Source organism: Erwinia mallotivora, from assembly GCF_000590885.1.
Taxonomy (GTDB): Bacteria; Pseudomonadota; Gammaproteobacteria; order Enterobacterales; family Enterobacteriaceae; genus Erwinia; species Erwinia mallotivora.
This window is the reverse complement of the sequence record NZ_JFHN01000070.1, coordinates 1-46,255: the sequence shown is the minus strand read 5'-3', so window position 1 is coordinate 46,255 and position 46,255 is coordinate 1. Positions and strand designations below refer to the sequence as shown.

General features: G+C 54.7%; 42 protein-coding genes and 2 pseudogenes. 14 read left to right on the top strand and 30 right to left on the bottom strand.

Annotated elements, in window-relative coordinates:
• The 3 genes and pseudogenes from BG55_RS18715 to BG55_RS18705 all read right to left on the bottom strand — a co-directional run.
• A pseudogene (locus BG55_RS18715) lies at positions 1-210 on the bottom strand (IucA/IucC family protein); the annotation flags it as partial.
• Positions 211-227: 17 nt separating this feature from the next.
• Positions 228-1,394: an ATP-grasp domain-containing protein gene (locus tag BG55_RS18710; protein ID WP_034940777.1), complete on the bottom strand. Its 1,167-nt coding sequence runs from the start codon at positions 1,392-1,394 to the stop codon at positions 228-230.
• A gap of 24 nt (positions 1,395-1,418) precedes the next feature.
• Entirely contained in the window at positions 1,419-2,186 is a 768-nt protein-coding gene (locus tag BG55_RS18705; protein WP_034940774.1) for an HpcH/HpaI aldolase family protein, read from the bottom strand.
• A gap of 284 nt (positions 2,187-2,470) precedes the next feature.
• Here BG55_RS18705 and BG55_RS18700 point away from each other — a divergent pair, with 284 nt between their 5' ends.
• Positions 2,471-3,586 carry an ABC transporter substrate-binding protein gene (locus BG55_RS18700; RefSeq protein WP_034940772.1) on the top strand — a complete coding sequence of 372 codons (1,116 nt, stop codon included), beginning with the start codon at positions 2,471-2,473 and terminating at the stop codon, positions 3,584-3,586.
• 30 nt (positions 3,587-3,616) lie between these two features.
• Here BG55_RS18700 and BG55_RS18695 read toward each other — a convergent pair whose 3' ends face one another.
• Positions 3,617-5,683 (bottom strand): TonB-dependent receptor family protein, encoded by a 2,067-nt coding sequence (locus BG55_RS18695; RefSeq protein ID WP_034940768.1) that lies wholly within the window; start codon positions 5,681-5,683, stop codon positions 3,617-3,619.
• Positions 5,684-6,060: 377 nt separating this feature from the next.
• Positions 6,061-6,735 (bottom strand): GntR family transcriptional regulator, encoded by a 675-nt coding sequence (locus tag BG55_RS18690; RefSeq protein WP_034940765.1) that lies wholly within the window; start codon positions 6,733-6,735, stop codon positions 6,061-6,063.
• 407 nt (positions 6,736-7,142) lie between these two features.
• On the opposite strand from BG55_RS18690, the gene BG55_RS18685 reads away from it, so the two are divergent.
• On the top strand, positions 7,143-7,871 hold the full coding sequence (locus BG55_RS18685) for a DUF969 domain-containing protein (RefSeq protein ID WP_034940762.1): 729 nt from the start codon (positions 7,143-7,145) through the stop codon (positions 7,869-7,871).
• Positions 7,871-8,884 carry a DUF979 domain-containing protein gene (locus tag BG55_RS18680; protein ID WP_034940759.1) on the top strand — a complete coding sequence of 338 codons (1,014 nt, stop codon included), beginning with the start codon at positions 7,871-7,873 and terminating at the stop codon, positions 8,882-8,884. The genes BG55_RS18685 and BG55_RS18680 overlap by 1 nt, the downstream gene beginning before the upstream one ends.
• A 41-nt stretch (positions 8,885-8,925) precedes the next feature.
• On the opposite strand, the gene BG55_RS18675 is transcribed toward BG55_RS18680, so the two are convergent.
• From BG55_RS18675 to BG55_RS18655, 5 genes are read right to left on the bottom strand one after another with little or no spacing between them, the layout of a single operon-like run.
• A complete protein-coding gene (locus BG55_RS18675; protein ID WP_034940757.1) occupies positions 8,926-10,125 on the bottom strand; it encodes an MFS transporter in 1,200 nt (399 codons plus the stop codon).
• A gap of 6 nt (positions 10,126-10,131) precedes the next feature.
• Positions 10,132-11,385: a glutamate-5-semialdehyde dehydrogenase gene (locus tag BG55_RS18670; RefSeq protein ID WP_071995062.1), complete on the bottom strand. Its 1,254-nt coding sequence runs from the start codon at positions 11,383-11,385 to the stop codon at positions 10,132-10,134.
• Between the two features lie 31 nt (positions 11,386-11,416).
• A complete protein-coding gene (locus BG55_RS21545; RefSeq protein WP_052018958.1) occupies positions 11,417-12,712 on the bottom strand; it encodes an ATP-grasp domain-containing protein in 1,296 nt (431 codons plus the stop codon).
• Between the two features lie 4 nt (positions 12,713-12,716).
• Complete coding sequence (locus BG55_RS18660) at positions 12,717-13,415, bottom strand: TauD/TfdA family dioxygenase (protein ID WP_084276377.1); 699 nt, start codon at positions 13,413-13,415, stop codon at positions 12,717-12,719.
• Positions 13,416-13,421: 6 nt separating this feature from the next.
• Positions 13,422-14,849 carry a GNAT family N-acetyltransferase gene (locus tag BG55_RS18655; protein ID WP_034940749.1) on the bottom strand — a complete coding sequence of 476 codons (1,428 nt, stop codon included), beginning with the start codon at positions 14,847-14,849 and terminating at the stop codon, positions 13,422-13,424.
• A gap of 293 nt (positions 14,850-15,142) precedes the next feature.
• On the opposite strand from BG55_RS18655, the gene BG55_RS18650 reads away from it, so the two are divergent.
• Entirely contained in the window at positions 15,143-15,553 is a 411-nt protein-coding gene (locus tag BG55_RS18650) for a hypothetical protein (RefSeq protein ID WP_235192798.1), read from the top strand.
• 82 nt (positions 15,554-15,635) lie between these two features.
• Here BG55_RS18650 and rcnR read toward each other — a convergent pair whose 3' ends face one another.
• Entirely contained in the window at positions 15,636-15,908 is a 273-nt protein-coding gene (rcnR, locus tag BG55_RS18645; RefSeq protein WP_034940787.1) for a Ni(II)/Co(II)-binding transcriptional repressor RcnR, read from the bottom strand.
• A 122-nt stretch (positions 15,909-16,030) separates the two neighbouring features.
• Between rcnR and BG55_RS18640 the strand changes: the two genes are divergently transcribed.
• Positions 16,031-17,116: a nickel/cobalt efflux protein RcnA gene (locus BG55_RS18640; RefSeq protein ID WP_034940746.1), complete on the top strand. Its 1,086-nt coding sequence runs from the start codon at positions 16,031-16,033 to the stop codon at positions 17,114-17,116.
• A 13-nt stretch (positions 17,117-17,129) separates the two neighbouring features.
• Here the strand turns inward: BG55_RS18640 and BG55_RS18635 are convergent, their stop codons facing one another.
• On the bottom strand, positions 17,130-18,185 hold the full coding sequence (locus tag BG55_RS18635; RefSeq protein WP_034940743.1) for an alpha/beta hydrolase: 1,056 nt from the start codon (positions 18,183-18,185) through the stop codon (positions 17,130-17,132).
• A 275-nt stretch (positions 18,186-18,460) separates the two neighbouring features.
• Here BG55_RS18635 and BG55_RS18630 point away from each other — a divergent pair, with 275 nt between their 5' ends.
• The 4 genes from BG55_RS18630 (at position 18,461) to BG55_RS18615 (ending at position 21,607) form a co-directional block, all read left to right on the top strand.
• Positions 18,461-19,171: a heavy metal response regulator transcription factor gene (locus BG55_RS18630; RefSeq protein WP_034940740.1), complete on the top strand. Its 711-nt coding sequence runs from the start codon at positions 18,461-18,463 to the stop codon at positions 19,169-19,171.
• Positions 19,158-20,603, top strand: coding sequence for a heavy metal sensor histidine kinase (locus tag BG55_RS18625; protein WP_052018957.1), 1,446 nt, complete (start codon positions 19,158-19,160; stop codon positions 20,601-20,603). Before BG55_RS18630 ends, BG55_RS18625 begins: the two co-directional genes overlap by 14 nt.
• A 92-nt stretch (positions 20,604-20,695) precedes the next feature.
• The gene (locus tag BG55_RS18620; protein WP_034940738.1) at positions 20,696-21,103 is read left to right on the top strand and encodes a carboxymuconolactone decarboxylase family protein; all 408 of its coding nucleotides are present in this window, start codon (positions 20,696-20,698) and stop codon (positions 21,101-21,103) included.
• Positions 21,104-21,148: 45 nt separating this feature from the next.
• Positions 21,149-21,607 (top strand): (R)-mandelonitrile lyase, encoded by a 459-nt coding sequence (locus BG55_RS18615; RefSeq protein ID WP_034940735.1) that lies wholly within the window; start codon positions 21,149-21,151, stop codon positions 21,605-21,607.
• 44 nt (positions 21,608-21,651) lie between these two features.
• Here BG55_RS18615 and surE read toward each other — a convergent pair whose 3' ends face one another.
• The 9 genes from surE to BG55_RS18570 form a co-directional block, all read right to left on the bottom strand.
• Positions 21,652-22,431, bottom strand: a complete 780-nt coding sequence (gene surE / locus BG55_RS18610) for a 5'/3'-nucleotidase SurE (protein WP_034940733.1) — start codon at positions 22,429-22,431, stop codon at positions 21,652-21,654.
• Between the two features lie 76 nt (positions 22,432-22,507).
• A complete protein-coding gene (locus BG55_RS18605) occupies positions 22,508-22,777 on the bottom strand; it encodes an HPr family phosphocarrier protein (RefSeq protein ID WP_034940730.1) in 270 nt (89 codons plus the stop codon).
• 33 nt (positions 22,778-22,810) lie between these two features.
• Positions 22,811-23,650: a class II aldolase gene (locus BG55_RS18600; RefSeq protein WP_034940727.1), complete on the bottom strand. Its 840-nt coding sequence runs from the start codon at positions 23,648-23,650 to the stop codon at positions 22,811-22,813.
• A gap of 5 nt (positions 23,651-23,655) precedes the next feature.
• On the bottom strand, positions 23,656-24,399 hold the full coding sequence (locus BG55_RS18595; RefSeq protein WP_034940724.1) for a GntR family transcriptional regulator: 744 nt from the start codon (positions 24,397-24,399) through the stop codon (positions 23,656-23,658).
• A gap of 155 nt (positions 24,400-24,554) precedes the next feature.
• The gene (locus tag BG55_RS18590) at positions 24,555-25,589 is read right to left on the bottom strand and encodes a zinc-binding dehydrogenase (protein ID WP_034940721.1); all 1,035 of its coding nucleotides are present in this window, start codon (positions 25,587-25,589) and stop codon (positions 24,555-24,557) included.
• A gap of 3 nt (positions 25,590-25,592) precedes the next feature.
• Positions 25,593-27,122, bottom strand: coding sequence for an FGGY-family carbohydrate kinase (locus BG55_RS18585; protein WP_052018956.1), 1,530 nt, complete (start codon positions 27,120-27,122; stop codon positions 25,593-25,595).
• 26 nt (positions 27,123-27,148) lie between these two features.
• The gene (locus BG55_RS18580) at positions 27,149-28,546 is read right to left on the bottom strand and encodes a PTS galactitol transporter subunit IIC (protein WP_034940718.1); all 1,398 of its coding nucleotides are present in this window, start codon (positions 28,544-28,546) and stop codon (positions 27,149-27,151) included.
• 14 nt (positions 28,547-28,560) lie between these two features.
• Complete coding sequence (locus BG55_RS18575; RefSeq protein WP_034940715.1) at positions 28,561-28,842, bottom strand: PTS sugar transporter subunit IIB; 282 nt, start codon at positions 28,840-28,842, stop codon at positions 28,561-28,563.
• Positions 28,843-28,892: 50 nt separating this feature from the next.
• Positions 28,893-29,357, bottom strand: a complete 465-nt coding sequence (locus tag BG55_RS18570) for a PTS sugar transporter subunit IIA (RefSeq protein ID WP_034940712.1) — start codon at positions 29,355-29,357, stop codon at positions 28,893-28,895.
• A gap of 791 nt (positions 29,358-30,148) precedes the next feature.
• Between BG55_RS18570 and BG55_RS18565 the strand changes: the two genes are divergently transcribed.
• Genes BG55_RS18565 through BG55_RS18555 form a run of 3 tightly spaced genes read left to right on the top strand, consistent with a single transcriptional unit; the run spans position 30,149 to position 33,759 of the window.
• Positions 30,149-31,153, top strand: a complete 1,005-nt coding sequence (locus tag BG55_RS18565; RefSeq protein WP_034940709.1) for an iron ABC transporter substrate-binding protein — start codon at positions 30,149-30,151, stop codon at positions 31,151-31,153.
• A gap of 16 nt (positions 31,154-31,169) precedes the next feature.
• Positions 31,170-32,738: an ABC transporter permease gene (locus BG55_RS18560; protein WP_034940706.1), complete on the top strand. Its 1,569-nt coding sequence runs from the start codon at positions 31,170-31,172 to the stop codon at positions 32,736-32,738.
• 1 nt (position 32,739) lies between these two features.
• Positions 32,740-33,759, top strand: coding sequence for an ABC transporter ATP-binding protein (locus BG55_RS18555; RefSeq protein WP_034940703.1), 1,020 nt, complete (start codon positions 32,740-32,742; stop codon positions 33,757-33,759).
• A 170-nt stretch (positions 33,760-33,929) separates the two neighbouring features.
• Here BG55_RS18555 and BG55_RS18550 read toward each other — a convergent pair whose 3' ends face one another.
• A complete protein-coding gene (locus tag BG55_RS18550) occupies positions 33,930-34,409 on the bottom strand; it encodes an Hcp family type VI secretion system effector (protein WP_034940701.1) in 480 nt (159 codons plus the stop codon).
• 521 nt (positions 34,410-34,930) lie between these two features.
• Positions 34,931-35,434 (bottom strand): annotated as a pseudogene (locus BG55_RS18545) (hypothetical protein); the annotation flags it as partial.
• Positions 35,435-36,481: 1,047 nt separating this feature from the next.
• Between BG55_RS18545 and BG55_RS18540 the strand changes: the two are divergent.
• Together BG55_RS18540 and BG55_RS18535 are read left to right on the top strand one after the other, a co-directional pair.
• Positions 36,482-37,060: a TetR/AcrR family transcriptional regulator gene (locus BG55_RS18540; RefSeq protein WP_034940698.1), complete on the top strand. Its 579-nt coding sequence runs from the start codon at positions 36,482-36,484 to the stop codon at positions 37,058-37,060.
• A 427-nt stretch (positions 37,061-37,487) separates the two neighbouring features.
• Entirely contained in the window at positions 37,488-38,597 is a 1,110-nt protein-coding gene (locus BG55_RS18535) for an iron-containing redox enzyme family protein (RefSeq protein WP_338070027.1), read from the top strand.
• Between the two features lie 108 nt (positions 38,598-38,705).
• Here BG55_RS18535 and BG55_RS18530 read toward each other — a convergent pair whose 3' ends face one another.
• The 7 genes from BG55_RS18530 to BG55_RS18500 all read right to left on the bottom strand — a co-directional run.
• A complete protein-coding gene (locus tag BG55_RS18530) occupies positions 38,706-39,179 on the bottom strand; it encodes an OsmC family protein (RefSeq protein WP_052018954.1) in 474 nt (157 codons plus the stop codon).
• A 20-nt stretch (positions 39,180-39,199) separates the two neighbouring features.
• Entirely contained in the window at positions 39,200-40,228 is a 1,029-nt protein-coding gene (locus tag BG55_RS18525) for a C45 family autoproteolytic acyltransferase/hydrolase (RefSeq protein WP_034940695.1), read from the bottom strand.
• Positions 40,225-40,836, bottom strand: coding sequence for a GNAT family N-acetyltransferase (locus BG55_RS18520; RefSeq protein ID WP_034940692.1), 612 nt, complete (start codon positions 40,834-40,836; stop codon positions 40,225-40,227). The genes BG55_RS18525 and BG55_RS18520 overlap by 4 nt, the downstream gene beginning before the upstream one ends.
• 24 nt (positions 40,837-40,860) lie before the next feature.
• Positions 40,861-41,133: an acyl carrier protein gene (locus BG55_RS18515; RefSeq protein ID WP_034940689.1), complete on the bottom strand. Its 273-nt coding sequence runs from the start codon at positions 41,131-41,133 to the stop codon at positions 40,861-40,863.
• A complete protein-coding gene (locus BG55_RS18510; protein WP_034940686.1) occupies positions 41,123-42,637 on the bottom strand; it encodes an AMP-binding protein in 1,515 nt (504 codons plus the stop codon). Before BG55_RS18510 ends, BG55_RS18515 begins: the two co-directional genes overlap by 11 nt.
• Complete coding sequence (locus BG55_RS18505) at positions 42,634-45,888, bottom strand: non-ribosomal peptide synthetase (protein ID WP_034940683.1); 3,255 nt, start codon at positions 45,886-45,888, stop codon at positions 42,634-42,636. Before BG55_RS18505 ends, BG55_RS18510 begins: the two co-directional genes overlap by 4 nt.
• A partial coding sequence (locus BG55_RS18500; RefSeq protein WP_034940680.1) for an acyl carrier protein occupies positions 45,885-46,255 on the bottom strand: 371 nt, incomplete at its 5' end. The genes BG55_RS18500 and BG55_RS18505, both read right to left, overlap by 4 nt.

The window sequence follows — 46,255 nt, the reverse complement described above, 5'->3', positions numbered from 1 at the left end:
CTGCCATCCGGTGGCGGTTTCCACTTCCCAGTGCGGATGCAGCGCCTGCCAGTGCTGCATATAGTCGCTGGCCGACACCGCCAGCCGCAGTTTTTGTCGGGCGGTCTGATAAATCAGCCAGCACTGCTGTTGCTCTTTAAGGATATGGCCATTGCTGACCAGGCCGCTGACGTCTTCACGCAGACAGGCGTTAATAATGCGTAAGGTCATGTAATCCTGCTGGTCCATCAGACAATCTCCCAGTTCAGCGTCGCCAGAGTACGTGTGCTGAGTTGCTCAAGCTGCACAGCATCGCGGGCTTCGAAATAGAGCACGCCAAGATAGTCTTTATTGGAGCAGGTCAGCTCAAGGCGTTCGCCCTGCGCTTTCAGCGCACGGTAGCGCAGGCCTGGCGCGTCGGCAGGTTGCGGAGCCTGGCGCAGGATGCCGTTCTGTTCGGCCACCAGGTAGTGGATCAATGCTTCACCCACCGCCGGTTTGACCGGTGGCAACGGCTCGCCGAGATGCAGGCGCAGTATGGGCAGAAACCAGCCTTCCGGCAGCAGACGATCCAGCAGCATTTCGCGGCCGTCTCCGATACTGCGGTAGTTAATTTCCACCAGCACCGGTCCCGCGTCAGTGACAATAAATTCGCTGTGGCAGACGCCAAAACCCACGCCGAAATCGCGCAGTTGGGCCAGTGCCTGCTGCTTCCAGCGCGTGCTGTGCTCGCCCGCCCAACGCGCGGCGGTTTCAATAAAATGGGGCAGCGCGGAGAGTTCAACATCAAAGCCGCCCACCGCCACCAGCTCATTGCCATCCCCCAGCGTCTCCAGGGTAAACAGTGGGCCGCTCATAAAGGCTTCCACCAGCAGCGTCTGACGTGATGGCAGCGAGGCCAGGTAGCGCTGACAGCTGGCAAGATCCTCCACCAGCCGCACATCCATTGAAGCCACGCCCTGGCCGGGTTTGATCACTACCGGCCAGGGCCAGTCCGCCTGGGGTTGCGCGTCGGGCAGCAACTGCGTTGACCATACCGACGGTAACCCCTGCGCCTGCAACCGCTGGCGCATCCGCCACTTCTCTTTTGCCGCGTAGCAAATCTGCCAGTTTTTAGCCGGCAGCCCCAGCGCAGTGGCGGCAATCGCCGTCGCGGTTTGCAAATGGTCGCTGTTGGAGAACAGCGCGGCAGGGGTAATCCCCCATTCGGTCAGGGTGTCGAGGATCGACAGCGGATTGAACACCTCGCACTCAATCACATGGATGCTGTCATCCAGCAGCTGATTGTGCGCCATGGCATGGTCGGTGAGCAGCACCACCGGGTAACCCAGACGTTGTGCAGCGGGAATGAAACCTTCGGTCACCGCCGCATTAACGACGTGACTGACTATCACATAAGGCTTGTTATTAAGCATGTGCATACCTGTAGTAGGGAGAGTTCAGAGAGACTGGAGATCGGTCAAACGTTGTTTCAGGGTGCGGAACAAAAACCCCCGGTCTTCGCCGCACAACCAGCAGTCAATCCCCTGGCTGTGCCAGTAGTGCTGCTGTTCGGGCGTACGGGGATTGGCGCAGAAGGTTTTCCCTGCGGCCCGGCAACGAGCGGCGAGTAACCGAATTTGAGCCTCGACATCGGGATGCGACGGCTGCGGACCGAGCTGCATGCTCATCGCCAGATCCAGCGCCCCCTCCATCACCATCGTTACCTGGGCAATACGCAGCATCGCTTCAGTGGAGTCGATGCCCTGCGGCGTCTCGATCATCGGCACCAGCCACAGCTTTTCATTCGCCTGGCGGATGTAGTCACCAAGTGGCAGCGTGCCAAAACCGGTCACGCTACCGCCGGTGATGCCGCGTTTACCCAGCGGCGGAAAGAACATCGCATCGCGCAGCGCGCTTATCTGCTCTGCACTTTCCGCCCGTGACAGCACGATGCCGTGCGCCCCCATATCCAGAATGCGCCCGGCGCGGGGAATATCATCAACGGTAATACGCACCAGCGGAGTGCAGCCGTGAAGCTGTGCCAGCTGAATGCACTGACTGAGCAGGGTTTCATGGTGTGGCAGATGTTCAAGATCCAGCAGGACAAAGTCATATCCTGCGGTGGCGATCATTTCGACAATGATGGGGTGCGGAACAGAGTTAAGGATGCCAAATAATCCTGATGCAGAGTGGCGACGCTCTCCCGGCGAGGTGTACGAAATCATACAAAATCCTGTTAGTTAATACTTATCATTTACATTATCATTACGATTATCCTGAAGTTTTTCAAATGATTTGAAAAGCATTGTTAAATATTTTCAATAAGGAATTGTTAACAAACCGCCGTAAGCTGTGACCCTGTCAGGATAAATGGCGTGAATACAGCGCTGAATTTATGGATTTTTTTTGCTAAATACTGATGATTTAAACGTCATACTGGCAAAAAATAACGGCTGAAAATGGTTAAATAAATTTTTACACCAGGATTATTCGGAAAGAGAAAAGATTAATGAAATGTAAATGGCCCGTGCTGTTCCTCATCCTGTTATGCCCGCTGTTTGCTCTGGCACAAGCCATTAACGTGACCGATCTTGCCGGGCGCAACGTCACCCTGAAAGCCCCCGCCACGCGCATCATTCTGGCCGACAGCCGGATGCTGCTGCCAATGAGCCTGTTGCACCCCGGTGATGCACTGAAAGGCATTGTGGCCTGGGATGATTCATTGCGAACCCGCGCCCCGGATATGGGACGCTATTTTTCCCGACAATTCCCGCAGTTGAACGCCATACCGGTATTTATCAATCCCTATCGCAGCACGTTCAACGTCGAGCAGGCGACCACGCTGAAACCGGATTTAATTGTGTTTGATATCGGCATAGTGGCGAAACTGCGCGGCGAAGGAACGCTGGCGCTGCTGGAGAAAAGCGGCATCCCGGTGGTGTTTATTGATTTCCGCCAGAAGCCGTTAACCAACGCGCCGGTCAGTCTGCGCCTGCTGGGCGCGGTGACCGGTGAAACGGCCAATGCCGAACGCTCTATTGCACGCTGGCAACAGCTGCTGCAACGCACCCAACAGCGGGTGGCAAAAATCCCGCCAGCGAGCTGGCCCGGCGTGGTGTTTGAGAACCATGCCGGGATGAACGGCATGAATTGCTGCGCGGTTTTTGGTGCTGACAGTTTTGGCGAGTTTATCCCGGCGGCGGGAGGACGCAACCTGATGGCGGATAAAGTCCCGCCACAGGGGGCAGAGGTCAGTGCAGAACTGTTGATCGTCGCCCGACCGGACGTCTGGCTGATGAGCGGCGCGGACTGGAGCCAGCGCGGTTCGCCCTCGCAGGCGGTGCCGCTCGGCTACGAGGCAACGCGCCAGAGCACTCTGCCGCGTTTGCAGGCGCTGATGCAGCGCCCGGTGGTCAGCGTCCTGCCGGTGGCGAGCAGCTCACGGGTGATGGCGATTTACCACCAGTTCTATGACAGTCCTTTTAACGTGGTGGCGCTGGAAGCGATGGCAAAGCTGTTCCATCCACAGCAGTTCAGTGACGTTGATCCCCAGGCTGACCTGGAAGCGTTATACCGCGATTACGTGAAAACGCCTTACAGCGGGCTGTTTTTCGTCCAGCCATAAAGGAAGAAATCGGCCAACTCATCGTCACAATCAGAACTTCAGGCTGACCCCGGCGGTGACCGAACGTCCCGGCGCGGGCTGACGCCCCCACGGGCTGGTATCCACGCCGCGGAACCAGTAATCACGGTTAAACAGGTTATTAACCCCCAGATAACCATTCAGCACGGTGCGGCCCGATTTATACAGATCGCGGCTGACCTGCGCGTTCCACACCCAGTAAGACGGCATCTGACCGACCGAACCGTTACTGTTTTCCGCCACCGTGTTGGCCGCATCCGCAAAGGATTTACTGAAGTAATATCCCGCCAGCGAGAAGGTGGTATCGCGCCATTCGTAGCTGCCATCAAGCGTAAGCTGTGTACGCGAGGCATAGGGCACCTCTTTGCCACTGTTGACGCCGTTGCGCTGCTCCGCCTGGAGGTATGCGTAGCCCGCATGCAGCTTCAGACCTTCCACCGCCTGCGGACTCCAGAAGCCTTCCAGTTCAGCGCCCTGATGTCGGGTACGACCAATGTTGAGATAGCTGTCTGACACGCTGTCGTAAGAAATCTGATCTTTATAATCAATGCGATACAAACCAGCGTGCAGGCTGAGGTTCTCCGCCGGGGTATAACGCACGCCGCTTTCGTAGTTCCACGCCAGTTCTGAACTGACATCGCCGCCTTTAACAATCTGCGTCACCTGCACCGGGCGCAGGCTTTTCTGCATATCGGCATAGAGGAACCACTCCGGCGTCAGCTGGTAACCGACGGTCAGACCCGGCAGCCACTGCGTATCCGGCGCGCTGGTACGTTGCCCGGTCTTTTTGTCGCTATATTTTTCGCTGACGTTCTCGTAACGCATCCCCGGCGTGATGGTCAGCTTGTCATCAAACAGTTTAATGGCGTTACTGACATAGCCCGCCCAGGCCTTGTCGTCAAAGCTCCAGTCGCGCGTCACGCTGGTCGCGCCGGTCGCCAGCGTCTGCTGGCTTACCTGATAATCCACTTTCTCGCTGACGAAACGGCCACCAATAATCCACTGCTGATTGACGTTGTCGCCGTTGATATCCAGGCTGATTCGCGGCTCCGTGCCCCACACTTTGAAATTTCGCGGCGAGTTCTGCACGATATCGGCCGGTAACGCCGGGTTAAAGCTCTGCCCCGGTACTTTGCTCATCCCCACCTGGAATTCACGGTCTGACTGATGGCCAAAAAATGTCCAGTTGAATTCGGCCGAATCAATAAAACCGAGCGAACCCAGCAGCTGGTCATAAACCATGCTGTAGCGATTGGTGTGACCATCAAAATCGTCGTAAGGGCGAGTGCTCTGTCGGCGGTTGCTGAGGTAATCCGCCGTGGAGAGGGCACCGGCCAGATCGGCATGGGCGTTATAGTGCTGATAAGAGAGGTTTAAGGTGGTGTTTTCGTTGATGTTCCACAGACCACGCAGCCGGAAATTTTCAACTTTACTGTCACTGTTTTCGCGGAAAGAGCTGCCTTTGACCTGGTTGGCTTCGACCTGAAGCCCGAAATCATCATTCAGCATCCCGCCGGTGCGCAGATAAGTGTCCCAGAGGTTGCGACCTTTACCGTAAAAGGTGGCGCGTTCGGCAATTTCGTTTTCCCACTTCACCGGTATGGGTTTGCTGATCAGATTAATCACGCCACCGACGTTATTCGGGCCGTACTGCACCGCCGCCCCACCCCGCACTACGTCAATGCGGTCAATAGTGGAAAAAGTCACCGGAAACAGCGACATCCCTTCCTGCCCGTAGGGGGCTAATACCAGCGGAATACCGTCTTCCAGGATTTGCGCGCGACCGCTGCGGCTGTCATACAGACCGCGCACGGCAATTTGCGGCAGTACGCCGGTGCCCGTTTCATCCTGAATTTTCACCCCTGGCACACGCTGTAGCGCATCATCCACGGTGCGGTTGGCACCTTTTGCCAGCTGATCGTTGCTGATAACGGTACGGCTTCCTGCCCAGGTTTTGACCTCTTCGGCACGCGAATCACCGAGAATATTGCCGGTCACTACCATGTTCTCTTCCGCTGCATAACTGAATTTTCCGGCCAGAATGACGGCCAGCGCTACGGCTACTTTAGTGCGTTTCATTGTCGACCCTGCATGACAGTGTAAGTTTTTTGTAATGATTGTGATAAATATTATCATTATCAAATACAACTTAACATTGCTTATCCGCTGGTAAATGAGTGACAAGCGACTAATCATGCTCACTTTTTTTGTCAGTATGCCGGGTACTTAACTGTGCAGCCTGAGCAGAACCCGCCCTGCCGTGGGTGCAGGGCACAATCATCACGGGAGAAGGCGGGATATTTGTTCAAATTTCATGAAATAAAAGGTGAGTTTTTTTGAAGAAAAACCGTCAGTTTTGCCGAAGGGCACCCTGGTCAGGCAGATGAAGATTCCGGTTCAACGCCGGGCAGGAGACGCCACTCTGGTGGCCGTCCATTTTCGTCGTCATCATTCCCTCAACCATCACTGTCCCGGCGGGCAAAGGAGGCCAGCAGCACACGTTCGGACCTGTCGAGATACTCATGCAGCATCCGGGCGGCTTCAGCGGCCTGCCCGGCTTCAACCAGCGATAACAGCGTATTATTCATGCCGATAAAGGGAAAATGCAGATGCTCCGCATCGTTCAGCAGTCCGAACGCCAGACGCAACTCGGCCAGAATATGGCGGTAGAAGTCGCTTAACCTCTGGCTGTCTGCCAGCTCCACGATGGCGCGATGAAAGGCCATATTTGCCGACCCCACCCCATCCCAGTCCTGTTTTTCTCCGCAGATCAGCGCTTCTTCAACGGCCTGTCGCATCAGCCTGACGGCCGGATGCCCTGGCCTGGCGCTGGCAACGGACTGGCATTCAATCATTTTGCGTACGCGGTAAATATCGATAATGCGCATCATATCCGGCGTACTGACGAAAACACCGCGATTTGGGCGGTATTCCAGCAGTCGTTCCAGCGTCAGCATGCGGAAGGCTTCCCGCAGGGTATTTCTTGAAACCGCCAGTTTTTCACTCAACTGAGCTTCGGACAGACGCTGACCGGGGCGCAGCTGGCCCAGAGTAATCTGTTGCCGCAGTCTTAGTGCCACACTCTCACTCAGGGAAGGCGCGTTATCTGATGCTGTTTTATCCGTTGCCATTCTCTCTGGCCTTGTTAACTGTTGATTCTGCCGTGAATAGTCACACAACTTTCACAACAGGGAAAGGCACCGCCAGCATCAACCTGGCAGGCTTTTTCACCTTACCATTCGCTTCGCCAGCAATTTGCACCATAACAGGGAAAACAGGCCCGACAACTCACCAGCATGGTGCGTATTTTTGCTGATCGCACCGGTCCGCGATAATCAATGAACAATCCTCAACAGGTTTTGCACCAGCAGCTGATTATTGTTCAACAATTTTATTAATTTTGCTGCGCCAGAGATATCGGCTGCTGACGCGCTGGCACAGGTTTTGCTTAATAAACAGGCAACGCGTGCCGCAGCGGGAACGCGGCAGGCAATGATTGATCGAGGCTCAAAGCGGCCCGCTTTTAACCGGAGTGACTATGAACGAAGCAGTAAATTACTGGCCGCTAAGCGGAATCCTGGTGATTGTGGTGGGATTCCTGTGTCGCCTCAATCCGGTGCTGGTGGTGGTTATCGCCGGGATTGCTACCGGCGTCAGCGCCAGTATGCCGGTAAACCTGATTCTGGAAAATCTGGGATCGGGGTTCCTCAACACACGAAATCTGGCGCTGATCATTGTTTTGCCGCTGGTGGTCATTGGGCTGCTTGAAAGGCACGGGCTGAAACACTGGGCGCAGATGTGGATTTCACGGATCCGCTCCGCCAGCGCCGGAAAATTGCTGACGGTTTATCTGCTGGTGCGCGAACTGGCGGCAGCGGCAGGGCTGACCAGCCTCGGCGGTCATCCGCAGATGGTGCGGCCAATGCTGGCTCCGATGGCAGAAGGCGCGGCGGAGAATTTTCATGGCGAACTCCCCGGTGACATCCGCATGAAGCTGCGTGCAATGGCTGCGGCGACAGACAACGTCGGCCTGTTCTTCGGTGAAGATATCTTCGTGGCCTTTGGCGGCGTGCTGTTTATGCATAACTTTATGGAACAGAGCGCCGGAATTCAGACCGAACCACTGCACATTGCCCTGTGGGGCCTGCCGACGGCCATTTGTGCTTTTATCATTCATGCCGTGCGCCTTCGTCGTCTGGACAAACGCATTGCCGCTGAACTGGGCACACTCAACAGCAATGCGCTGAAAGAAAAAGGAATACGCTAATGTTTCAGCAACAATATCTGAATGACCTGGCGGCACTCCTGTTACTGGTGGTCGCCATCATGTCCTGGCGTGACAGGGCCAATCCGCGCCGTCTCACCACCGGTCTGTTCTGGGGGCTGTATGCGCTGGTTTTCGCCATCGGAGACTGGACAAATCAGCTGTCGGCCCACCTGGCCGGGGCGGAAAACGCCGCCAGCGCGGTGAACATCACCACCGGGGGGATTGTTATCGTCATGGCGCTGATTGCCGGGCTGGGCGGTGTCAGAATGGGCAGCTATCACACCCGTACGGATCAACAGCAGCGGGCCAGCGCCGCGCGTCTGCGCAACCGTCTTTTTCTTCCTGCCCTGGCTATCCCGGTGATTACCGTGCTGGGCATTCTTGCCTTCAATAATGTTGCTGGCCTGCAACAATGGCTTTTCGGCGAAGGGAATCACGCCACCCTGGTCACGCTGTTTTCTATGTCGCTGGGTTGTATTGTCGGCTGGCTGATTGCCATCGCGCTGACCAGGGAGTCACCGGCACAATCGGTGCAGGAAGGACGTCGCCTGCTGGATGCTATTGGCTGGGCATTTATCCTGCCGCAAATCCTCGCGACCCTTGGCCTGCTGTTTGCCAAAGCCGGGGTGGGCACCGCCATCGCCCACCTTGTCGAGAGCTGGCTGGCAGTGGATAACCGGCTGGGGGCGGTGGTGCTCTATGTGCTCGGTATGGCGCTGCTCACCATGATTATGGGCAATGCCTTTGCCGCCTTTCCGATTATTACCGCCGGGGTGGGTATTCCGATCCTGATTCAGCATCTGGGGGCAAATCCGGCGGTGGTTGCCGCTATCGGGATGTTTTCTGGCTACTGCGGCACCCTGATGACGCCGATGGCCGCCAACTTCAATCTCGTCCCTGCCAGGCTGCTGGAGTTACCGGATCGTAATGCGGTGATTAAAGCCCAGACGCCGACAGGACTGATGCTGCTGCTGGTGAACATTGTTCTGCTGTGGGTTCTCGCCTTCCTGTAATGTGCGGCGACGGGGCTGTCCGCAGGCAGACGGCCCCACGCTCAGGCATTCTGACGATAGTCAGCCTGTTGGCCGTTAACCCACTGCACCAGCAGCACGGCAAATCCGAGGGCGGACAGCACGAAAAACAAGGCGTTCACCCCGGCATATTGCAGCAGAAATCCGCCCAGCAGCGGGGAAACCGCCGTCCCCAGGTACGCCATATTGGAGATGCCAAAAGTAATGCCCCGCTTACCGGCAGGCGCAAGCAGATCGGTAGCGATATTCAGCGTCGGCATGACGATTATCTCTCCCAGCGTTAACAGCAGGGTCGAGAAGATCATCTGCCACGCAGAACGGGTATCAGAGAAGAGAAAAGCCAGCTGTGACAAGGTCAGTAAGAAGGTTCCGGTCACTATCCGGGGGGTTATTCCACTGCTGCGCATCAGCCACATCACCGGCTTCTGTAGCAGAATAACGCCCGCCGCATTGGCAATAAAAACCATTGCGGTGATTTCACCGGGATTAATGGGATTACTCAGATTGATATACTGAATCAGCGTGGTATCGAACACGGCGTAAATCAGCATCACAATAAAGTTGCAGAGCACAAAAACGGTAAATTTTTTATGCCGGAGCATAAAAGCAAACGCCTGCCAGAAGTTCTCTTCAGGCAAATCTCTTTCCTTTTTAAAGCGCCAGTCTGCACCAAAAATCATCAGCAGCAGATAGATAAAATAGATAAAGGCCGTGGCATACATGATCGTTTCGCGATGATGGTTTGCCGCCAGAAGACCGGGTATCGGACCCAGCGCGCTGCCGATATTAATAATGTAATAGCGCAGATACTGTACCCGGGCTTTACTCTCTGCATCACTCAGCATATCGCCAATCAGCGATTTGCTGCTGGATTCAATCAGCGCCCGCCCGGCAGAAAGAAAGCATATGGCAACAATACAGGCGGTAAGAGAAGCCACCGCGCCCATCAGGATAAAGCTGATAATACTGATCAACAGCCCAAAGCAGATCACCGGATTTCTGCCTGACCTGTCTGAGTGATAGCCAAAGAAAATACTGACCGCCACACCAGACAAACTGGCAACAAAAAATATCACCCCCACCATAAACAGGCTGACATGCAGAGTGTTATGCAGATAGAGAGAGAGAAAAGGCCACACCATAAAATAACCAATGCGGCTTAAAAACGTCCCGGTCAGCATTATTTTAATGGTGGGGTTCAGGGAGCCCGCGCTGAAAAGCATACTGTTTTAGTCTCGTATCAAACCATCACCCGACACGCGGTATTTATAGGTACAAAGCTGCTCAAGCCCCACCGGGCCTCGCGCATGAAGTTTTCCCGTCGCGATACCGATCTCCATGCCAAAGCCAAATTCACCGCCGTCGGCAAACTGTGAGGAGACGTTGTGCATCACAATGCCGCTGTCAATGCAGCGCATAAATTTTTCTGCGGCGGATTTATCTGCGCTAATGATGGCATCGGTGTGATGAGAGCCGAAATGATTAATATGCTCAATCGCCGCGTCAAGACTCTCCACCATCTTGCAACTCAGCCGCATATCGAGGTACTCCATCCCCCAGTCGCTCTCGTCGGCAGGCAGGATACGGGGATCGATAGTCATAATCTGTTCATCGCCTTTGATAATACAACCGGCGGCGATTAACGCGGTAATCAGCGCATGGGTGTGCTCATCCGGCCAGCGTTTATCAATCAGCAGGGTTTCCATCGCGCCGCATATTCCGGGGCGACGGGCCTTGGCATTAACCGCCACTTTGATGGCCATGTCGGGCGTTGCAGCAGCATGAATATAGGTGTGACAGATACCATCCAGATGGCTGAAAACAGGGATGTGCGTATTATCCCGCACAAATTCAATCAGCCCCCGCCCTCCTCGCGGAATAATCACATCAATATAGCCTTCGGCTTTCAGCAGCTGAGACACTTTTTCACGCTGGTCAGAATTGATTAAATTCACACAGCCTGGGTGGATATGATGTATTTCGAGCGCTTTTGCAATCAGATGATAAAACGCCAGCGAGGTATGCAGCGCCTCTTTACCCCCCCGTAAAATAACCGCATTGCGCGACTTGAGGCACAATACGGCAGCATCGACGGTGACGTTTGGCCGGGACTCATAAATCATCGCTATTACGCCGAAAGGACAGGCGACTTTTTCAATAAACAGACCATTCGGCTGCTGACCCGCAGACAGCACCCTGCCTGCCGGCGCAGGCATCTGTGCCACTTCCAGCACGGAAAGGGCAAGAGATTGCAGGCGCGAGGCGTTCAGCGTCAGCCGGTCAACTAAAGCCTGCGGAGACTTTGCCTGCTCAGCCTGTTGAATATCCTGCTGATTGGCAGCCAGCAATGTACCGGCTTCGCTCAGCATCAGCCGCGACAGCGTCCTGATCGCCTCATTAATTTGCTCATCCGGGTAATCCTGCAAAATTAACGCGGCCTGCCGGGCCTCCATTGCCAGGGAAATAACGTCACTGCCTGTCATCACTGCCTCCGGGAATACTGATGGCGCAGGTTCAGTTCTCAACCGTGTCGATACGGATTAAGGCGCTGAACCGGTTGACCGTCTCCTCAAGCACAGCAAAATCCTCAGCCTGAAAAAGGACGTGGAGTGTGCTGCGGGTTGCCAGAGGGGCGCGATATGCAATGTCGCCAATATTGTCATAGATCTGATGCTCCACATAGTGCGGATCGCTGACAAAGAGGTTTTCACCATGGATCGCGGTGATCCTGCCCTGCTTCTGCGGAAACACCAGGCAGGTAATGACAGGACGTGCTGTTTTACGCGGGATATTAACCTCTTCGCGCATGGCGATAGCGATCTGCACCTCAATAAAATCAATGCCGGTTGAGGCAAGCAGAGAGTTATAGATGGCGGAGCCGCCCATTCTGACGCCAAATTCAATCAGTTTGATTTCATTCGCCAGCGTTCGGAATTCCGTATGCAACACATAAGCGCCAGCGCCCAGTGCCCGATGAATAGCCGAAACATACGCTTTCGCCTGCTGTTGCAGCGCCTGCGGGATGCGCGTGGGGGTACTGAAGCAGACCTCTTCAAAGTGCGGGCCATTATTCGGCAACGGCTTATCATGAATAGCCAGCACCTCAACCTCGCCGTTGAAATAAACACTTTCAACGCTGATTTCGCCAACCCGGTAAGGCAGCCTGGTAGCAAAAAGCACCTCGCCGCCAATAATCTCCTCAACAATGAAGGGATATTCCCCTGAGAAGGTTTCTTTAAACTGCGAATCTCTGGAAAAGAGCGACACGGCATCGTCACTGAGTTGCGCAAAATCACTGACCAGCGATGGGTAATCATCATATCGCCTGACCAGCGATGATCCGCTACCGATTAACGGCTTGGCAATCACCGGAAAGGTCAGTCGGGCAGCGTCGGCGATATTCTCCGAGGTCACCTGAACAAAATCGGGTACGGGGATCCCCAGTTCTCTGGAGAAAGCGCGCATATTGTATTTGTTTCTCCCCACTTCCACCGCTTTCAGCGAGGGGCCGGGCAGATTAAAGTGCGCACAAAGCTTTTGCTGCAATGGCAAAAAAGGTTCTGAAACATTGAGAATACCATCGGGTTGAAAGGTCGGCCCCAGGGTGCTGAGAATGGTATCGAGGTTTTCCGCGCTGTTTTCGATGGTGACGGAATAAGCCTGATGGGCAAACCTTTCGATATAATTTTTCGCCTCAACCTTTGCATATAAGATGGTGACAGTATATTTATCTTTCAGGCTGTTAATTTTCCGCAGATGCGATAAACGACTGGCACTGTGTACATATAAAACCAGCAGATTTTTCTTCATTTTATCAGTCCTCTACCAGCCATACCCGGCGAAGTTCGCGATTATAATTACTGTATCCGCTACGTGAATGGACCAGTCTGAAATTATCCCAGATCAGCAACGCATTTTTCTTCCAGGCAATTTTTATCGCGTTCGCATTAATAAATGTCATCAACTCGTCACGCAGGTCTGAAAAATCCGCTAACGCCGAATAATCCATACAGGTATAAGAGAATCTGACCAGTGGCGTGCCGTCAGGCGCATAGCTGAGGAAAGGATGCCAGGCCTCTTTACCAATATTCTCCTCCTGTAGCCCCGCCGTGGAAAAATAGCGTAATGGAATATTCTCCAGCTCTTTCTTTTTGCCAGCAGGGATCATATCGAAAAATGGCATGAGATTACTGAGCCAGGTAAAACCTTCACCTTCATTACCCGGCTCTTTACACCACAAGGCTAAATAGCGTGGCGGCAGAGAGTTATATTCATAACACTCCGTATGCGGCATCAGCTCTTTGTTATTTTTTGAATGATAGGTATTTTCGAATCGTTTCTCAGCCTTGATACTCCAGACCAGCTGGTTATCGTACTGAGGAACAATTTTCCCCACATCCTGCACCACAGATAAAAATTCATCCTCAGTTCTGATGTCATTAATATAAACATAGCCTGTACTGATTAAGGCATTTTTCAATGCCTTCTTTTCTGCGTGGAGTGCATGGTTTATGGGTCCTTAATTAGTCAACCAGACGCGCTTCAGCTCACGATTTCTGTCCTCAAATGCGGTACGCGAATGCACCAGCCGCTGGTTATCCCAGATGAGAAATGAATTCTTTTTCCAGTCGATACTCAGATGCTCTTTTTCAAATTTAGCCACCAGCTTATCGCCAATCTTTTCTACATCCGGTGAACAGTTCTCCACACAGTTACGACTGAATCTGATCAGCGGATTTTTGCCCTCGCTCTGCTCGGAGACAATCGGATGCAACGCTTTTTTACCCAGCGCACTGGACTGAATACCGGAGCTGGAAACGAAGTTAATCTGCTCCTCAGTCAGTACTTTCTTCTCTTCTGTTGACAGTTCCTCAAAGAAAGAGAGCACGTCCAGCAGGGTGGTCTGGCCGCCGCCACATTCAGACGGCGTCACACACCACAATGATAAATATTTTGGTGGTAATCCGGGATACTCATAGCATTCGGTATGCGGGCTCAATTTTTTGGTATTCAGGGAGTGGTAATGATTATCAAACTCCGGCTTTGGCCGAATGGACCAGACAAGGTTGCCATCATACTGTGGCAGCAGCTTGCCAAATTCCTGAGAAAAATAAAGGTGGTCAAATCCATCAGGCAGATCCTGAATAAACAGATAGCCTTTTTCAGCCAGCTCATTTTTAAATCCAGCGATTTCACTTTTGCTGTAGCCGTGATCTGTAAACATATTACCTCCAGTCAGAACAGATGTATAATTACGGGTTTTTGTTAATATCTCAGATTTAATGACTTCATTAAGATGAATATTACGACTCAGATTATTTTTGTAAAAAACGGACGAACTGATTATCTCTTCCGGATTATTTACCTCAATACTGAGCAGGCAGGTTACATCGCGCTCGGCACAGCTCTGTGCATTTTTATTTGCACCGCATCGACAGCATGTTGCAAAGGCCTGGCTGTCCCTGCCTCGTAAATAGCTGTAGGAAACCGGCAGCATATTAAATTTAATGCCTGACTTTAATGACTTTGACGTCTGATCTTTTTTAATTTTTGTTGAGGAAACAACCTGAAGACCCAGCTGTTTCGCCATGGTTAACATCGTCGATTTCAGCCGGGAATAAATACCCTTGCCGCGATATTCCCGGTCAATCCACGCACTGCTTATCTCGGCATAATTTGCCGACAGCCTGATTAAACTGACGGCCCCCACCAGCCGGTCAGCAGAATAAGCGACCAGCAATCTGCCAGATAAAATACACCCGACAAAGTGACTGATGGGACGGCTTAACATATCGGCTTCCAGCGTACTCTCAATCGCCAGGCGCGTGGCGATATCGTGCAGACATGCCTTATCCTCAGGATCGGGCAGGTAAATGATAATATTTTCTTCATGAAATGAATCAGCCGTAACCGGGTAGCGCTTACAGGACATGGGACTGGTTTCCATTATCAGTTTTTCTTAATTCTTATTCTTTCATCCTGAATGTGAACAAAATGCCTTTCAAGTCAAATAATATTCCGCTGCAAAAAGCGCAACGGCAATAATATGCAACTTGATGAAATTTATTTGCTTTATTATTTTTTTTGTTGTTTTTTTAGGATAATACTCAGGGAAAGTCTGGTAGCAGCAGCCAAATTAAACATAAGAATAAGGAATGTATTCCGCAGCCTGATGAAATTTGTCATCGGGAAAAAGTATGACTCTTTTACATAAGCCGCAATTGAGTATCAGAATAACGGATGCCCAGGCTTTACCCCGCAGGTAAAACCGGGCATGCTGCCAACCGTTCGGGCGGCACCCCGTTTGTCGTCAGTCAAACTGAGAGAGAAATGATGAAAAAAAGCCTTATTGTTACTGTCTGTAGCCTGTTACTGCTACCTGCGCTGGCCTCTGCGGCAGGCTGGCCGCCGGAAAGTGGTGCCAAAGTGCCGGGAAACGCCCTGGAATACCCGACAAAGCTGGAAGCGGTGAATCAGTCGCTGGAAACACTGCTCAACGGTGGGGCAAAGATTGTCTCGGCCTCCCTCGGCAACGACGGCCCGGTGGTTATCCTTAACCACAAAAAGCAGTCGGTGATTTGTCTGGTGAAAGGCGCTGGCAGCGGGTCCGATCAGAACGTGGCAACCTCTCGCTGCTACGCCATGAACTGAATAAAAAAGCCCGGAAACATTCTGTCTCCGGGCCTGCCAGTGCCACATCTTTTGCCAGCTGAGCAGCGTCCTGTGGTCGGGCCTATTTGATGTAGGAGTCCAGCACCTTCAGTATCACCGCCAGCTCCGCCTCGCGCTTTTCCCTCTCCTCTTCGTGAACAATATGCTCGGTCAGGTGCCCTTTGATCACCTCACGCATCAGGCCATTCACCGCACCACGAATCGCCGCAATCTGTTGCAATACCGCCGCACATTCATGGGGTTCATCCAGCATTTTTGTCAGGGCAGAAACCTGTCCCTGAATCTTATTTGCACGGGCTTTCAGCTTCTGTTTATCACGAACGGTATGCGACATCTGCCACCCCATTGCCATAGATTCCGGAGGGAGATTATAACCCTCGCATCTACTGGGGGGTAGTATTTTGTACTGGGGGGGAGTACTATCATTCGCTCCTGTAGCTGTTGAGAATTATTCCTGTGAGCGACTTTTCAACCCTCCTCCAGCAGGGTAATGCGTGGTTTTTCATTCCCGGAGCGATCCTGCTGGGTGCCCTGCATGGGCTGGAGCCAGGTCATTCCAAGACCATGATGGCGGCATTTATCATCGCCATAAAAGGAAGCGTACGTCAGGCGGTGATGCTGGGGCTGGCCGCCACGCTCTCCCACACCGCTATCGTCTGGCTGATTGCTTTCGGCGGCATGTATATCAGCAATCGCTTTACCGCTGAATCCGCAGAGCCGTGGTTGCAGCTGATTTCCGCAGTCATCGTGCTTGGCACTGCGCTATGGATGTTCCGCACGGCCTTGCAGGATGAGAAAAACGCGCGTAAAGCGAAGCTGGAAACCGTGCAGCTGCGGCCCGACGAAAAGCTGATTAATACCGGTCACGGCAGAGTGGCGCTGTCCATCGCCGGACAGCCGCAGCAGGCACGCTGGCATTTGCGGGTGTTATCCGGTAATCGCTGGCAGGCTGGCGAGGTATCACTGACGGCACGCTGCGGAAGCGGCCCCTTTTCGCGGATTTTTAATTTTATCGACCACGGCGATTATCTGGAATCGGAACACCCGGTTCCCGAACCCCATAACATTAATGCCCGGCTTTCACTGGGTCATCGCGGTCACGTGCATGATTACGATGTGGTATTTGGTGAGTCGCATAATTCCGGTCCGGCAGCCGCAGAGGAGTACCAGGATGCCCACCAGCTGGCCCATGCCAGTGAGATTAAACGGCGCTTTGATGGTAGAGCGGTGTCGAACGTGCAAATCCTGTTATTCGGCCTGACCGGCGGGCTGATCCCCTGCCCTGCGGCCATTACCGTGCTGTTGATTTGTTTGCAGCTGAAAGCGCTGGTGTTAGGTGCAACAATGGTGTTCTGTTTCAGCATCGGTCTGGCCCTGACGCTGGTGGCCGTCGGCGTGGGTGCCGCCCTCAGCGTGCGCAGAGTCGCTCACTGGCGCGGTTTCGATGCCATCGCCAGAAAAGCGCCGCTGTTTTCCAGTCTGCTGATTGCCGCCGTGGGGCTGTATATGGGCGTCCACGGCTGGCTGGCTTTGACTCACTGAGCTTTTCGCCGGATTACAGGGTTTTGCCGTAAAACTGCGTCAGTTTATCGACAGCCTGATCGACATAAGGCTGTTTCCAGTAAGTCTGAATATGGGTCGCGCCAGGGATCAGAAACAGCTCTTTGTCTTTGGCGTTGACCGCTTTTTTAAACGCATCCTGGGTCATATACAGCGAGTCTGCTTTTGAACCGGCCATCATCAACAGCGGCTGGTTCAGCAACTCCAGATTAGTGGTGGCATCCCAGCTCATCAGGTCAAGTAAACTGCTGGTGGTATATTTGGGATCGGAACCCGGATGTGCGTTGGTCTTGCTGTAATACTCATACCCTTCGCGATACATTTCAAACGGCAGTGCAGCAATCTGCTGGTCGGTCAGGCGGACATTACCGATATAGGCCACCTCACCGCCCGCCGCTTCCTGAGCACGGGCATCAGAAGCCTGTTTCAGACGCTGCTGAATAGTAGCAATCTGTGAGTCCTCAAACCCGTTACGCCGCACCCGACCTGAATTAAACATGCTCAGGGTTGCCACGGCTTTAAAACGTTTATCGGTTTCAGCCGCAAACAGGGAATAGCCGCCGCCGCCGCAGATCCCCAACAGCCCCAGACGACTGCTGTCCACGCCGGGATACTGTGCAAGGTAATCCGCCATACCGTGAATATCCTCAATACGGTTAGCAGGCTTGTCGACGTTGCGAGGCTCACCGCCGCTGGCTCCCTGATAAGAGGCATCCGCCGCGATGGTAATATATCCTGCGGCAGCCAGCCGCTGTGCATATAACCCGGCGGTCTGCTCTTTCACCCCGCCATTGGGATGCGCAATGGCTACAGCAGGATATTTTTTTGCCGGGTCGTAATTTGCCGGAGTATAAACATTGGCGGCAATTTTAATCCCGTGCAGCAGATAGGTGACCGGATGAATATTCACCTTACCCGGTACATTTTCCGTTATTGCTCCTTCATAGGTCAGGGTAAACGGATTCAGTTTGTAATCAGCAGCCATCGCTCCTCCTGTAGAGAGACACAGTAATGCGCTCAGTAACGTTGTTGGGAATACCTTTATGTTCATACACCGCTCCCTCAATGAAATATTGAGACTTTTATTGAACAGCCCGGATTTATTGCCAGCCTTCACAGCCGGATAATTGCAGCAGACGAGCGGATTAATTTAGGGCGGGTACGCTGTCAGCAGGATGACCGCCAGATAACATTTCTGACAGCCCGCTCGCACAGCAAAAAACCTGACAAAAATGTCAGCTGGCCGTCAGCAAAATGTCAGCCATTTGCTGCGGATTACGCGTTAAAATCGACGAATCACGGCGTTAACAAAATAAGGGAACAATCATGCGGATATTGTTGGTGGAAGATGAAGATAAAACCTCTTCTTATATTCATCGCGCGCTGAGTGAACAGGGATTTACGGTTAACCTGGCAACCAACGGTATTGATGGCCTGCATCTGGCGCTGGAGTGTGACTTCGACGCCATTATTCTGGACGTCATGCTACCGGGTATGGATGGTTACGCGGTAATTGCCAGCCTGAGAAAGACCCGGCAAACCCCGGTGCTGATGTTATCCGCCAGGGGATCGGTCGATGAACGGGTGAAAGGATTGCGTCTTGGCGCAGATGATTACCTGCCCAAGCCCTTCTCGCTGACGGAACTGATTGCCCGGCTTCAGGCACTGCTGCGGCGGCGCAACCAGGATGGCACGGACGCGACCCAACTGGAAACAGACGATCTGAAAATCGATCTGCTGGCCCGTCGGGTCACCCGTGCAGGTCAGCGCCTGGAGCTGACCGCGAAAGAGTTTGCGCTGTTAAGCCTGTTGGCAAGGCATCAGGGAGAGATCCTGTCGAAAATGATGATCGCCGAGCAGGTATGGGATATGAATTTCGACAGCGATGCCAATGTGGTGGAAGTCGCCATTAAACGGCTGAAAGCCAAAGTGGATGCACCTTTCAGCAATAAATTGCTGCATACCGTACGGGGAATGGGCTACGTCCTCGAAACGCGCCCGCAAAGCCCGCAAACAAGTGACGATGATGGCCGCTAAAAGCTCAATTTCAGCCCGCCTGGCGGTGATGTTTGCCATCGCGGTGATAGTGACCGGGACGATTTCCGCGCTGTTATTGCGATCATCCCTGCATGAGACGCTGCGTAAGCAGATGAATAACGAGCTTCAGTTTCGTCACTCGCTGATGGAACAGTGGATGTCGGCAACCACCAGTAACGATCAATGGCACGCGCTTTCAGCCCGCTTCAGCAGGCTTTCCGGCGTGGAGAGCGGGCGCGTGCACTACTGGGTATTGAGTAATGAAAAACAGTTCCAGCTGGGTGGCCCGCCACCGGCAGGCGTGCGCTGGCAGACACTGCCGGGCGGCGTCAGCAAAGTGACGGGGGCGGGCAAAGATGCCTGCTATCTCTATTTGCTGGCAACGGATATCCCGGCCTCCGAACAGCGTCCGGCGCTACGCTACGTGGTGGCTATCGACTCCACGCCCTATATTGGCACGCTGAACGAGTTCAGCCGCGCACTGGTGTTGATCACGGTAACGGGGGCGATTGCCGTCGCACTGCTGGGATTTGGCATTGCCCGATTTGGCCTGCGCCCCGTGCGTCATCTCAGTAAACAGGCGCATCATCTGGCCCCGGGAAATTACGGCAACCGCTTAGAAACCCTCGCCCTTTCGCAGGAGTTACAGACGCTGGCGATGGCTTTTAACGGCGTGCTGGAGCGGCAGGAGATCGCCTGGCGACAGCTGGAAAGTTTTAATGCCGACGTGGCACATGAATTAAGAACGCCGCTGACCAATCTGATTGGACAAACGCAACTGGGCCTGTCGCGTGAGCGGAATAAGGATGAACTGCAAGAGCTGCTGGCATCCAATCTGGAAGAACTTGAGAGAATGACGTCGATTGTTAATGACATGCTTTTTCTCTCTCATGCGCAGGCGGGCGAACATGCCACACAGCTTGCCGCCGTGTCACTGCGCGAGGAGACGCTGAAAACCGCAGAATATGTTGAGCCCTCTTTCGCAGCCAGTCAGCTTTCCATCGCGGTTGAAGGCGATGTGACGGCGCGCATCGACAAACGCTTATTTCATCGCTCGCTGGCTAATTTACTGGAAAACAGCGCGCGATATGCATTTCACCACAGTACCGTGACCGTCACCCTGAGCCAGCAGAATGGTATGGCGAGGGTTGCCGTTGCCAATCACGGTGAACCGATCGCAGCCGATCATCTGCAACGATTATTCGAACGCTTTTACCGCACGGACGCCTCACGAAGCCACAGCAACACCCATCACGGGCTGGGGCTCTCCATTGTCAGGGCCGTCGCGCTGATGCACCGGGGAGATGTCTTCGCCAGTAGCCGCGAGGGGATCAATACCTTTGGCCTGACGCTGGCGATGGGTATCAGCCCTGCCCGGCACCCTGCAACCTCTCCGGACATTCAGCAAACCGGCCAGAGCATCACAGGCTGACATTTCGGTCAGCCTGCCGTCAGCGGAACGACAGGCATCATCAGGTAAGCTCCATGTTTAACCCTGTCTGGTGCAAAAGAAGGACCTCAGCCATGAAAATCCTTACTCCCCGTCTGTTGCTGGTCACGCTGTTAAGCTTTGGCAGTGTGCTGACCAGCCACGCAGAAACGGCAAAGCCCGCCGCAACGCCATCGCGGGCGCAACAGCTGATGGGCGACATCGCGCCAAAAATGGCGCAGCTGACCGATGACGTGCTGTACGGCGACATCTGGCAGCGACCTGAGCTGTCAAAGCGTGACCGCAGCCTGATAACCGTCAGCGCGCTGATTGCCATGAATCGTCCCGACCAGTTGCGCTCGCATTTGCGTCTGGCCCGCCAGAATGGCCTGACGGAACAGGAACTCACCGAGACCATCACCCATCTGGCGTTTTATTCCGGCTGGCCGAATTCGGTCACCGCGATTGCGGTGGCGAAAGAGGTGTTTAAAGAGGACAAATAGCCACTGACCGCGCTTTTATCGTCATGTTCAACAGGAGAGGAACCGATGAAATACCGCAAAATGCTGCTGTCGACACTGTTATTTACCAGCCTGGCAATGGCTGAAGGGGTGGAGGTCCAACCTGCCGCCACGCAATCCGTCACTGCTGGCGATGCCCGCTACTTCAGCGGCAACGTCACCGTGAGTTCACGCTTTCAACGACCTTCCCCGGCACGGGTTGGTGGCGGCGTGGTGACCTTCGCGCCTGCCGCTCGCACCGCCTGGCACACTCACCCGCTGGGACAGACCTTGCTGGTCACGTCCGGCAGCGGCTGGGTGCAGGAGTGGGGAAAACCCGCGCGGAAAATCGCCGCCGGCGACACGGTGTGGATCGCGCCGAAGGTGAAACACTGGCATGGCGCATCGGTGCAGCAGGGCATGTCTCACCTGGCCATCAGCGAGCAACTGGAGGGAGAAACCGTCACCTGGATGGAAAAAGTCGCGGACCGCGACTATCCGCGCTGAGCGTGACGGCGTTGAACATCCTGCGTAGCCAAAAATCCGCTGCGTTAGCTATCCGCGCGGGTAAGCCGTGCAGAGAGTTCTGCCTGGACATCCACGGCGGTGCGTTCGAAGGTTAACGGTGTTACCGAGATATAACCGTCCGCTACGGCGGCCACCTCACTGTTTTCCGGCAAATCGCCCGGGCCGTGTTCGACGCGCAGCCAGTAGTAGTTATCGCCATGCGGATCCCCGACTGGCGTCACCGCCAGTCCTTTCACTTTACCCATCCCCTGACGCGTGACTCTTATCCCTCGCGCCCTGCCGCTGGCGGGAAAATTGACGTTCAGACAGCATCCGGCAGGCAGTCCGGCCTGAAAAAGCGCCTGCAAAACCGGCAGACACTCTGCTTCTGCCGTGCGCCAGTCAACAGCATCTTCCTGCCGCTTATCCTGGCTGAGCGCCACCGACGGAATACCCAGCAGCACCCCGGTGATTGCCGCCCCCACCGTGCCGGATAACACCGTCTCGAATCCGATATTGGAACCACAGTTAATCCCTGACAGCAGCAGATCGGGCGGGGCGTCCTTCATCAGATGCCTGACGGCCAGCGCCACACAATCCGCAGGCGTGCCATGTACGGCAAACTTTCGATCGCCGCGCGGCTCAAGGCGCAGCGGCTCACGCAGGCTGACCGAGTTGGAGACACCGCTCTTATCGGTAGCGGGCGCCACCACCCATACCTCATCAGCAATCTGCTGCGCCACGCGCTCAAGCAGCGCAATGCCCGGCGCATTGATTCCATCATCATTCACCAGCAGCACCCGTTTAAACCACGTTTTCGACATTCTGTTTCCCCCTGTTAAGGACGTGACACATCCTGAGAGCGTATCTCATTTCAGTCAGGTTGTTCGGGATTAATGGTTAGTCTTTTTCGCCAAAACCGCTGGCAAATAATCCTTTAATTTCCTGCATCGCCTCCTGTTCATCACTGCCTTCACAAATAATTTCAATCTCAGAATGGCCTTTTACCCCCGCACCTAAAACGCTCATTAATCCTTTTAACCGGGTATCCTTGCCATTATTAATCAGGGTAACCGACGACTGATATTTCTTTACCGTTTTAATCAGGGTGGCTGCAGGACGCGCGTGCAGACCGGTGCTGTTAACAACACGAATATTTTCTCTGACCATAATTTACATTCTGCTTTATTGCGGACGTTAATATCAGGAAGCGCGATTCATCATCTGTATTTTACTGAATACATCGGTTTCAACCGCCATTTTTGCACTGGTCATGACTCTTGCCAGATTAGCTTCGTTATTATTTTCGGTCCAGGCTTTACCCACCGAGGTAATAAAGGCTTTTCGCAGATCGCTGGCAATATTCACTTTCACCACATTATATTTTACGAAGCTACGAATAATTGCCTCATCAATACCGGAACCGCCATGAATAACCAACGGCACCGGACAAACAGCCGCTATTTTCTGTAACAGGGGAATATCAATACGGGGAATATCGTCCAGCCCGTGCACATTGCCCACCGATACCGCCAGCATGCTACAGCCGGTTTCCTGCACAAATCGCAGCACCTGGTACGGATCGGTTTTACAGTCTGCTTCGCTGACGTGGTCGTCTTCTTTACCGAGGATCGCGCCCAGTTCGGCCTCAACCGGCACGCCAAACGACTGGCAAAACTCCACCGCCGCACGAGTAAAAGCAATGTTCTCTTCAAAAGGCAGTTCGGCACCGTCGATCATCACCGAGGTGAAACCGGCCCGCACCGCCTGTTTAACATCGTCCAGCTCTTTTCCGTGATCGAGATGCAGACTGACGGGCACATCCATGCTGGCGGCACGTTTTTTAACCATTTCATAAATGTAATCGTAGCCAGAAAGTCTGGCATTGGTCGGTGCAATCTGAATGAAATTGGGCAGGCCTGAACGCTCAATCGCATTCAGAATCGACAGCGTGGTTTCCAGATTAGTGGTGTTAAACGCGCCCGCCAGAACCCCTTTTTGCTGAATCGCGTTCAGCAGAATATGACCGTTCACTAATGGCATAACCTTTACCTCTCTCTTCGTTGAAGGACCGTACCTAAATAATATTTGTCGGATTTCAGCCAGACATTGCCATACTCCACCGGCATATCCTGCTGAAAGAACACCAGCTGTTCCAGATGGAGCACCGGCGCATCCTCACTGACATCCAGCAGATGTCCCCGCTCTGCGCCGATAATTTTTGCGGCATAGCGGCTTTGCGAAAAACTGATCTTTTTCCCTGACAGCCTTTCAATTGTGGGGAACAGATTGTTGTGGTTAAAATCGACCGCCTCAATGCCGGGACAATGCGCCACGTTGATGCGGTTTTCGATCACCATCACCTTCTCACCTTCGACGCTACGCACCCGCTCCAGGTAGAGAATGGCATCACCCGGTTTGATGCCCAGTTTGGCGGCAACCAGTTCGCTGGCGACCTCCGCCCGCGAGCTGATCACCTCGGTGGTGAAACGCAGATGCTGACTTTCCAGCGATTCAGCGAAAGAGAGCAGCCCCTCACCCAGCGAATAAGAAATATTGACGCTTTTAACAAAGGTGCCTTTGCCCTGGACCTGCACCAGCAATCCCTCATTGACCAGCATGGTCACCGCTTTTTTCACCGTGCCCCGACTGACTCCCAGCTTTTCCATGATCTGATTTTCCGACGGCACCCGATCGCCGCTGGTCAGATCCCCCTTATGAACGTTCTGACGAAGCCACTCGGCAACCTGAAGATAAAGTGGCACTTCAGAATCTTTCAAAACGGTATTCATGCGCTGTTTCCTCTGTGATTAAGATCGTCTATGTACGACTATGCACAAGTATAAACCGAACACAACCTGATTTCCCTGCATCAATAAACGATCCTCTTCACCTGAACCACACCAGCGGCAGCCGCTGAAAGCCTGTCAGAGAGCGCCTCCCCTGCTTACTCGTCCATCTGCATAATCACTTTCAGCACCTCATTGTGCGGATTGGCCGCGAATTCAATCGCCTCATGCAACCGGGATAACGGCCAGCTGTGGGTGATCATCTCCCCGAGGCGGATGCGATCGTTGCGAATGATCTCGACGGCTTCCTGCATTTCGCGGGACGACAGTGAATAAGTGCCAACGATTGAAATTTCATCACGAAAAAAACGCGCCGCATCAATCGTCACCAGGTTGTCCTGATCAAACGGCGAGAACACCACCACCCGTCCTCCCCGCCGCAGCAGGTCGATAGCCTGCGGCAACAGTGACGCGACGCCCGCCGCAATCACCACCACATCCACCCCCAGCCCGGCGGTAATCTCAGCAATGCGCGCCGGCAGATTTTCTTTGGCCGGATTGATGGCATGATCGATACCCAATCGCAGAGCCAGATCCAGTTTGAAAGGGGACAAGTCAGAAACCATCACCGTGGATGCACCCATCATCGCCGCAAGCTGCGCGCTGAGCAGGCCGATGGTGCCGGACCCCATCACCAGCACGCTGCATCCGGGGGTAATCGCCGCCTGTTTCAGACCGTGCAGGCAGCAGCCAATGGGTTCCACCATCGCCGCGTTATCCCAGGAAACCCCTTCCGGGATGAGGTGCGTCAGATGCTTAACGTGCAGTTCCGGCAGGCGGATATATTCGGCAAATCCGCCCGGCTCAATGTGGGTGGGTTTAAATTGCTCGCACAGCGTGAAATGCTCACGGTGACAGTAGTGGCAACTGAAGCAGGGGACGTGAATGGCCGTGACCACCCGGTCACCAGGCCGGAAACGGCTGACACGCGCGCCGACTTTTACCACCTCCGCCGCCACCTCATGACCGAGAACCACCGGACCGGTTACCGTCTGATGACGGGCTTTATGGATGTCCGTGCCGCACAGGCCACAGCTTTTCATTCTGACCAGAATATCGCCGTCCTCAATATCCGGAACGGGCATCTCCTGATAACGAATATCGTTTTTGCCGTAATAAACGCTGGCTTTCATGATTTACGTCCTGTTGATCTGATTTTCAATGTGAATTTTGCTGGCGAACAGCGGTTGGTAGATCTGCCGGTAAACCCGATCAAACGCGGCGGCGGACGGCTCATCGGGCTGATAGCGTTGCAGAGAATCCGCCGCGAGCGCGGCAACGTGCGGCTCGAAACCCGCCCCGCGTGCGCCCAGCAGCGCCGCGCCCCGACTGACCGCTTCCGGGATCTGACAGGCGACAATTTCCCGCCTGAGGATGGTGGCTTTCAGTTGCAGCCAGTAAGGGTTCTGGCAGGCTGCGCCGATCACCAGCACCGATTTCCAGTGATTGCCCGTCAGCGACTCGCAGGTTTCCAGCAGGTGGCGGAGTTCATAACAAAGACCGTGAAACACCGCCTTTAAAAACCCTTCCGCATCGGTATGGTCAGCCAGACCGTAAATCAGCCCCTTCGCATGGATGGATCGCTGGGGTGGCCCGCTGCCGCGCAAATGCGGGATCAGAAAGCTGTCGGTGGGAGATTCAGCGGCACCTTTGCTCATCAGCCACTGCGTCATGCTGGTAAAATCAGCGCGTGTCAGGCCGAAAAGGTTACTGAACCATTCAATGGCATAGCCCGCTGACGGCAGAGAGGCATACAGCGTTGCGGCATCCGGCAACACATGGCGGCCATTAGAGAGCCGCGAGCGGAAAAAACCTTCGGTAAGCGAGGGTTGATTACCCACCACCAGCAGGCCTTCCGTGGTGCCGGTGGAATTAAGGATTTGCGTCGGTTCGGTCACCCCGACCGCCACGGCACCGACCATATGATCGTGACCGGCAATGGAAACCTTCGCGCTGCAAGGAATACCCGTTGCCTCACTCACCGTTGCCAGTAGCTCACCGGTTGGCTTACCGGCGACGGTCAGCGGGCTGAACAGCGTGGCAGGCAACCCCATCGCGGCAATAATCTCTGCCGACCAGTCGCCCCGGGCGATATCAAAAGCCAGCGTGCGGGAAGCCAGCGAGTATTCAGCACGCCGTTCGCCGCTCAGGCAAAACGCAATATATTCCGCCATGCAGAGCCAGCTGGCAGGCTGCTGAGCTTTGTTATGCTCCATCAGCCAGAGGATCTTGTTGAGGCTGTAATTACTGTGCGCAGGAATACCGGTAATTTCATACAGACGCCGGTCACCCAGCTGGCTGACAACACGCGCCAGCTGCGGCTGGGTACGGGTGTCATACCAGGTCATCACCGGCCCGATGATATTGTCTGCGGCATCCAGCAGCACCCCGGCCTCACCGACGCTGGCTACCGAAACCGAGACAATATTCTGCGGATCGCTGACGGCATGTGCCACGTCATGCAGACCGGCGATCAATCCCTGCCACAGCGTCGCCATATCAAAATCACTGCCGTATTCGGTGATATTTTTGGGCGTAATAAAACTGTGCTTTTTCACCAGATGAAGATCGGCAATACGATATAAACAGACCTTACAGTTGGTGGTGCCCACATCAATACCAATTGCGTACATATCTCTGCCCTTAATCAGGGAAATTTCACTCATCAATAAACCCGGTGCGATGCGGGTGATTACAAGCCCGGTTTCTCAGCCGCGCCGGAGGCGGCATGCGCTTCGGCCATCTCTTCTTGTTGCATCTGCCTGCGGGTCATGCGGTACAGCAGCAGACAAGTGATGAAGATGACCGGGATCAGCGCCAGAGCCAGCCCGTTTCCTTCGAAGATTTTTACCATCCAGAAGCGGAATGGATTGCCGCCATCCAGCAGGCTGGATATTTCACTGTCGGTGTTAATCGGAAAATGGATACTTTTTGCCACGGCGGTCAGGATGGGGGCCGCAGCGGAGGCGACATACAGATTCAGCGACAGCAAAGGAATACCGAGAATAAAGGCACGGGCAATATTGCCGCGACACGCCAGTACCACCATTGAGATTGGCACCCAGATATTTGCCAAATCGCCCAGCGGTAACAGTCGGTTACCGGGCAGGATCACCGCCAGCAGCACGCCAACCGGGATCAGCAGCAGCGCGGTTGACAGCACGGAGGGATGTCCCACCGCCACGGCAATATCCAGACCAATATAGAGATCGTCGCGCTCAGGATACTTTTTACGCAGAAACTTTTTCACCGCGTCGGAGAGCGGGAGTAGCCCCTCCATCAGCAGCTTCACCATGCGGGGCATTATCAGCATGACAGCACCCAGGCTCATCGCCAGCGTTAACACGCCTTTGAAGTCATAGCGGGCGAGAATGCCGATCCCCGCCCCAAGGATCACCCCCAGCATCATCGGTTCACCAAAGATGCCAAAACGCTTCTGAATAGCCTCGGCATCGGCATTTAAGCGGTTGATCCCCGGTATTTTATCGAGGATCAGATTACCCAGCAGGCCAAACGGAAAGAAGATGGCGGAAGAGAGCGTGGGCAGAGAAATGCCCGGCAGATTGAAATACTTCTGGATCATCGGCGCACACCAGTCGGCCAGCAGCAGCGTGATGACCGAGGTCACCCCGGCGATCAGCAGGCCAAACAGGAAGCTACCGGTGACGTTGTACACCATCGCGCCAACCATTGAGAAGTGCCAGAAGTTCCAGACGTCAATGTTCACCGTGCGTGTCCACTTCATGGTCAGCATCAGCACGTTAATCGCCAGCGTCAGCGGCACAACAAAAGGTGCAACCTGCGAAGCCCAGGCGATGGCGGCAAGGGGTGTCCAGCCCAAATCCACCACCGGCAGGTTAATCCCGGTATGTTTCACCATCTCTTTTGCTGCCGGACCGAGGTTATCCAGCAACAATCCGAAAACCAGAAAAATACCGATAAAACCCATGCCAATCGTCAGCGCGGAACGCAGCGCTTTATTAAATCCTGCGCCGAGGCACAGGCCCATAATAAAGATAATAATGGGTAGCATGATGGTCGGGCCAAGACCCAACATATACTGAATGCCGCCATAAAGTGTCTGAAGCATCGGCCTGCTCCTGGTTATTTTTTCAGAATGGAGATGATTTTTTCGAGAAGCGCTTCTTCACCGAAACCGGTCAGCAACGGCAATCCATTGAGGACTGGCGTCTGAAGCGTGGTTTTCACCGCGGAGGTGACAATAATTAAATCGGCAAGATCGTCCTGCGTCGCAATGGTGCCAATATTCGACTGAACAGGCTCAACATTAATTCCGTGCTCTTTGCAGTAATTAACCACTTTTTCTGTTGCCACGGCTGAGGTGGCAATTCCGCTGGTACAGGCAAAAATAATTTTCTTATTCATAGCAAACTCCGTTATCGGTCGTCGAAATTGCAAAAATCTGGGGCCGGATATTAAGCGAGATTATTTGCCAGAAGCTGCATCACCGCCTCACGTGATGCGGAGCTTAATAGCTGGTTCATCTCGTCGGTTTTTTGAAAAAGGGAAATCAACTTCATCAGGAATTCAAGGTGCGCATCTTTTTCATTTAACAATAAAAAGAAAATGACCTGCACCCGCATGGTTAATTCAGGATCTTCGGCCTGGTAAAACTCAATGCCTTCCGGACAGGTCACCACCACCAGTTTGGGTTGACGAATATGTTCGATATCGACATGGGGAATAGCCACGCCCATCGTCTCCAGCGGCATGGCGGTGGGGTGATCCTGCTCGCGGGCAATCAGCGCATCAGCGTAACTTTCCGTCACCAACTCTTCAGATAACAGCTGACCGGCAATCTGCCTGAACAGCACATCACGCTGTAGCGGTGCCTGATGCAGATGAAGGAGTCTGGCGTCAAGTAAGCTGTTCAGTTGCATGTTGTACCTCTGTAATCACCAGTGAAACCCCTGTGCGAAACAGGGGGTGTTTAATGTCAGGTATAGTTGTCTATGTACAACCATGTTCAACCTGAGCAAACCGTACTCCTGTCACATGGAAATGAGCAATCTGCTGCGACAGGAATTGTGCTTTTGCTCACATAAAAATATTTTTTTAATTCAGGGAGGCGATGGAGAGAGGCGCATTACAGATTGATCGGTGAGGAATTTTTTTGGCGGTGCTTAAAACAGAGGTTATTTTCACTTCTGGTGGATGGCACAAATTTTATAAGGGAATAACGCCACCTTCGTCGAAGCACAGTTTTGCTGAACAATGAAAATCCCGCCTGATAAAATCTGCTATTACGGTGATTTTTCAAAAAGGTAAATCAGTCAGAAGACCAGGAAAATAAACCAGAAGGCAGACAGTGTTATTAAAAAGAACAACAAAGGAATATTTTATTTTTACTTTTCACGGATAAAAACCTGATGTCAGCAGGGATAAAAAAATAACCAGCGGGCGTCATCATAACCGCACCAATAACAAAAAATCAGCAGCCAGCAGGCTTGTTTTTTAATATTAAGGTTATCTTAATCTTTGTCATAAAATTCTGCCCACCCGCCCCGCTCACGGATAAAGTAAAGCGATAAAGCCGGTCACCTTGCGGATACTCTGAAGTCTGTAAATAAGAATAATTTTCGTTATCATTCTGATGCTTTTATATTAAATTGTCGCTGCTTTGAAGAATGGCTGTAACAAACTTGAATTGTCTTCTGAACAGGATGATGACATGAAACACTTTTCGCTTAAATCCCTTGTGCTTGCAGGTCTGTTTTCTTCTTTTACGTTATCTGCCCACGCCGCCGATGACACGCTGGTTATTTATAATGCACAGCATGAAAATCTGGTGCAGTCATGGGTTGATGGTTTCACGCATGACACCGGCATCAAAGTCACCCTGCGTAATGGCAGCGACAGCGAACTGGCTAACCAACTGGTGCAGGAAGGTAAAGCCTCGCCTGCCGACGTTTTTCTGACCGAGAACTCACCCTCGATGGTGCTGGTGGATAATGCGGGCCTGTTCGCCCCACTGGAGAGCAACACGCTGGCGCAGGTGGATAAAGCGTACCGTCCTGCTCATGGCCGCTGGACAGGCATCGCTGCCCGCAGCACGGTGTTTGCTTATAACCCGGCGAAACTGAGCGATGCTCAACTGCCACATTCGATCATGGATCTGGCAAAACCAGAATGGAAAGGCCGCTGGGCGGCATCCCCGACCGGGGCAGATTTCCAGGCCATTGTCAGCGCGATGCTGGCGCTGAAAGGCGAAAAAGCCACCCTTGACTGGCTCAAAGCGATGAAAACTAACGCGGTGCCTTACAAAGGCAACAGCACGGTGCTGAAGGCGATCAATGCCGGTCAGATCGACGGCGGGATCATTTATCACTACTACCGCTTTGTTGATCAGGCAAAAACCGGCGAAAACAGTAAAAATACCGCCCTGCACTACTTCGGTCATCGCGATGCCGGTGCCTTCGTCAGCATCTCTGGCGGCGGCGTGCTGGCTTCCAGCAAACATGCCAAAGAGGCGCAGCAGTTCGTTAACTGGATAACCGGTAAAGCGGGTCAGCAACTGCTGAAAACCAACGATGCCTTTGAGTATGCGGTCGGTAAAAATGCGACTTCCAATCCAAAACTGGTGCCGCTGAAGGATCTGAATGCCCCGACTGTCGAGCCGTCGTCGCTCAACAATAAGAAAGTCATTGAATTAATGACCGAAGCCGGATTGCTGTAACAACGGAACTTTGTGGATGCAAAATCCTGCTTTTCATAAGCCACCCACAGGTGGCGTTAAGGCCCGCACGCCGGGCCTTTTGCTTATATTGCTGGCGGTAGTGATAACCCTGTGTTCACTACTGCCGCTGGCATTTGTCACCCAGGTTACCTTCAGCAGCGGCTGGCAGACCATCCGCACCCTGCTGTTTCGCCCGCGCGTGGCGGAACTGATGCTCAATACCACGCTGCTTATTCTCTGCACTCTGCCGCTTAATATTGCCGCAGGCACAGGACTGGCCTGGCTGACCGAACGCACCGCCCTGCCGGGACGCCGGCTCTGGTCCCTGCTGTGCACCGCCCCGCTGGGCGTACCAGCGTTTATTCAGAGCTACGCCTGGATAAGCGTGCAGCCCGCGATGTCCGGCCTGAGCGCGGCCGTCTTTCTCTCGCTGCTGGCCTACTTTCCCTTTATCTATCTTCCGGCAGCGGCGGTACTGCGGCGGCTCGATCCTGAACTGGAATATGTCGCAGCCTCGCTGGGCCTGACGCCGCTGGCGGTATTTTTCCGGGTGATCCTGCCACAGATGAAGCTGGCGATACTCGGGGGCGTGCTGCTGACCGTACTGCACCTGCTGGCGGAATACGGGCTTTTCGCGTTGATCCGCTTCGATTCTTTTACCACCGCCATTTTTGATCAGTTTCAGTCCACCTTTAACGGCCCCGCCGCCAACATGCTGGCAGGCGTGCTGACGCTGACCTGCCTGCTGTTTCTGCTGCTTGATATTAAAGTACGGGGGAAAACCCGCTATACGCGGGTCGGTGCAGGTGTACCGCAGCGGCAAAGGCCAAAACCGCTGACGCTGCCGGTGAAGGTGGTGTGTACGCTGCTGCCGCTGACGCTGGGGGTGCTGTCGCTCGGCGTGCCTCTGCTGTCACTGCTGCGCTGGCTGTGGCTGGGCGGAGTGGACGTGTGGCAACAGCCTGCTCTGTGGCGCGCTTTCCAACAGACATTAACCCTGGCGGTTACCGGTGCGGCGCTGACCACCGCCTGTGCCTTTCCACTCGCCTGGCTGTCGGTGCGCTATCCGCAGCCGGTGTTTCGACTGATGGAGAGCTGCAACTACCTGACTGGCTCACTGCCGGGGCTGGTGATAGCGCTGGCGCTGGTGACCGTCACCCTGCAACTTGCGCCGCCGCTGTATCAGACCGCCTTCACCCTGCTGCTGGCCTATGTGCTGCTGTATCTGCCCCGTGCGCTGATAAGTTTACGCGCCGGTATTGCTCAGGCTCCGGCCGAGCTGGAGAACGTCGCCGCCAGCCTGGGGCAGCCGCCGTTTCGGGTGCTGTGGCGGGTCACGCTGCGCCTGATCGCGCCAGCCGCCGCCTCCGGCGCGGCGCTGACCTTTATTGGTATTGCCAGTGAGCTGACCGCCACCCTGCTGCTCTCTCCGCTCGGCACCCGCACGCTGGCCAGCGGCTTCTGGTCACTGACCAGTGAAATCGACTACGTGGCCGCCTCGCCTTATGCGCTGCTGTTAATTCTGCTTTCACTTCCTTTAACCAGCCTGCTTTATCGTCAGGCTGGCCGCGCCGCAGGAATATAATATGTTAACGATCAAGGGATTAAATAAGTCCTGGCAGGGGACGCCGGTGCTGCATGACGTGCAGTTAACGGTAGCAGCCGCTAACCGCACGGTGATTGTCGGCCCGTCCGGTTCAGGCAAATCGACCCTGCTGAAACTGATTGCAGGTTTTGAGCTGCCCGACGGCGGGGAGATTATTTTCGATAAGCGGTCGCTGACCGCTGGCCGGGTGCCGGTGCCTGCCCATCAGCGCGGCATTGGCTACGTCCCGCAGGACGGCATGTTGTTTCCTCATCTGACGGTGCGGGACAATATCGCTTTCGGCCTGCAAGGGCCGAAGTCTGGGCAGGATGGTACGGTAGCGGCCCTGCTGGAGAAGGTATCGCTGGCCTCCCACTTCGCACAACGCTGGCCGCATGAACTCTCCGGCGGGCAGCAGCAGCGCGTGGCGCTGGCCAGGGCGCTAGCGTTAAAACCACGGCTGATGCTGCTGGATGAACCCTTCTCCGCGCTGGATACCGGACTGCGGGCCGCCACCCGCGATGCGGTGAAGCAGATCCTCAGCGAAGCGGGCATTGCCTGCATTCTGGTGACGCACGATCAGGGAGAGGCGCTCTCCTTTGCCCAACAGCTGGCGGTAATGGAAGCGGGTCGCCTGATGCAGACCGGCCATCCGCGTGAACTTTATCACTACCCGGTGAATGAGCAGACCGCCAGACTGCTGGGTGAGGCGGTGATCCTGCCGCTGCGCCAGCGACAGCAGGGTTACTGGTGTGCGCTGGGCGAGGTGACCCCGTTACGCAAGCCCGTCAGCGACAGCGCGCGCATTATGCTGCGCCCGGAGCAACTGAGCATAAGTGTCAGCCAGCAACCAACAGGCATCCTGTTGCAGGATTTCGCCTTTGCCGGGGACCGCTCACTGCTGACGGTTTATCTGGAGGAGGAGAAACAACAGCTGACGTTGCAGACGGCTTCCTCACAATGGCTGACGCCCGGCTGCTGGCTGCGACTTGAGGTACGCGAGGCGGTTCATCTGCTGTAACGGCCGCAGCTACCGGGCAGCAGAACCCCGGCAGGCATCATCAGTGATTATCGCCAGCTGTCGCAGCCTGGCGATAAGCCAATATTTTTCTCCTGATAAAAATAGCGTTTTTCAGCCTGTGATTGCAGGTATCAGAGGAAGCCTCTTGTTTCCTTTTCATTCGTCCGTTATCAGGCACAGCAATGCTCGTTCCATGAATCACGATAGATAATATTTCCCTCTGTATACTTCCAGCTTATCGCCTCATAACGCAATTCAAGCGTTTCCAGATGCGTGCTGGTAATACCATTGGGAGAGAGGTATGGCGCGACCGTGGTGAACCTGACGTTTTCCAGAATGATATTGAAATACTCAGCTTCAACGCCTGATTCCAGAATACGGTACATCCTGATTGTCGCCTTCTTCATGATTCGCCCCTGACACACGGCACGGTAGAGCAGCGGCGTGGTCTGATCAAACTCCTTCACTATGGTGATCGGGCGATGAACGCGCGTGCCGGTAAGTTTTCCTAGGTTTGATTCAACCGGGACAGTGACGCCGTGGGAGAAAGATTTTAGCTCGACAGAACCCAGTCGCAGCAGCATTAAACAACCGCCAACAATCGGAGAGCCATTTTCATCTTCAAGCCATAAATGTGCGGGAACAGACATATTATTTCCTTATAAATTTCAGCGAAGCCTTGTTGTTGTTACCATTTCACGTAGCGACCAAATATAAACAACATGAATAAGAAAAAGACTGGCACAGGCCACAAAGGACCATCCGGGAAAAATTGTACAAAGACGACGGCGAACAGCAATGTGAATAATGTCGGACCGTACATCGAAAATAATGACCTGAATATCCGCCTGAACACTCTTTTATACCCAAAATAATTCGAGTTGCAGGAAGGCGGCAAGCGAGTAAATCCCCGGGAGCTTACTGAAGTAAGTGACCGGGGTGCGCTCGTGCAGCCAACGCACCTGCAACTTGAAGTATGAAGGGTATAATCAGATTCATCATGGTTATCGAATAATCCTGGTAATAATTTCTGCAATTCCATTTTCTGATGCCCATGGTGCATTTGAGCCTGGCCCATCAGGCGTTATTGTCGCAGCCAGTTTGGACACGGACAGCGCGCAGAAACCGGAGCGTACACGGAGTACGTGAGGATTTCGAGCACTGCCCAGGTTCAAAATGGCAAGTAAAATAGCCTGATGGGCCAGGCTCTTAGTGCCTGTGCTCGATCAAAAAGTGTTCGAATCAGGAAATACATCATTTCCAGCTCATAAGCATAGAGCGCCGCATAATAAGCAGGCCAGGTAAAGCGAAGGTGATCTGCGCTATCTGCGGCTTTCTGAACGACGCCATATACGCCAAACCCAGCAAGAATCCCCGCAGTTTTGCCCGCGACGAGAGCGCTCATATCAAGACTGAGATTCGTACCCATAGCAACGGCAGAGGCAACAGCTAACGCGAATCCGGCACTGGTTAGTGAGCTTGCGGCGATGTGCACATTAACCGCCATCAACTTTTTTTTGATGTGCTCTATTTGATTATACGTTTTGTATTTGAATATTTCTTCAAAGTAGATTCTAAGCATGTCATACACAATATTGCCATGCCGAATAAGATGTATGACACCATTTTTGAATCGTATATCCTCACTTTTTTGCTGCTGACAGACATCCTGAATTACCCTAAATAATTCGAGTTGCAGGAAGGCGGCGACGCAGTGAATTCCCGGGAGCGTACATCAGTACGTGACTGGGGTGAGCGAGGAAAGCCAACGCGCCTGCGACTCGAAGTATGACGGGTATAATCTTTGGTAAAACAGGATGTATAATACAAAACCCGTTTTGCGCCCGCTACCGTAGTATTAACCTGCTCGGAGACCGCCTTTCCGACACCCGTTAATGCGTGGTCGAGCTTTAATGCAAGGATCTTATTGGCCTGTAAATATCCGATAATTTCATTACTGTAATACATAACTGCTCCATGTTAATTTCCATTATCTCCTGACAAAATTCTTATATCTTTTCTCCCTGTTGAATAATTAATTATGACCGCGATGATACTGCAACTGCTGCGCTATTAAAAGCCTGGCTCATCAGGGCCGGTTTATCTGCCATTTCTAATCCGGGCAGTGGCTGAAATCCTCACCTGGTCCGTTTCAGAGGGGCATAATAATGTTTTTATCCAGAGTCAGCTTCATGCAATGGCGCAAATAAAGTATCAGCCCTGTTTGTGTCGTTAAAACAGAGCCCCCCCGACGGGTAAGCAGTCGGGTTTCTGCCTGAGCGGATATTCGCGCGGCACCGCTCCTGAAAACAGGGTTATTGCGCGCACCGACCATGCACGCATTTTGTGCAGCTGGCGCTTTGTAACATCTTAGCTATCCCTTCTGCTGTTAAACAATCAGGCAGGTTTGACCAGGGTAAAACAGCGACATTTTAAGCCTGCCAGATAACGAGGTAACGGTCGCTTTCCGCCGCTTGCCACAGATTATGCTGCTATCCGGCGTCATTTGCCTGCGGATAAAAATATCAGCTGGCGGCAAGCGGTTGCCGGGCGTTTTGTAACTAAAATTTAAATAATCGCGCTCAGCTGTTTTTTCAATACGCCAGTATATTTTTTACAATATATTCATTTGGTTACACTTGCAGTGCCAATATTTTTATCCATAAAATGTACATATGATATAATAAAAAGTTGATATTTCAGTTTTATTACAGGCCGTCAGATGAAAGCAAAGCTACAAAATATTATCGATTCTTCAATGGCGCTTTTTAACCGCGAAGGCTATCAGTCTTCTACCATTGACAAGATTGCTGAAACATCTGGCGTTTCAAAAATGACCTTTTACCGTTATTTCCCGGATAAAGAGTCATTGATTAAAACCATCCTCGAAATAAAACATCAGCAGTTTATTAGCGAACTGAAAGAAATTACCGAAGCAGAGACGGAAACCAAAGATAAACTTTTTTCTATCTTTAAATATTATAACAGTTGGTTCTATACCCCCGAATTTAACGGCTGCATGTTTAACCGGGCGGTTGTTGAATTTGGTGACAGCTCGGCGGTATTAAAAGAAATTAATATTAAATTCAGGGCCGATTTACAGGCGCTGATATATGAGATTCTCTGCCAGTGCCTTAATCCTGAACCTGCCAGCCGCGTCTCTTTCACCATTATGATGCTGATTGATGGCGCTATCGCGGCCAGCCAGTCAGAGGGCATCGCCAATATTGAAAATTCTCCGGCACTGACTGCCTGGTCCACCACCAAAGCGCTGATTTTTTCAGAGGGCGGCGTCATTTAATTAAGCGGAAACAGCCGCGTTATTCTCCCGTCACAATGGCCTGTATCAGGGCCATTTTGCATTTTTCAGATTGACATAGCCTTAATCTGAAAACCATTAAACTGCAATCTGTTGTCATCTTAAAGCTGACAAAAAGATGTTAGATTCCGCTCACTCATCCTGATACAGCCTGTCATTAATTAACGGGTAAAGAGAATATTCTCTTCAGGATGGGGGCTGAATTAACGCGTTATTTTATAAAAACCTTCGGTGATATTTATATACCCAAAATAATTCGAGTTGCAGGAAGGCGGCAAGCGAGTAAGTCCCCAGGAGCTTACTGAAGTAAGTGACTGGGGTGCACTCATGCAGCCAACGCACCGGCAACTTGAAGTATGAAGGGTATATCCTGTCAAACAGCTATCGCCGCTTATATAAGGCCACGCCTGTGAATATACACACACAACAGATCATCAATGCACTGTGCCTTAACGAACATGAGCAATTACCGCTGGCGGATATTATTCACGCTCTGGCCTGCGAAGATAATTTACCTGCCGTTTATCAGCATTATCCCCGGCTGGCAGAAAAACTGTCGGCGCAGGTGGCAGATACGCTGAAGCTGGCACTGACCGGGCAGAATGCCGCTGCCCGGCGGGATATGCAGCTGGCGCTGTTTATCCTTTATCAGTCACACCTGGCCGAGCCGCTCTCGGCGCAGAGTCGTAATCAGTTCGATCCCCTGCTTATTCAGCTGCGCCAGACGCTGGAATCCGCCTGGCTGGAAAATGAAATCAACGCAGCCGCCATCCCGCTTCCGGACCTGTGCGTTGAGAATATAGTGGCGGAATTAACCGCCTTATGGTCCGCTCATCCCACGGCCCGTCATCCTCTGTTTGATTTTCTTGCCAGCGAGGCCAACGAAACCCAAATCAATTACTTTTTTAAAAGCGACAGCGCGCTGAATTTATTATTTTTCGATCTGGTGGCCATGACGCTGGTGGGATCGTTTCCGGAGACGCGGGCTGAAATCAGCCATAACCTGTGGGATGAAATTGGTCAGGGCAGCAATGAGTTCACCCATGTCAATCTGTATAAAAACCTGCTGGAGCGACGCGGCATCGCCCTGCCCGATGACCATTTCACCCATCTGTATGAGTGGCAGGGGCTGGCCGGATATAACCTGTTTATGGCCGCAGGGGTGACGCGCCAGCACTATTACAAACTGACCGGCATGATGGCGATGACCGAACTGCTCGATCCGTCTCAGTATGAAAAGCTGGTGGTGGGATGTAAGCGTATCGGGTTGAGCGACAGGGATATCCATTACTACTCAGAGCACATCAGCGTTGACGTGGCTCATGCTGATGGCTGGCTGAACAATGTGATCGTGCCGGTTTGCGCCAGACACCCCGCCGCAATGGCAGAAATCTACAACGGGGCGATACTGCGACTGCAAACCTGTCAGCACTACTACGATTATCTGCTGGCGAAGCTCCGTTCGCTGTCAGCGCACACCGCCTCTGAGGTTGCGCTGACAGACACGGCGGTCCGCTAACAGCAACGCGCCGGACCGGCCAACGGCGCAGGATAAAAACAGGCGCAGAGCGTGATGGCGAAGCCAGCAACCCTGCGCCTGCTGATAACGCGCTAACGCCGTGCCGCCTCAGGCCGACGGCTGGTGGTGAAAGGTGGCGTTGATGCTGATGGCAAACGCCAGCGAATTAGCAATGTAGCACTTGCTGTGGGCCAGCTCATGCAGCGACAGCGCCAGCTCTGCATCATCCCCTTCCTTCAGCGTCACCTCTGGCCGTAGCTCTGCCGAGACAAATTTTCCGCTTTTTTCATTCATCGTCGCCACCGGTTGGTCGCTGTATTTCACCACGCACAGACCGGCATCGGCGCAGAGATGCAGATACCACAGCTGATGGCAGGCAGAGATGGAAGCCAGCAGCAGCTCCTCCGGATTCCAGCAGCTTTCTTTGCCCAGAAAGGCCGGATCGGCGGAACCGTTCAGCGTTTTACCCGCCGCGCCGTTGACCACAAATTCCCGCGTATAGGATCGATAATCACGGGTGCCGACCCCCAGATTTCCCTGCCACTCCAGCGCGACCTGATAATGATGCAGCTTTTCAGCCATGTTGTTCTCCAGCAGCCAGATTAAAGAGAGAAAGAGTGTGTGGCAGAAAGCGCCGGATTACCAGCCCGCAGCAGCATCCGGCCCTGTTGCGGCAGCAGCACCACTGCCGCCACGGTGCGTTCGCGACGAATATCGCCATTATCCGCCACGCATACCGGCGGCGTACTGAACAGCCCAAAGCATCCCTCAGCATCAATGGTCGGCTGCTGTAAAAATGCCCTGGTCTGATTCAGCCGCAGCTGCGAGGAGTTGCGCGCAAAGATATTGATCGCATCCTGCGCGATAAAATCAGCGTGGAGAAAATGGTTGGTATGGGCGGTTACCGCGCCCTGCTCCACCACACGCAGCTGATTATCGAGGCTCTCGACGCAGACTGCCCGCTGAGCATCGCACAGGGTGAAGGATCGCGAACTGGAGAGCGGCAACGCGGCCAGCGCTTCCAGCGCCTCGCCCACATTCGCGCAGCTATCCAGCAGATGACGGATTGCCAGATAAGGCGGGATCCCCTCCTGCCAGCGCCCGCCCAGCACCATGTTCAGCCCGACAGCCAGCCCGCAACTGTTCATCCCCAGATAGCCCAGCAGCCCGGCGAAACTCAGCACCAGCGCACGTCGTTGTGGAGTATGCACATGCAGGACGCGAATAAAATCATCCAGATTGCCGTTGAGATCGACCGTCTGCGCCAGCAGCGGCTCACTTTTCAGCGACGCCAGCGTTGAGCAGTCCCCACCGGTGGTGATGCGGTTATAGCCCAGCACCTCGCGCCGCAGTTGCAGCAGCCAGGCCACATCGGCAGACAATCCCGCCCCCACCGCCAGCCCCTCAATTTCCGCCGCCATCTCCGGCAACCAGCGGCTGACCAGCGCCCGGTAAGCGGTTATCTTCTCGCCGAGCGCCGCCAGCGACAGCGGCCTGTCACTCAGCGGTTGCAGACGGCACAGCCCGTCAGCTGCAAACTGTTGCAGCGCAGCGCGGCACTGTTCACCATGCTGAATGCCCCGCGTCAGGGCATCGCCTTCCAGCCGGATCAGGAAATGATCGGCACTCATTTTGCTCCAGCCTGTAAAGCGGGCTGAGCGGCCTGCAACATCGCTTTCACCCCCGGCCATTCGTCCGCCAGCACGCTGTAAAAGATCGCGTCGCGGCGGCGGTTGTCCGGCATAAAGTTAAAGCTGCGCAGCGTACCCTCTTCCGTCGCGCCAATCCCGCGCAGTCCGGCGCGGGCGCGGGTGTTCAGCACGTCGGTTTTAAACTCCACCCGAATCGCCTTCAGCGTTTCAAAGGCGTGCGCCATCAGCAGATATTTTGCCTGGCGGTTGATGCCCGTGCCGCGAAACGCCTCGCCCAGCCACGACCAGCCAATCTCCAGTCGCGCTTCCTGCTCCAGCATACTGCCGATGCTCATGCTACCGGCTATCTGTCCGCTGGCCTTATCAATCACCGCGTACACCGCCCGGCTGCCCGCCGCCTGATCGCGCAGCATGGCGTTAAAAAACGTCTCAAACTGCGCATCGTTATCGACGCGAAAGACAAAATATTGCCAAATCTGCCCGTCACGGGCCAGCTCACGCATCGCCTGCCGGTCGTCTTCCTGTACTGCTCTTAACAGCACCCGCTCATTCTGCAAGGTGGCGGAGGCTTTCTGGTTCCAGCTCATCTGTTCTGTCCTCTGGCTCGGCGTTTATTGGGCTAGTTGTTTATTCAGGATCCGACAGACATCGGCCAGGCTGTGCATGTTCGCCAGGTCCTCTTCGGTCAGGCAGCCCAGACCGATCGCCATCTCATTACAGAGTGAGGTAATGAACAGGATTTTATTCAGCGACGTCAGCCCGTAAGCCTCACGCATATTCAGCGCCGGGTCGAGTTCATCGGCGCTCACCGGCGTCAGCAGCGTGGCAGAAAGCTGCCTGCGGGCGGTCAGTTCCAGTGGAGAGAGGGCAGTTTCAGTGTGCATATGCATTTTCCTTAACAGAGGTGACAAGTTGTTGCTGATAGCGCTCAAAAATCATTTTACGCAGGGGTTTGAACTGAGAAGTGAGCAGGCCGTTTTCGATGCTGAAGGGTTCTGCGGCAATAATGTAACGGGCGACGTATTCATCTTTTTCCGCCGCCGCGTTAGCGCTGGAAACCCAGCGGGCGATCTGTTCCGCGTCGGCGTTGGCGCTGACCGGAGAGATAACCGCCACCAGATCGGTCTGCTGCGGGCTGAAAATCACACATTCGGCAATCGCCTCGCTGTTTTTCAGCCGCGCCTCAATCGGCTGCACATCAATCTTTTTACCGTTATCCAGCACGATGACGTTATCGGCGCGGCCTTTGATATAGAGATAGCCGTCCTCATCCACCCAGCCCAAATCGCCGGTGCGCACGCCGCCGTCAGCGGTAAACATCTTCTCCGTCGCGCCGGGCTGGGCATACAGATAGCGGGTATTCACCGGATGGAGGCTGTGCACGATAATCGCGCCTTCACTGTCAATCTCCACCCGCTTCTCCGGCAACACCTGTCCGACGCTGCCCGGCCTGCTGGCCCCCGGATAATTTTTGCTGACGATACAGGTTTCGTTCATACCGTAGCCTTCATACAGCGGCAGTCCGAGCTGATGGAAAAGCCGCACGGTGGCCGGATCGGCAGGGGCAGATCCGGTCCACAGGTAACGGATCTTACTGCCAAACAGTTTTTTGCCCTGCGCGGTCATCGCTGCCAGCTCTCCCTGCTGCTCGATATGGCGACGCGCCGCGTCAAAGAACGCCGGCACGCCCATCACCACGGTCGGCTCCAGCTGCGGCATCACGATAAAGGCCGACTGGAAGTTGGTGAGGATGGTGTCATGACCGTATTTCAGCGCCGAGTAAATCCAGTAGCGCTGTTGCAACAGCGACAGCGGCAGGAACACCAGCAGGCTGTCCTGTGGACCGTGTTCAAACAGGGTCTGCACGTCGCGCAGGGAAGAGTCGATGCTGCCGACGGTGGCCGCCAGCCCCTTTGGCACGCCGGTGGAACCGGAGGTGAATTTTACCGTGGTGGTCTCTTCATCGGCATAGCTGACCGGCGGCAACTCTGCCTGTTGCCAGTCGGGAAAAAGCGATATGTCACTCAGCGGGCGCAGGATGCTGCGGTCCGCGCCCAGCGGTTTATCGGTATACAGCCATTTCAGCTGGTAGCGTGCTGCCAGCTCGGGGGTGGCCTCGAATTTTGCCGGATCGAATCCGGCGGTGCGCACTTTAATCCGCAGGGCCGCCAGGTCCAGCAACACCCACTCCAGGCAGTTGTCGGCAAGAATACCCAGCGTATCTCCGGCGCGAATGCCCTGCGCCAGCAGGCCATTCGCCACCTGCCCGGCCATCTGGTAAAGCTGCGTCAGTGGGATAGCTCTGCGGCCACTCAGGGTGGCGACAATCAGATTTCCGCCCTGGCTGGGCGGATGATTAACAATGTCATTAATCAGGGAGCGACTCATAAACGGTTTCCTTGTGTGGCGATGTGTGCGGCCATCGCCTGCACCGTATTGAACTGATAGACCGACTCCAGCGGCAGCGAGACGCCGAAGGTTTTACGTACCTGGGTAAGAATGCGTAACGCACTCAGAGAGTTACCACCGGCGCTGAAGAAATCGTGGGTTTTCTCCACCCGGCCTGTCGGTAACACCGCCTGCCAGATCCCCTGCAACTGGTTTTCAATGGCGCTGTGCTGCCCGTCGTCAGCGGCAGGTTGCGCAGGCTCTGCGGCCAGCGGCAGCAGGCTCAGCGCCTTGCGATCGACCTTCAGGTTGCGGTTCAGCGGCAGCGCCGGATGCCAGCAGAAACGTGACGGGATCATATAATCCGGCAACTGCTGACTGAGCGCCTGACGCAGCCGCGCCGGGTCCGACGCGCGGTTATCCCCCACCAGATGGGCCACCAGAATATCGCCGCTGTCGCTTTTTGCCGCCACCACCGCGGCCTCGCTGATGCCCGCCTGTTTTACCAGCGCGGCCTCCACCTCGCCCGCTTCGATGCGATAGCCGTTCACCTTGATTTGCAAATCCACCCGGCCAAGGATCTCAATATTGCCGTCCGGCAGATAGCGCCCCAGATCGCCGGTACGGAAGTAACGTGGCTGCTCGCCTGCTGCCTCGATATAGCGTTCTGCGGTCCGCACCGGATCGCGCCAGTAGCCCGGCGTGATGCCCGCGCCGCTGGCGAGGATTTCACCAGCCACCCAGTCAGGGCAGGGTGTTCCCTGTGGGGAAGCAATCAGGCACTGATTGTTAGCATTGGGTCGGCCATAGGGAATGGCATCCCCGGCGCAGTCTTCCGCCCCGATCGCATGGCAGATATTCCAGATGGTGGTTTCGGTCGGGCCGCCGAGCGACCACTGTTCAATCTCCGGCTGCTGAGCCATGATCGCCGCAGGCAGATCCGGCGGGATACGATCGCCGCTCATCATCAGCAGTCGCAGCGATGACGGCATGGCATCCGCGTAATCGTGCATCATCCGCACAATGGCCGGGACCGAGTTCCACACGCTGACGCGATACTCCCGACAGAGCTGCGCCCAGTGTTCCGGGTCACCGCTGCGGTCGGCATCCGGGAAGACCAGCGCGGCCCCGGCCGACAATGCGCCAAACAGATCCCACACCGAGAGATCAAAATTGAATGCGCTGATGGCAAAAAAGCGATCCTGCGGCTGAATGGTGAAACGCCGCTGGCAGTCATCCACCAGGTTAACCACGTTACGATGGGTAACCATCACGCCCTTTGGCTGGCCGGTGGTGCCGGAGGTATAGAGCACATAGGCCAGATCGTCCGCTGAAGCCTCCGCGTCACGCGGTGGCAGGGTGAAGGTTGCAGGCAGCGGCGCACGCAGATCAAACTGCGGCAGCTCACACGTCAGGTCAACGTTGGTCAGCACCATGCTGACCTCGCCGTCCTGCAACATATAGTCACGCCGGGCGGCGGGCAGACGGGCATCAATCGGCAGATAGGCCGCGCCCGCCAGCACAATCGCCAGGATGCCGATCACCTGCTCCGGCGAGCGTTCTGCCACCAGGCCCACCAGCGTGTTACGTTGCACGCCCTGGGATTTCAGCCATTGCGCGGCTTCGGCCACCCGGTTGTACAGTTCGCCATAGCCGATCTGCCTGTCCAGCGTACAGAGCGCCAGCGCGTCAGGCTGCCGACGCGCCCGCTGGACAAAATCATCGCCCAGCAGACGCGTAGCCAGCGGCGTATCCGTGGCGTTGACCGCCGCGCGACGCTGGCGCTGATCGTCCGGCAACAGATCAAACTGTCGCTGCTGCCAGCTGTGGGGCTGACAAAGCAATTCGAGCATCCGCTGGTAACCGGCGGCCAGCGCGCTGAGGAAACCGGCCGGGAAGGCGGACTCCACGCCGTCAAGACGGATAACCAGCGCGCCATGCTGTTCAAAAACAAACACATCCAGCAGCACCTGCGGGGTCTGGCTGAGGCTGAAAACTTCCTCGCCAAACAGCGTCAGCGCATCGCCGCTCACCCCTTCCATCGCGCCCAGCGTGCAGTTAAAGGTACAGGGCATACGGGCGGCAGCCAGCCCGCGCTGCCGCGCCAGCTCCTGCATCACCTCAATGGCGGAAAAATGGCGATTATCGACATCCTGATGCAGGCGACGTTGCAGCGCCCGCGCCCGCTCAGGGAAGGTCAGCTGCTGCTCACGCGCCACTTCCAGCAGCAACGGCGCGGAAAAGGGGCCGACGGTGCGAAACGCCTGCGGGTGGATCGGACGACGCTCTGACACGGTGACATTCAGGGTGAAATGATCCCCGGCTCCCCAGCCAGAGAGCGTCTCGGCGTAGGCCGCCATCAGCACCGTGGCCGGGGTCAGCTGCTGCGCACGGATCTGCGCCTGCAATCCCTGCCACGCCTGCGCGGTCAGCGACACCACCCGCTGGCTGAAACGCGCCGGTCCACTGGCGCTTTTCACCGCCTGCGGCAGCTCCGGGGCGGGCGGCAGCGTCGGGATGCGCGCCAGCCAGTAATCGCGTGAACGCTGCCAGGCGGCATTGCCCCGCTCCTTTTGCAACGCGTCGATATGTCGGTCAAACGCCAGATAGTCGGCAGGCGCAACCTCGCCCTGATAATGCTGGTGCCAGTGGTGAAACAGCAGAAACATGCTGATGCCATCGACGATCATCCCGTCGTGATTGATATACAGCACCATCTGCTCATCGCTCAGCAAAGCCAGGGAAACCTGCAACAGCGGGCCTTCCGGCGACAGCATCAGGTGGGATTTCTCTTCACGCAGCCGCGCCCGCTCGGCCTGCTGCTGCGGCCCGGTCAGCCCGCGCAGATCGTGACGGATGATGCTCAGCGTCTCGTCGCTGATAAACTGGGCGTTATCCTCAACAATGCGCAGGCGCAGCGCGGGCTGATCTGCCACCACCTGTTGCAGGGCCTGCTCCAGCCGCTCCGGCTGCCAGCACCCTTCCACCTCATGATAAACCTGATTCGCCACGCCACCGCCGTCAAACAGCGGCGAACGTCCGCGATAATAAGCCTGCTGGAGCGCGGTCAGCGGGAAGCTGGCCGCACGCTGACCCAGCCACGTCAGCAGCTCCGCTTTATGCTCGCGCAGCTGCGCCACCAGCTCAGGGGCGATATTCTGCGTCGCCCCTTCCAGTTTCAGATTACCTTCCAGCAGGCTGATTTTCAGACCGGCCTGTTCAACCTGCCGTAACAGTTCAGCGGGGGTCATGCTGTTACTCCCTTCGCCGCCGTGGTCTGCTGGCGTTCAGCTTCACGGGCAACGTCGCCCAGCGGCTGCTCCAGCAGGAACGCCAGCGGGATATCCGCCTGCAATTCATTGAGCAGATAGTATTGCAGCGTCACCGCCATCAGCGAGGTTGCGCCCAGCTCAGCCAGCCGCTGTGACGGCTCAGGGGCGGCGTTGGGCAGCAGCGTGACCAGCTTCTCCTTCAGCCATGCCCAGTGCTGCGGTTCCTGTGGCGCGCTGCCGTCGCTGAAAAAAGTGACCTGATGCAGGGTGATGGCGTTGCCCGGCGTGACGATCGCCGCCTGCTGCGGCCAGCGGCTGGCCGCTTCATTGCCCAGCGCCGCCGCCA

Coding starts and splice junctions, on each gene's coding strand:
- BG55_RS18710 (WP_034940777.1), bottom strand. CDS start 1,394: ATGCTTAATAACAAGCCTTATGTGATAGTCAGTCACGTCGTTAATGCG.
- BG55_RS18705 (WP_034940774.1), bottom strand. CDS start 2,186: ATGATTTCGTACACCTCGCCGGGAGAGCGTCGCCACTCTGCATCAGGA.
- BG55_RS18700 (WP_034940772.1), top strand. CDS start 2,471: ATGAAATGTAAATGGCCCGTGCTGTTCCTCATCCTGTTATGCCCGCTG.
- BG55_RS18695 (WP_034940768.1), bottom strand. CDS start 5,683: ATGAAACGCACTAAAGTAGCCGTAGCGCTGGCCGTCATTCTGGCCGGA.
- BG55_RS18690 (WP_034940765.1), bottom strand. CDS start 6,735: ATGGCAACGGATAAAACAGCATCAGATAACGCGCCTTCCCTGAGTGAG.
- BG55_RS18685 (WP_034940762.1), top strand. CDS start 7,143: ATGAACGAAGCAGTAAATTACTGGCCGCTAAGCGGAATCCTGGTGATT.
- BG55_RS18680 (WP_034940759.1), top strand. CDS start 7,871: ATGTTTCAGCAACAATATCTGAATGACCTGGCGGCACTCCTGTTACTG.
- BG55_RS18675 (WP_034940757.1), bottom strand. CDS start 10,125: ATGCTTTTCAGCGCGGGCTCCCTGAACCCCACCATTAAAATAATGCTG.
- BG55_RS18670 (WP_071995062.1), bottom strand. CDS start 11,385: ATGACAGGCAGTGACGTTATTTCCCTGGCAATGGAGGCCCGGCAGGCC.
- BG55_RS21545 (WP_052018958.1), bottom strand. CDS start 12,712: ATGAAGAAAAATCTGCTGGTTTTATATGTACACAGTGCCAGTCGTTTA.
- BG55_RS18655 (WP_034940749.1), bottom strand. CDS start 14,849: ATGGAAACCAGTCCCATGTCCTGTAAGCGCTACCCGGTTACGGCTGAT.
- BG55_RS18650 (WP_235192798.1), top strand. CDS start 15,143: ATGCCCAGGCTTTACCCCGCAGGTAAAACCGGGCATGCTGCCAACCGT.
- rcnR (WP_034940787.1), bottom strand. CDS start 15,908: ATGTCGCATACCGTTCGTGATAAACAGAAGCTGAAAGCCCGTGCAAAT.
- BG55_RS18635 (WP_034940743.1), bottom strand. CDS start 18,185: ATGAACATAAAGGTATTCCCAACAACGTTACTGAGCGCATTACTGTGT.
- BG55_RS18630 (WP_034940740.1), top strand. CDS start 18,461: ATGCGGATATTGTTGGTGGAAGATGAAGATAAAACCTCTTCTTATATT.
- BG55_RS18625 (WP_052018957.1), top strand. CDS start 19,158: ATGATGGCCGCTAAAAGCTCAATTTCAGCCCGCCTGGCGGTGATGTTT.
- BG55_RS18620 (WP_034940738.1), top strand. CDS start 20,696: ATGAAAATCCTTACTCCCCGTCTGTTGCTGGTCACGCTGTTAAGCTTT.
- BG55_RS18615 (WP_034940735.1), top strand. CDS start 21,149: ATGAAATACCGCAAAATGCTGCTGTCGACACTGTTATTTACCAGCCTG.
- surE (WP_034940733.1), bottom strand. CDS start 22,431: ATGTCGAAAACGTGGTTTAAACGGGTGCTGCTGGTGAATGATGATGGA.
- BG55_RS18605 (WP_034940730.1), bottom strand. CDS start 22,777: ATGGTCAGAGAAAATATTCGTGTTGTTAACAGCACCGGTCTGCACGCG.
- BG55_RS18600 (WP_034940727.1), bottom strand. CDS start 23,650: ATGCCATTAGTGAACGGTCATATTCTGCTGAACGCGATTCAGCAAAAA.
- BG55_RS18595 (WP_034940724.1), bottom strand. CDS start 24,399: ATGAATACCGTTTTGAAAGATTCTGAAGTGCCACTTTATCTTCAGGTT.
- BG55_RS18590 (WP_034940721.1), bottom strand. CDS start 25,589: ATGAAAGCCAGCGTTTATTACGGCAAAAACGATATTCGTTATCAGGAG.
- BG55_RS18585 (WP_052018956.1), bottom strand. CDS start 27,122: ATGAGTGAAATTTCCCTGATTAAGGGCAGAGATATGTACGCAATTGGT.
- BG55_RS18580 (WP_034940718.1), bottom strand. CDS start 28,546: ATGCTTCAGACACTTTATGGCGGCATTCAGTATATGTTGGGTCTTGGC.
- BG55_RS18575 (WP_034940715.1), bottom strand. CDS start 28,842: ATGAATAAGAAAATTATTTTTGCCTGTACCAGCGGAATTGCCACCTCA.
- BG55_RS18570 (WP_034940712.1), bottom strand. CDS start 29,357: ATGCAACTGAACAGCTTACTTGACGCCAGACTCCTTCATCTGCATCAG.
- BG55_RS18565 (WP_034940709.1), top strand. CDS start 30,149: ATGAAACACTTTTCGCTTAAATCCCTTGTGCTTGCAGGTCTGTTTTCT.
- BG55_RS18560 (WP_034940706.1), top strand. CDS start 31,170: ATGCAAAATCCTGCTTTTCATAAGCCACCCACAGGTGGCGTTAAGGCC.
- BG55_RS18555 (WP_034940703.1), top strand. CDS start 32,740: ATGTTAACGATCAAGGGATTAAATAAGTCCTGGCAGGGGACGCCGGTG.
- BG55_RS18550 (WP_034940701.1), bottom strand. CDS start 34,409: ATGTCTGTTCCCGCACATTTATGGCTTGAAGATGAAAATGGCTCTCCG.
- BG55_RS18540 (WP_034940698.1), top strand. CDS start 36,482: ATGAAAGCAAAGCTACAAAATATTATCGATTCTTCAATGGCGCTTTTT.
- BG55_RS18530 (WP_052018954.1), bottom strand. CDS start 39,179: ATGGCTGAAAAGCTGCATCATTATCAGGTCGCGCTGGAGTGGCAGGGA.
- BG55_RS18525 (WP_034940695.1), bottom strand. CDS start 40,228: ATGAGTGCCGATCATTTCCTGATCCGGCTGGAAGGCGATGCCCTGACG.
- BG55_RS18520 (WP_034940692.1), bottom strand. CDS start 40,836: ATGAGCTGGAACCAGAAAGCCTCCGCCACCTTGCAGAATGAGCGGGTG.
- BG55_RS18515 (WP_034940689.1), bottom strand. CDS start 41,133: ATGCACACTGAAACTGCCCTCTCTCCACTGGAACTGACCGCCCGCAGG.
- BG55_RS18510 (WP_034940686.1), bottom strand. CDS start 42,637: ATGAGTCGCTCCCTGATTAATGACATTGTTAATCATCCGCCCAGCCAG.
- BG55_RS18505 (WP_034940683.1), bottom strand. CDS start 45,888: ATGACCCCCGCTGAACTGTTACGGCAGGTTGAACAGGCCGGTCTGAAA.